Origin of the sequence: Salinivibrio sp. IB574 (assembly GCF_001996205.1) — a bacterium.
Classification (GTDB): domain Bacteria; phylum Pseudomonadota; class Gammaproteobacteria; order Enterobacterales; family Vibrionaceae; genus Salinivibrio; species Salinivibrio proteolyticus.
The window spans coordinates 1-57,671 of the sequence record NZ_MUFN01000019.1; the positions used below are offsets into that span (position 1 = coordinate 1).

The 57,671-nt window shown below is 51.7% G+C and carries 51 protein-coding genes and 2 pseudogenes (1 of these 53 running past the window's edge); 23 read left to right on the forward strand and 30 right to left on the reverse strand.

The window, feature by feature from the left end; translation table 11 throughout:
* The 9 genes and pseudogenes from tuf to rpoC all read left to right on the forward strand — a co-directional run.
* A pseudogene (gene tuf, locus BZJ17_RS10635) lies at positions 1–990 on the forward strand (elongation factor Tu); the annotation flags it as partial.
* Between the two features lie 183 nt (positions 991–1,173).
* Positions 1,174–1,545, forward strand: a complete 372-nt coding sequence (gene secE, locus BZJ17_RS10640; RefSeq protein WP_069587004.1) for a preprotein translocase subunit SecE — start codon at positions 1,174–1,176, stop codon at positions 1,543–1,545.
* An 11-nt stretch (positions 1,546–1,556) separates the two neighbouring features.
* Positions 1,557–2,102 (forward strand): transcription termination/antitermination protein NusG, encoded by a 546-nt coding sequence (gene nusG / locus BZJ17_RS10645; RefSeq protein WP_069587003.1) that lies wholly within the window; start codon positions 1,557–1,559, stop codon positions 2,100–2,102.
* Positions 2,103–2,224: 122 nt separating this feature from the next.
* Positions 2,225–2,653: a 50S ribosomal protein L11 gene (gene rplK, locus BZJ17_RS10650; protein ID WP_069587002.1), complete on the forward strand. Its 429-nt coding sequence runs from the start codon at positions 2,225–2,227 to the stop codon at positions 2,651–2,653.
* 4 nt (positions 2,654–2,657) lie between these two features.
* Positions 2,658–3,362 (forward strand): 50S ribosomal protein L1, encoded by a 705-nt coding sequence (gene rplA / locus BZJ17_RS10655; protein ID WP_069587001.1) that lies wholly within the window; start codon positions 2,658–2,660, stop codon positions 3,360–3,362.
* 228 nt (positions 3,363–3,590) lie between these two features.
* Positions 3,591–4,079 carry a 50S ribosomal protein L10 gene (rplJ, locus tag BZJ17_RS10660; protein ID WP_069587000.1) on the forward strand — a complete coding sequence of 163 codons (489 nt, stop codon included), beginning with the start codon at positions 3,591–3,593 and terminating at the stop codon, positions 4,077–4,079.
* A gap of 57 nt (positions 4,080–4,136) precedes the next feature.
* Entirely contained in the window at positions 4,137–4,505 is a 369-nt protein-coding gene (gene rplL, locus BZJ17_RS10665) for a 50S ribosomal protein L7/L12 (RefSeq protein ID WP_069586999.1), read from the forward strand.
* Positions 4,506–4,734: 229 nt separating this feature from the next.
* On the forward strand, positions 4,735–8,760 hold the full coding sequence (gene rpoB, locus BZJ17_RS10670; protein WP_077640698.1) for a DNA-directed RNA polymerase subunit beta: 4,026 nt from the start codon (positions 4,735–4,737) through the stop codon (positions 8,758–8,760).
* A gap of 84 nt (positions 8,761–8,844) precedes the next feature.
* On the forward strand, positions 8,845–13,059 hold the full coding sequence (rpoC, locus tag BZJ17_RS10675) for a DNA-directed RNA polymerase subunit beta' (RefSeq protein WP_077640699.1): 4,215 nt from the start codon (positions 8,845–8,847) through the stop codon (positions 13,057–13,059).
* A 107-nt stretch (positions 13,060–13,166) separates the two neighbouring features.
* Here the strand turns inward: rpoC and BZJ17_RS10680 are convergent, their stop codons facing one another.
* Complete coding sequence (locus BZJ17_RS10680) at positions 13,167–13,652, reverse strand: Rsd/AlgQ family anti-sigma factor (RefSeq protein WP_069586996.1); 486 nt, start codon at positions 13,650–13,652, stop codon at positions 13,167–13,169.
* A 144-nt stretch (positions 13,653–13,796) separates the two neighbouring features.
* On the opposite strand from BZJ17_RS10680, the gene nudC reads away from it, so the two are divergent.
* Entirely contained in the window at positions 13,797–14,567 is a 771-nt protein-coding gene (nudC, locus tag BZJ17_RS10685) for an NAD(+) diphosphatase (protein ID WP_077640700.1), read from the forward strand.
* A gap of 219 nt (positions 14,568–14,786) precedes the next feature.
* Complete coding sequence (hemE, locus tag BZJ17_RS10690; protein WP_069586994.1) at positions 14,787–15,851, forward strand: uroporphyrinogen decarboxylase; 1,065 nt, start codon at positions 14,787–14,789, stop codon at positions 15,849–15,851.
* 31 nt (positions 15,852–15,882) lie between these two features.
* Here hemE and BZJ17_RS10695 read toward each other — a convergent pair whose 3' ends face one another.
* The gene (locus tag BZJ17_RS10695; RefSeq protein WP_077640701.1) at positions 15,883–16,479 is read right to left on the reverse strand and encodes a uracil-DNA glycosylase family protein; all 597 of its coding nucleotides are present in this window, start codon (positions 16,477–16,479) and stop codon (positions 15,883–15,885) included.
* Complete coding sequence (locus BZJ17_RS10700) at positions 16,480–17,385, reverse strand: D-2-hydroxyacid dehydrogenase (RefSeq protein WP_077640702.1); 906 nt, start codon at positions 17,383–17,385, stop codon at positions 16,480–16,482.
* A gap of 92 nt (positions 17,386–17,477) precedes the next feature.
* Between BZJ17_RS10700 and BZJ17_RS10705 the strand changes: the two genes are divergently transcribed.
* Complete coding sequence (locus BZJ17_RS10705) at positions 17,478–18,065, forward strand: DUF416 family protein (protein ID WP_077640703.1); 588 nt, start codon at positions 17,478–17,480, stop codon at positions 18,063–18,065.
* A 52-nt stretch (positions 18,066–18,117) separates the two neighbouring features.
* On the opposite strand, the gene BZJ17_RS10710 is transcribed toward BZJ17_RS10705, so the two are convergent.
* Positions 18,118–19,212, reverse strand: coding sequence for a hemolysin family protein (locus tag BZJ17_RS10710; protein WP_077640704.1), 1,095 nt, complete (start codon positions 19,210–19,212; stop codon positions 18,118–18,120).
* A 224-nt stretch (positions 19,213–19,436) separates the two neighbouring features.
* Here BZJ17_RS10710 and hupA point away from each other — a divergent pair, with 224 nt between their 5' ends.
* Positions 19,437–19,709: a nucleoid-associated protein HU-alpha gene (gene hupA / locus BZJ17_RS10715; protein WP_069586989.1), complete on the forward strand. Its 273-nt coding sequence runs from the start codon at positions 19,437–19,439 to the stop codon at positions 19,707–19,709.
* 62 nt (positions 19,710–19,771) lie between these two features.
* The gene (locus BZJ17_RS10720) at positions 19,772–20,443 is read left to right on the forward strand and encodes a DUF1481 domain-containing protein (RefSeq protein WP_077640705.1); all 672 of its coding nucleotides are present in this window, start codon (positions 19,772–19,774) and stop codon (positions 20,441–20,443) included.
* Between the two features lie 50 nt (positions 20,444–20,493).
* Here BZJ17_RS10720 and purD read toward each other — a convergent pair whose 3' ends face one another.
* Positions 20,494–21,783, reverse strand: a complete 1,290-nt coding sequence (gene purD, locus BZJ17_RS10725; RefSeq protein WP_077640706.1) for a phosphoribosylamine--glycine ligase — start codon at positions 21,781–21,783, stop codon at positions 20,494–20,496.
* A gap of 21 nt (positions 21,784–21,804) precedes the next feature.
* Positions 21,805–23,394: a bifunctional phosphoribosylaminoimidazolecarboxamide formyltransferase/IMP cyclohydrolase gene (gene purH / locus BZJ17_RS10730; RefSeq protein WP_077640707.1), complete on the reverse strand. Its 1,590-nt coding sequence runs from the start codon at positions 23,392–23,394 to the stop codon at positions 21,805–21,807.
* A 261-nt stretch (positions 23,395–23,655) separates the two neighbouring features.
* Between purH and zntR the strand changes: the two genes are divergently transcribed.
* On the forward strand, positions 23,656–24,090 hold the full coding sequence (zntR, locus tag BZJ17_RS10735) for a Zn(2+)-responsive transcriptional regulator (RefSeq protein ID WP_077456053.1): 435 nt from the start codon (positions 23,656–23,658) through the stop codon (positions 24,088–24,090).
* Between the two features lie 89 nt (positions 24,091–24,179).
* Here the strand turns inward: zntR and fis are convergent, their stop codons facing one another.
* From fis to BZJ17_RS10780, 9 genes are all read right to left on the reverse strand, one after another.
* Positions 24,180–24,476 carry a DNA-binding transcriptional regulator Fis gene (fis, locus tag BZJ17_RS10740; RefSeq protein WP_002542007.1) on the reverse strand — a complete coding sequence of 99 codons (297 nt, stop codon included), beginning with the start codon at positions 24,474–24,476 and terminating at the stop codon, positions 24,180–24,182.
* A gap of 22 nt (positions 24,477–24,498) precedes the next feature.
* Positions 24,499–25,464, reverse strand: a complete 966-nt coding sequence (gene dusB / locus BZJ17_RS10745) for a tRNA dihydrouridine synthase DusB (RefSeq protein WP_069587013.1) — start codon at positions 25,462–25,464, stop codon at positions 24,499–24,501.
* Positions 25,465–25,693: 229 nt separating this feature from the next.
* On the reverse strand, positions 25,694–26,581 hold the full coding sequence (prmA, locus tag BZJ17_RS10750) for a 50S ribosomal protein L11 methyltransferase (RefSeq protein WP_077640708.1): 888 nt from the start codon (positions 26,579–26,581) through the stop codon (positions 25,694–25,696).
* A gap of 123 nt (positions 26,582–26,704) precedes the next feature.
* Complete coding sequence (gene accC, locus BZJ17_RS10755) at positions 26,705–28,048, reverse strand: acetyl-CoA carboxylase biotin carboxylase subunit (protein WP_069586982.1); 1,344 nt, start codon at positions 28,046–28,048, stop codon at positions 26,705–26,707.
* Positions 28,049–28,059: 11 nt separating this feature from the next.
* Positions 28,060–28,521 (reverse strand): acetyl-CoA carboxylase biotin carboxyl carrier protein, encoded by a 462-nt coding sequence (gene accB, locus BZJ17_RS10760; RefSeq protein WP_077640709.1) that lies wholly within the window; start codon positions 28,519–28,521, stop codon positions 28,060–28,062.
* A 25-nt stretch (positions 28,522–28,546) separates the two neighbouring features.
* Positions 28,547–29,002 carry a type II 3-dehydroquinate dehydratase gene (gene aroQ, locus BZJ17_RS10765; RefSeq protein WP_069586980.1) on the reverse strand — a complete coding sequence of 152 codons (456 nt, stop codon included), beginning with the start codon at positions 29,000–29,002 and terminating at the stop codon, positions 28,547–28,549.
* Positions 29,003–29,349: 347 nt separating this feature from the next.
* A complete protein-coding gene (gene acs, locus BZJ17_RS10770; RefSeq protein WP_077640710.1) occupies positions 29,350–31,299 on the reverse strand; it encodes an acetate--CoA ligase in 1,950 nt (649 codons plus the stop codon).
* A gap of 244 nt (positions 31,300–31,543) precedes the next feature.
* Positions 31,544–32,167 (reverse strand): 3'-5' exonuclease, encoded by a 624-nt coding sequence (locus BZJ17_RS10775; RefSeq protein ID WP_077640711.1) that lies wholly within the window; start codon positions 32,165–32,167, stop codon positions 31,544–31,546.
* 1 nt (position 32,168) lies between these two features.
* The gene (locus tag BZJ17_RS10780) at positions 32,169–33,965 is read right to left on the reverse strand and encodes a DUF294 nucleotidyltransferase-like domain-containing protein (RefSeq protein WP_077640712.1); all 1,797 of its coding nucleotides are present in this window, start codon (positions 33,963–33,965) and stop codon (positions 32,169–32,171) included.
* Between the two features lie 197 nt (positions 33,966–34,162).
* On the opposite strand from BZJ17_RS10780, the gene BZJ17_RS10785 reads away from it, so the two are divergent.
* The 3 genes from BZJ17_RS10785 to BZJ17_RS10795 all read left to right on the forward strand — a co-directional run bounded on the left by BZJ17_RS10785 (position 34,163) and on the right by BZJ17_RS10795 (position 39,118).
* The gene (locus tag BZJ17_RS10785) at positions 34,163–35,344 is read left to right on the forward strand and encodes a 3-phenylpropionate MFS transporter (RefSeq protein WP_077456060.1); all 1,182 of its coding nucleotides are present in this window, start codon (positions 34,163–34,165) and stop codon (positions 35,342–35,344) included.
* Between the two features lie 103 nt (positions 35,345–35,447).
* The gene (locus BZJ17_RS10790; RefSeq protein ID WP_077640713.1) at positions 35,448–38,894 is read left to right on the forward strand and encodes a hybrid sensor histidine kinase/response regulator; all 3,447 of its coding nucleotides are present in this window, start codon (positions 35,448–35,450) and stop codon (positions 38,892–38,894) included.
* On the forward strand, positions 38,894–39,118 hold the full coding sequence (locus tag BZJ17_RS10795) for a hypothetical protein (RefSeq protein ID WP_069586974.1): 225 nt from the start codon (positions 38,894–38,896) through the stop codon (positions 39,116–39,118). The genes BZJ17_RS10790 and BZJ17_RS10795 overlap by 1 nt, the downstream gene beginning before the upstream one ends.
* Positions 39,119–39,124: 6 nt before the next feature.
* On the opposite strand, the gene BZJ17_RS10800 is transcribed toward BZJ17_RS10795, so the two are convergent.
* The 7 genes and pseudogenes from BZJ17_RS10800 to BZJ17_RS10830 form a co-directional block, all read right to left on the reverse strand.
* The gene (locus BZJ17_RS10800) at positions 39,125–39,649 is read right to left on the reverse strand and encodes a hypothetical protein (protein WP_241836790.1); all 525 of its coding nucleotides are present in this window, start codon (positions 39,647–39,649) and stop codon (positions 39,125–39,127) included.
* Positions 39,650–39,740: 91 nt separating this feature from the next.
* Complete coding sequence (locus BZJ17_RS10805; protein ID WP_077640715.1) at positions 39,741–41,468, reverse strand: sodium:solute symporter family protein; 1,728 nt, start codon at positions 41,466–41,468, stop codon at positions 39,741–39,743.
* 12 nt (positions 41,469–41,480) lie between these two features.
* Complete coding sequence (locus tag BZJ17_RS10810; RefSeq protein WP_077640716.1) at positions 41,481–41,747, reverse strand: DUF4212 domain-containing protein; 267 nt, start codon at positions 41,745–41,747, stop codon at positions 41,481–41,483.
* A 180-nt stretch (positions 41,748–41,927) separates the two neighbouring features.
* Positions 41,928–42,554, reverse strand: coding sequence for a MarC family protein (locus tag BZJ17_RS10815; protein WP_077640717.1), 627 nt, complete (start codon positions 42,552–42,554; stop codon positions 41,928–41,930).
* A pseudogene (locus tag BZJ17_RS10820) lies at positions 42,530–42,859 on the reverse strand (response regulator transcription factor); the annotation flags it as partial. The gene BZJ17_RS10815 and the pseudogene BZJ17_RS10820, both read right to left, overlap by 25 nt.
* 87 nt (positions 42,860–42,946) lie before the next feature.
* On the reverse strand, positions 42,947–43,462 hold the full coding sequence (locus BZJ17_RS10825; protein WP_077640718.1) for a thioredoxin fold domain-containing protein: 516 nt from the start codon (positions 43,460–43,462) through the stop codon (positions 42,947–42,949).
* A 48-nt stretch (positions 43,463–43,510) separates the two neighbouring features.
* Positions 43,511–44,485: an AraC family transcriptional regulator gene (locus BZJ17_RS10830; RefSeq protein WP_157893182.1), complete on the reverse strand. Its 975-nt coding sequence runs from the start codon at positions 44,483–44,485 to the stop codon at positions 43,511–43,513.
* Positions 44,486–44,670: 185 nt separating this feature from the next.
* On the opposite strand from BZJ17_RS10830, the gene BZJ17_RS10835 reads away from it, so the two are divergent.
* Both BZJ17_RS10835 and BZJ17_RS10840 read left to right on the forward strand, forming a co-directional pair.
* Positions 44,671–46,683, forward strand: coding sequence for a TonB-dependent receptor (locus tag BZJ17_RS10835; RefSeq protein WP_077640720.1), 2,013 nt, complete (start codon positions 44,671–44,673; stop codon positions 46,681–46,683).
* A 43-nt stretch (positions 46,684–46,726) separates the two neighbouring features.
* Positions 46,727–47,020 (forward strand): DUF2218 domain-containing protein, encoded by a 294-nt coding sequence (locus tag BZJ17_RS10840; protein ID WP_077640721.1) that lies wholly within the window; start codon positions 46,727–46,729, stop codon positions 47,018–47,020.
* Here the strand turns inward: BZJ17_RS10840 and ykgO are convergent.
* Positions 47,017–47,160 (reverse strand): type B 50S ribosomal protein L36, encoded by a 144-nt coding sequence (gene ykgO, locus BZJ17_RS10845; protein WP_077640722.1) that lies wholly within the window; start codon positions 47,158–47,160, stop codon positions 47,017–47,019. The two genes, BZJ17_RS10840 and ykgO, sit on opposite strands and share 4 nt — an antisense overlap.
* On the reverse strand, positions 47,157–47,426 hold the full coding sequence (locus BZJ17_RS10850) for a type B 50S ribosomal protein L31 (protein ID WP_077640723.1): 270 nt from the start codon (positions 47,424–47,426) through the stop codon (positions 47,157–47,159). Before BZJ17_RS10850 ends, ykgO begins: the two co-directional genes overlap by 4 nt.
* Before the next feature lie 412 nt (positions 47,427–47,838).
* On the opposite strand from BZJ17_RS10850, the gene BZJ17_RS10855 reads away from it, so the two are divergent.
* Entirely contained in the window at positions 47,839–49,149 is a 1,311-nt protein-coding gene (locus tag BZJ17_RS10855; protein ID WP_077640724.1) for an anaerobic C4-dicarboxylate transporter, read from the forward strand.
* A gap of 71 nt (positions 49,150–49,220) precedes the next feature.
* On the opposite strand, the gene aspA is transcribed toward BZJ17_RS10855, so the two are convergent.
* The gene (aspA, locus tag BZJ17_RS10860; RefSeq protein ID WP_077640725.1) at positions 49,221–50,684 is read right to left on the reverse strand and encodes an aspartate ammonia-lyase; all 1,464 of its coding nucleotides are present in this window, start codon (positions 50,682–50,684) and stop codon (positions 49,221–49,223) included.
* Positions 50,685–50,978: 294 nt separating this feature from the next.
* On the opposite strand from aspA, the gene BZJ17_RS10865 reads away from it, so the two are divergent.
* A complete protein-coding gene (locus BZJ17_RS10865) occupies positions 50,979–51,494 on the forward strand; it encodes an FxsA family protein (RefSeq protein ID WP_077640726.1) in 516 nt (171 codons plus the stop codon).
* 69 nt (positions 51,495–51,563) lie between these two features.
* On the opposite strand, the gene BZJ17_RS10870 is transcribed toward BZJ17_RS10865, so the two are convergent.
* The 4 genes from BZJ17_RS10870 to BZJ17_RS10885 are packed head-to-tail and all read right to left on the reverse strand — an operon-like array spanning position 51,564 to position 56,353.
* Positions 51,564–53,522: an acetoacetate--CoA ligase gene (locus tag BZJ17_RS10870; RefSeq protein ID WP_077640727.1), complete on the reverse strand. Its 1,959-nt coding sequence runs from the start codon at positions 53,520–53,522 to the stop codon at positions 51,564–51,566.
* Positions 53,523–53,531: 9 nt separating this feature from the next.
* Positions 53,532–54,152 (reverse strand): maleylacetoacetate isomerase, encoded by a 621-nt coding sequence (gene maiA / locus BZJ17_RS10875; protein ID WP_077640728.1) that lies wholly within the window; start codon positions 54,150–54,152, stop codon positions 53,532–53,534.
* A gap of 60 nt (positions 54,153–54,212) precedes the next feature.
* Complete coding sequence (locus BZJ17_RS10880; protein WP_077640729.1) at positions 54,213–55,199, reverse strand: fumarylacetoacetate hydrolase family protein; 987 nt, start codon at positions 55,197–55,199, stop codon at positions 54,213–54,215.
* A 14-nt stretch (positions 55,200–55,213) separates the two neighbouring features.
* Entirely contained in the window at positions 55,214–56,353 is a 1,140-nt protein-coding gene (locus BZJ17_RS10885; protein WP_077640730.1) for a homogentisate 1,2-dioxygenase, read from the reverse strand.
* Positions 56,354–56,585: 232 nt separating this feature from the next.
* On the opposite strand from BZJ17_RS10885, the gene BZJ17_RS10890 reads away from it, so the two are divergent.
* Positions 56,586–57,074, forward strand: coding sequence for a MarR family transcriptional regulator (locus tag BZJ17_RS10890; RefSeq protein ID WP_347230979.1), 489 nt, complete (start codon positions 56,586–56,588; stop codon positions 57,072–57,074).
* On the opposite strand, the gene BZJ17_RS10895 is transcribed toward BZJ17_RS10890, so the two are convergent.
* Positions 57,044–57,671, reverse strand: partial view of an MATE family efflux transporter gene (locus tag BZJ17_RS10895; RefSeq protein ID WP_069586955.1) — the 3' portion only. 722 nt of this gene lie beyond the right edge of the window; the window shows 628 of its 1,350 coding nt (coding positions 723–1,350); its start codon lies off the right edge, out of view; the stop codon is at positions 57,044–57,046. The genes BZJ17_RS10890 and BZJ17_RS10895 overlap by 31 nt on opposite strands.

Consider the following 57,671-nt stretch of genomic DNA (forward strand, 5'->3'; position numbering starts at 1 on the left):
GCTATCTGTACTGTACTTGCAAAAGTACACGGTGGTGCAGCGCGTGACTTCGCATCAATCGATAACGCACCAGAAGAGCGTGAGCGTGGTATCACCATCGCGACTTCGCACGTAGAATACGATACGCCAACTCGCCACTACGCGCACGTTGACTGCCCAGGGCACGCCGACTACGTGAAAAACATGATCACCGGTGCAGCGCAAATGGACGGTGGTATCCTAGTAGTAGCAGCGACTGATGGCCCAATGCCACAGACTCGTGAGCACATCCTGCTAGGCCGTCAGGTAGGCATCCCATACATCATCGTATTCATGAACAAATGTGACATGGTTGATGATGAAGAGCTGCTTGAGCTAGTTGAAATGGAAGTACGTGAGCTGCTTTCAGAGTATGACTTCCCAGGTGACGACTGCCCAGTAATCCAAGGTTCAGCACTAGGTGCTCTGAACGGTGAAGAGCAGTGGGAACAGAAGATTGTTGAGCTAGCGGAAGCACTGGAYTCTTACATCCCAGAGCCAGAGCGTGCGATCGACAAGCCGTTCATCCTGCCAATCGAAGACGTATTCTCAATCCAAGGCCGTGGTACTGTAGTAACTGGTCGTGTTGAGCAAGGCATCATCACCGTTGGTGACGAAGTAGAAATCGTTGGCATGAAAGACACCACCAAGACCACTTGTACTGGTGTTGAAATGTTCCGTAAGCTTCTAGACGAAGGCCGTGCTGGTGAGAACGTTGGTGTTCTTCTGCGTGGTACTAAGCGTGACGAAGTTGAGCGTGGTCAAGTACTGGCGAAGCCTGGTTCAATCACCCCGCACACTAAGTTCGAGTCAGAAGTATACGTACTGTCTAAAGACGAAGGCGGCCGTCATACTCCGTTCTTCAAAGGCTACCGTCCACAGTTCTACTTCCGTACAACTGACGTGACCGGTACTATCGAACTGCCAGAAGGCGTTGAGATGGTAATGCCTGGTGACAACATCAAGATGGTTGTTGTTTGACACTTATATTGTTGCTATTTTGCCCAGTCTTAGTGAACAAATGCAGCGTGTTGGTGCTCGTATTGATACCCTTAGGTGTGATAAATACGAGCACCGCGTGTCATTGCCAAGGCATTATGGTGTTTTGGCTGCAAAGACATTGCCGTCTATGTAGACTTGTTACAGGTAGAATGTATGAAAGCGAACGCTGAGACCCAATCCGGTTCGATGGACATCCTTAAATGGGGTGTTGTTTTTGTCCTGTTGGCCGCAGCCGTGGTAGGGAATAGCCTGTACAGTGACGTGTCTGTGGTAGTGCGAGCTGCTGCCGTAGTGGTGTTAGTTGCCGCTGCGGGTGGTATCGCTGCACTCACGATGAAAGGAAAAGCTGCGATCACGTTTGCACGCGAATCGCGTATGGAAGTGCGTAAAGTTGTATGGCCTACGCGTCAAGAGACCTTACAAACCACTCTCATCGTTCTGGCTGTTACTGTCGTTATGGCGCTCATCCTGTGGGGCGTTGACGGGATTATGGTCCGTCTAGTCCGCCTAATCACTGGCGTGTGAGGTAAAAGTACATGAGCGAAGCTCCCAAAAAACGTTGGTATGTGGTTCAGGCTTTCTCTGGTTTTGAAAGCCGTGTTGCGCAGTCATTGCGTGAACATATCAAAATGCACGAAATGGAAGATCACTTTGGTGAAGTCTTGGTGCCAACCGAAGAAGTGGTTGAAATGCGTCAAGGCCAGCGCCGTAAAAGTGAGCGCAAATTCTTCCCAGGCTACGTGCTAGTACAAATGGTGATGAACGATGAATCTTGGCACTTGGTACGCAGTGTTCCTCGTGTAATGGGCTTCATCGGTGGCACCTCAGATCGTCCTGCGCCGATTTCAGACAAAGAAGCCGATGCGATTCTCAACCGTCTTGAAAAAGCGAGTGAGTCACCCGTACACAAAACCGTCTTTGAGGCTGGTGAAGTGGTTCGCGTGACGGAAGGACCATTTGCAGACTTTAACGGTGTGGTTGAAGAAGTGGACTATGACAAGAACCGTCTTAAGGTGTCTGTGTCTATCTTTGGCCGTGCAACCCCAGTTGAGCTTGAGTTTGGCCAGGTAGAAAAAACCTGATCAAAAAAGCATCATCAACGGTTGGCAAGGGCGCGAAATTTGACTATAATTTCGCGCCCTTTTGTTAAACGGGGAGTCTATCGTCAGGTAGACGTTAGTACCCAAAATTAGGTAATTGAATAATGGCAAAGAAAGTAGAAGCTTACATCAAGCTGCAAGTTGCAGCGGGTGCAGCTAACCCATCGCCACCGGTTGGTCCTGCTCTAGGTCAACACGGTGTGAACATCATGGAATTCTGTAAAGCGTTTAACGCGAAGACCGAATCTATCGAGAAAGGTCTGCCGATTCCTGTTGTTATCACTGTATATAACGATCGTTCTTTCACTTTCGTTACTAAGACTCCGCCAGCGGCAGTTCTTCTTAAGAAAGCAGCAGGCGTTAAGTCTGGTTCAGGTCGTCCAAACACTGAAAAAGTGGGTACCGTGACTGACGCTCAGATCCAAGAGATCGCAGAAACCAAAGCGGCAGACATGACCGGTGCGGACATCGAAGCGATGAAACGCTCTATTGCGGGTACTGCCCGTTCAATGGGCCTGAACGTAGAGGGTTAAGACAATGGCTAAAATGACTAAGCGCATGCGCGTAATCCGCGAAAAAGTTGATGTGACCAAAGAGTACGACATCAACGAAGCCGTTGCTCTACTGAAGGAACTGGCGACTGCTAAATTTGTTGAAAGCGTTGACGTTGCTGTCAACCTTGGCATCGATGCACGTAAATCAGACCAGAACGTTCGTGGCGCAACTGTACTGCCACACGGTACTGGCCGTGATATCCGTGTTGCTGTGTTCACACAAGGTGCGAACGCTGAAGCCGCGAAAGAAGCGGGTGCCGACATCGTTGGTATGGAAGACCTGGCTGAGCAAGTGAAGAAAGGCGAAATGAACTTTGACGTCGTTGTCGCTTCACCAGACGCGATGCGCGTTGTTGGCCAACTGGGTACTATCCTAGGTCCTCGCGGCCTGATGCCAAACCCGAAAGTGGGTACTGTAACGCCTAACGTTGCTGAAGCGGTTAAGAACGCGAAAGCAGGTCAGGTTCGTTACCGTAACGACAAGAACGGCATCGTTCACACCACCATCGGTAAAGTAGACTTTGACGCGAACAGCCTGAAAGAAAACCTGGAAGCGCTGTTGGTTGCACTGAAGAAGGCGAAGCCAACTTCAGCAAAAGGTACTTTCATTAAGAAAGTTAGCCTGTCTACCACCATGGGCGCAGGTGTTGCTCTGGACCAGAACACTCTGGAAACCAGCGCAAGCTAATTGCCAGAAGCGAGTGAGTAGTTTATACTCTCTCGCTTCACAATTTTATGGCTGAGTCTGTTTAACAGACTTCGTCCAAGACCGTAGGCGTTCATTACGAACTTAATATTTCCTACGTAGACGGTGCCAGAACATGATAGATTTCTCGTCTTTCTTGGATCTGCACCGTACAAGCTCTCTCTGCAAAGCTGTAGAGAGTGGTGTTAAACAATCCAGGAGCAAATCCAAATGGCTTTAAACCTTCAAGACAAAAAAGCAATTGTTGCTGAAGTCAACGAAGCTGCCAGTGGTGCCCTGTCTGCAGTAGTTGCTGATTCTCGCGGTGTAACCGTGGATGCGATGACTTCTCTACGTAAACAAGCGCGTGAAGCGGGCGTTTTCATGAAAGTTGTTCGTAATACACTGGCTCGCCGTGCAGTTGAAGGCACTGACTACGAGTGTCTAAAAGACACTTTCGTTGGTCCAACTCTGATTGCGTTTTCTAACGAGCACCCTGGTGCCGCTGCGCGTCTTTTCAAAGACTTCGCAAAAGAGAACAAAGAGTTTGAGATCAAGTCTGCTGCATTCGAAGGTGCGATCACTGACCCAGAGGTATTGGCAACACTGCCAACGTACGACGAAGCAATTGCACGCCTGATGATGGGTCTGAAAGAAGCATCTGCAGGCAAGCTGGTTCGTACTATTGCCGCTGTTCGCGACCAAAAAGAAGCGGCGTAATTGCCCTTTTACATTGGTTGCTTAATCTAATTATTGTTGACTTTAAAGAGAATTGTTATGTCTATCACTAACGAGCAAATCCTAGACGCAATTGCAGACATGTCTGTAATGCAAGTTGTTGAGCTAATCGAAGCAATGGAAGAAAAATTCGGCGTATCAGCTGCAGCAGCCGTTGTTGCTGGTGGTGCTGCTGAAGGCGGTGCTGCTGAAGAGCAAACCGAATTTGACGTCATCCTGAAAGAAGCTGGTGCTAACAAAGTAGCAGTTATCAAAGCGGTTCGTGGCGCAACTGGTCTAGGCCTGAAAGAAGCGAAAGCTCTGGTTGACGGCGCTCCTGCACCTCTGAAAGAAGGTGTTGAGAAAGAAGAAGCTGAAGCGCTTAAAGCTCAGCTAGAAGAAGCTGGTGCTTCTGTTGAAGTTAAGTAATTTATACTTAATTTCTTAGCCTGAAAGGGCATTGGCTGGTGGCTAAATAGCCACCGGCCTTTTTGCGCTGTAGGGCGGTAGTGAAATTTCCACCCCGTTTTATCACTGCTGACCATGCAAAAAAAATCAAAGCAAGCGCTTTGATTTTCCTACACTAAACGGTGGTTGTTTAGTCACTGTCCCTTGTACTGGACAGTTTGGGTCACTTATCAGCGAGCTGAGGAACCCTATGGTTTACTCTTATACCGAGAAAAAGCGTATCCGTAAGGATTTTGGTAAGCGTCCTCAAGTTCTGGACGTGCCATACTTGCTGTCGATCCAGCTTGAATCTTTTGAGAAGTTTATCGAGCAGGATCCAGAAGGGCAATACGGTCTTGAAGCTGCCTTTCGCTCTGTCTTTCCAATTCAGAGCTACAACGGCAATTCCGAGCTGCAATACGTTAGCTATCGTCTCGGTGAGCCAGTTTTCGATGTCAAAGAATGCCAAATTCGCGGCGTAACCTATTCGGCACCACTACGCGTGAAACTGCGCTTGGTGATGTTTGATAAAGATGCCCCGGCTGGTACCGTTAAAGACATCAAAGAACAAGAAGTCTATATGGGCGAAATTCCGCTCATGACTGAAAATGGTACCTTTGTCATCAATGGTACTGAGAGGGTTATCGTATCCCAGCTGCACCGTAGTCCGGGCGTCTTTTTCGACAGCGATAAGGGTAAAACCCATTCCTCAGGAAAAGTGCTATATAACGCACGCGTGATCCCATACCGTGGTTCATGGTTGGATTTCGAATTTGATCCTAAGGATATCGTTTACGTTCGTATCGACCGTCGTCGTAAGCTGCCTGCATCGATTATTCTGCGTGCGCTGGAATATACAACGGAAGAGATCCTGGATCTGTTCTTCGATAAAGTTGTCTTTGAAGTCAAAGGTAAAGCGCTAGTCATGGAACTGGTGCCTGATCGTCTACGTGGCGAAACAGCCAGCTTTGACATTGAAGCCAACGGCACCGTTTATGTTGAACAGGGTCGCCGTATTACCGCTCGCCACATCCGTCAGTTGGCGAAAGATAACGTCGATCACATCGAAGTGCCGGTTGAGTACATCGCAGGCAAGATTTCTGCACGTGATTACGTTAACCAAGACACAGGCGAAGTGATTGTCTCGGCTAACCAAGAGTTAAGCCTGGAGACACTGGCGCAATTGTCGCAAGCGGGTCACAAGAAAATCGAAACCCTGTTTACCAACGACTTAGATCATGGTCCGTACATGTCAGATACCTTGCGTATCGACAACACCACGGATCGTTTGACTGCGTTGGTTGAAATCTATCGCATGATGCGCCCAGGCGAGCCACCAACAAAAGAAGCGGCAGAACAACTGTTCGAAAGCCTCTTCTTCTCTGAAGATCGTTACGATCTATCAGCGGTGGGCCGTATGAAGTTCAACAGCTCATTAGGGCGTGATGAACTAACCGGTCCTGGCGTACTGAGCAAAGAAGACATCATTGAAGTGATGCGTAAACTGATCGATATCCGTAACGGTATCGGTGAAGTGGACGACATCGACCACCTAGGTAACCGTCGTATTCGTTCGGTTGGCGAAATGGCCGAGAACCAATTCCGTGTTGGTTTGGTACGTGTTGAGCGTGCGGTTAAAGAGCGTCTGAGCCTGGGTGACCTTGACAATGTGATGCCACAAGACCTGATCAACGCTAAGCCAATTTCGGCCGCGGTGAAAGAGTTCTTTGGTTCATCTCAGTTGTCACAATTTATGGACCAAAACAACCCGTTGTCTGAGGTGACGCACAAGCGTCGTATCTCTGCATTGGGTCCAGGTGGTTTGACGCGTGAGCGCGCCGGCTTTGAAGTTCGAGACGTACACGCGACGCACTACGGTCGTCTCTGTCCGATCGAAACCCCTGAAGGTCCGAACATCGGTCTGATTAACTCACTGTCAGCGTTTGCGCGTTGTAACCCTTACGGCTTCTTGGAAACCCCATACCGTAAAGTGGTTGACGGTAAAGTGACCGATCAAATCGATTACCTGTCAGCGATTGAAGAAGGCCACTACGTGATTGCGCAGGCGAACGCCGCGCTGAACGAAGATGGCTCGTTCACTGATGAACTGATCACTGCGCGTGAGAAAGGGGAATCAGGTCTGCACCCACGTGACCATGTTCAGTACATGGACGTTGCAACCAACCAGGTTGTATCGGTGGCAGCCTCTCTGATCCCATTCCTTGAGCATGACGATGCGAACCGTGCCTTGATGGGTGCGAACATGCAACGTCAGGCCGTTCCAACATTGCGTGCGCAAAAGCCGCTGGTTGGTACGGGTATCGAGCGTAATGTGGCGGTTGACTCAGGTGTTACCGCGGTTGCGAAACGTGGCGGTATCATCCAGTCAGTTGATGCTTCGCGCATCGTACTGAAAGTGAATGAAGATGAACTGGTACCTGGTGAAGCGGGTATCGACATCTACAACCTGACTAAGTACACCCGTTCTAACCAGAACACCTGTATTAACCAGCGTCCAACTGTGATGCCGGGCCACCAAGTGGCAAAAGGTGACGTACTGGCTGACGGCCCATCGACTGACTTGGGCGAGCTAGCACTGGGTCAGAACATGCGTATCGCGTTCATGCCGTGGAACGGTTATAACTTTGAGGATTCCATCCTTATTTCCGAGCGCGTCGCGCAGGAAGACCGTTTAACCACTATCCACATTCAAGAGCTTTCTTGTGTGGCGCGTGATACCAAGTTGGGCAGCGAAGAAATCACCGCGGACATTCCAAACGTGGGTGAAGCAGCGCTATCGAAACTGGATGAGTCAGGGGTTGTGTATATCGGTGCCGAAGTGAAAGGCGGCGATATCATGGTCGGTAAAGTGACGCCAAAAGGCGAAACGCAACTGACACCAGAAGAGAAACTGCTGCGTGCAATCTTCGGCGAAAAAGCCTCTGACGTGAAAGACTCGTCACTGCGTGTGCCGAACGGTGTATCAGGTACGGTTATCGATGTACAAGTCTTTACTCGCGATGGCGTAGAGAAAGACAAGCGTGCACTCGAAATCGAAGAGATGCAGCTGAAAGAAGCGAAGAAAGACCTGACCGAGGAGTTCTCTATCCTTGAAGGTGGTCTGCTAGCGCGTGTTCGTTCACTGCTTTCTCAAGCCGGTTATACCGACAACCAGTTAGACGCCATGGATCGTAAGACCATGTTGACACAAACACTGGATGATGAAGCACAGCAAACCCAGCTAGAGCAGCTGGCTGAGCAATACGACGAAATTAAAGCCGAGTTCGATAAGAAGTTCGAAACCAAGCGCCGTAAGATCACTCAAGGTGATGATTTGGCTCCTGGCGTACTGAAGATCGTTAAAGTCTACTTGGCCGTTAAACGTCGCATCCAGCCGGGTGACAAGATGGCCGGTCGTCACGGTAACAAAGGTGTAATCTCGAAGATTAACCCAGTTGAAGACATGCCTTACGACGAAAACGGTGTTCCTGTGGATCTGGTACTTAACCCGCTGGGTGTACCTTCACGTATGAACATCGGTCAGATCCTAGAAACACACATGGGTCTGGCGGCGAAAGGTATCGGTGACAAGATCAACCGCATGCTCAAAGAGCAGCAAGAGCTGGCGAAATTCCGCGAGTTCCTGCAGAAGGTCTATAGTCTGGGCGATACCCGTCAGAAAGTGGACATCAGTAAACTGACTGACGACGAAGTACGCACCTTGGTGAACAACCTGCGTGACGGTCTTCCAACGGCATCGCCTGTCTTTGACGGTGCACCAGAGCCGTTGATCAAAGAGCTACTCAAACTGGGTGATCTGCCAGAGTCAGGTCAGCTAGCGCTTTATGATGGCCGCACGGGTGAGAAGTTTGAGCGTCCAGTAACCGTGGGTTACATGTATATGCTGAAACTTAACCACTTGGTTGATGACAAGATGCACGCCCGTTCAACTGGCTCGTACAGCCTTGTAACTCAGCAGCCGCTGGGTGGTAAGGCACAGTTCGGTGGTCAGCGATTCGGTGAGATGGAAGTATGGGCACTGGAAGCATACGGTGCTGCCTATACCCTACAAGAAATGCTCACCGTGAAGTCGGATGACGTTAATGGCCGTACCAAGATGTATAAGAACATCGTGGATGGCGACCATCGTATGGAGCCGGGCATGCCGGAATCTTTCAACGTATTGCTGAAAGAAATCCGCTCGTTGGGTATCAACATCGAGCTGGAAGACGAGTAAGCCGCTGGCTGACTCTCTCCGGTAAGAATATGAAGGCGCTGCCTGTCAGCGCCTTTATGGGTCAACTCCTCACAGGAGCCGATTGTGAAAGACTTACTTAAGTTTCTGAAAGCACAGCATAAGACCGAAGAATTTGATTCGATCAAAATCGGTCTAGCCTCACCAGACATGATCCGTTCATGGTCGTTTGGTGAAGTGAAAAAGCCAGAAACCATCAACTACCGTACCTTTAAGCCTGAGCGTGACGGTTTGTTCTGTGCACGTATCTTCGGCCCGGTCAAAGACTACGAATGTCTTTGTGGTAAATACAAGCGCCTGAAGCACCGTGGCGTCATTTGTGAAAAATGTGGCGTTGAAGTTACTCAGACCAAAGTGCGCCGTGAGCGTATGGGTCACATTGAGCTGGCTTCACCTGTTGCCCACATTTGGTTCCTGAAGTCGCTACCATCACGCATTGGTTTGCTGATGGACATGCCGCTACGTGACATCGAGCGTGTGCTTTACTTTGAATCCTACGTGGTGATTGAGCCAGGTATGACCAACCTTGAGCGCGGTCAGATGCTGTCTGAAGAGCAGTACTTGGACGCGTTGGAAGAGTGGGGCGACGAATTTGATGCGCGCATGGGCGCAGAAGCAGTGAAAGCACTGCTGGCGAACATGGATCTGTCAGTTGAGACAGAGCAAATGCGTGAAGAGTTGGAAGAAACCAACTCTGAAACCAAACGTAAGAAGATCACTAAGCGTTTGAAGCTGGTGGAAGCCTTCTTGCAATCAGGTAACAACCCTGAGTGGATGATCCTGACTGTGCTGCCTGTGTTGCCGCCAGACTTGCGTCCATTGGTACCGTTGGACGGTGGTCGTTTTGCGACCTCGGATCTGAACGACCTTTACCGTCGTGTGATCAACCGTAACAACCGTTTGAAGCGCCTGCTTGATCTTGCTGCACCAGACATCATCGTGCGTAACGAAAAACGCATGCTGCAAGAGTCTGTGGATGCCCTGCTCGATAACGGTCGTCGTGGTCGTGCCATCACTGGCTCGAACAAGCGTCCGCTTAAATCGCTGGCTGACATGATCAAAGGTAAGCAGGGTCGTTTCCGTCAGAACCTGCTGGGTAAACGCGTTGACTACTCTGGCCGTTCGGTAATCACCGTAGGTCCATACTTGCGTCTGCATCAGTGTGGTCTACCAAAGAAAATGGCACTAGAGCTGTTTAAACCGTTTATCTACGGCAAGCTTGAGACTCGTGGTCTCGCGACCACCATCAAAGCCGCCAAGAAGATGGTTGAGCGCGAAGAAGCTGTGGTATGGGATATCTTGGATGAAGTCATCCGTGAACACCCTGTCCTGCTAAACCGTGCACCAACACTTCACCGTTTGGGTATCCAAGCGTTTGAACCTGTGCTTATCGAAGGTAAAGCGATTCAGCTACACCCATTGGTGTGTGCGGCCTATAACGCCGACTTCGATGGTGACCAGATGGCTGTTCACGTACCGCTGACGCTGGAAGCCCAGCTCGAAGCGCGTGCGTTGATGATGTCGACCAACAACATCCTATCGCCAGCATCCGGTGATCCTATCATCGTACCGTCTCAGGACGTGGTACTGGGTCTTTACTACATGACCCGTGAGAAGGTGAAYGGYAAAGGCGAAGGCATGTACTTGGCWGGYCCAGGCGAAGCYGAAAARGTTTACCGYACMGGYCATGCTGAACTGCATACGCGTGTAAAAGTGCGTATCAAGCAAGTTGATATCGATGAGATGGGCGCTCGTACCGAGAAAGTATCACTGGTTGATACCACCGTCGGTCGTGCCATGCTGTGGACCATCGTGCCGGAAGGCCTGTCATTTGACTTGGTTAACCAGCCGTTGGGTAAAAAGCAAATCTCTAACTTGCTCAACACCTGTTACCGTAAGCTGGGTCTGAAAGACACCGTTATTTTTGCTGACCAAATCATGTACACCGGTTTTGCCTACGCGGCACTGTCGGGCACCTCTGTCGGTATCGACGATATGGTGATCCCACAAGCCAAGTACGACTTGATCGAAGCAGCAGAAGCAGAAGTTGCGGAAATCCAAGAGCAGTTCCAATCTGGTCTGGTTACCGCGGGCGAACGTTACAACAAAGTGATCGATATCTGGGCTGCAGCGAACGAACAAGTTGCAAAAGCCATGATGGATAACCTGTCTAACGAGACAGTGATTAACCGTGACGGCGAAGAAGAAATCCAGAAGTCGTTCAACAGTGTTTACATGATGGCCGACTCAGGCGCACGTGGTTCTGCTGCACAGATTCGTCAGCTAGCCGGTATGCGTGGTCTGATGGCGAAGCCAGATGGCTCTATCATCGAAACGCCAATCACGGCGAACTTCCGTGAAGGCCTGAACGTTCTTCAGTACTTTATCTCTACGCACGGTGCGCGTAAGGGTCTTGCAGATACCGCATTGAAGACAGCGAACTCAGGTTACCTGACTCGTCGTCTGGTTGACGTAGCCCAAGACGTGGTCGTGACCGAAACCGATTGTGGCACCGAAGGCGGTATCCACATGATGGCGGTTATCGAAGGCGGTGACGTGAAAGAAGCACTGCGTGAGCGTGTGCTGGGTCGTGTCGTCGCTGAAGACGTACTGAAGCCGGGTACTGACGAGGTGCTTGCACCACGTAACACCCTGTTGGATGAGAAGTGGTGTGACATTCTTGAGCAGCACTCTGTCGATAAGGTAAAAGTACGCTCTGTCGTAACCTGTGAAACTGACTTCGGTTGTTGTGCACACTGTTACGGTCGTGACTTGGCACGTGGTCACTTGGTGAACCACGGTGAGTCTGTGGGCGTTATCGCGGCACAGTCTATCGGTGAGCCAGGAACACAGCTGACCATGCGTACGTTCCACATCGGTGGTGCGGCATCGCGTGCGGCGGCAGAAAACAACATCCAGGTGAAGAACAAAGGTTCTATGCACCTGCACAATGTGAAATCCGTGACCAATAGCGACGGTAAGCTAGTGATTACCTCGCGTGCGTCAGAGATGACCATTGTTGATGAGTTCGGTCGTACGAAAGAAAGCTACAAAGTGCCTTACGGTGCCTTGCTGAGCAAGAAAGATGGTGAAGCGGTTGAAGCTGGCGACGTTGTTGCTAACTGGGATCCGCACACCATGCCAATCATCACCGAAGTAGAAGGTAGCGTTCGCTTCGTAGACATGATTGATGGCGTCACCATGCAGCGTCAAACTGATGAACTGACTGGCCTGTCTTCTATCGTGGTAATGGATGCTTCTGAGCGCCCATCATCCGGTAAAGATAAGCGTCCTGCAGTGAAACTGGTTGATGCGCAAGGCAATGACATGATGATCCCAGGCACTGATATGCCGGTTCAATACTTCTTGCCGGGTAACGCAATTGTTCAGCTGGATGACGGCGCGAACGTTGGCATTGGTGACACCTTGGCGCGTATCCCGCAAGAAAGCGGCGGTACCAAGGATATCACCGGTGGTCTGCCACGTGTTGCTGACCTGTTCGAAGCGCGTAAGCCAAAAGAGCCAGCTATCTTGGCGGAGATCACAGGTACTGTTTCCTTCGGTAAAGAAACCAAAGGTAAACGTCGCCTGATCATCACCCCAGAAGAAGGCCAAGCCTACGAAGAGATGATTCCAAAATGGCGTCAGCTCAACGTATTCGAAGGTGAAAAAGTCGAGAAAGGTGATGTGATCGCTGATGGTCCAGAATCACCGCACGACATCTTGCGTCTGCGTGGTGTTCACGCAGTGGCTGAGTACATCACCAACGAAGTTCAAGACGTTTACCGTCTGCAAGGCGTTAAGATCAACGATAAGCACATCGAGACCATCGTGCGTCAGATGCTGCGTAAGGTGACCATTAAGTCTGCAGGTGATACCGACTTCTTGGAAGGCGAGCAAGTAGAATACTCACGTGTGACCATTGCTAACCGTGAACTTGAAGCGGAAGGCAAGCGTCCAGCGACCTATGGTCGTGACCTGCTGGGTATCACTAAAGCCTCGTTGGCGACTGAGTCATTCATCTCAGCGGCATCGTTCCAGGAAACCACGCGCGTGCTGACAGAAGCAGCCGTAGCGGGTAAACGTGATGACTTACGTGGTCTGAAAGAGAACGTGATTGTGGGTCGTTTGATCCCAGCCGGTACTGGTTTCGCGTATCATAAAGATCGTCAAGCTAAACGTGCTGAGCCTGAACAGCCTGTTGCACCACAGATTGATGCTGAGCAAGCCTCACAAGATCTGGCAGCACTGTTGAATGCAGGACTGAACGACGACAATTAATTGATTGTCTCGCACCATTGAAAAGGCACCTCCTCGGAGGTGCCTTTTGTTTTTCTGCCCTAGAGCAAAAAAACGCCGCCAAGAGGCGACGGATTCGGTGCTTATTTTTAGGCGCCCGGCGGGTGGGCCAAACTGTCTGCAATGACACGAATCAGCGTGTCTTCTAACTCGAAACGTTGTTCCAGCAGCTCACCGACCGATGAGATGTCTTCATCAAAGTCGGGGAAGTGATAGTCCTCATCGTCCCAATCAAGCTCACTAAACTTGTCGTTGAAATCGAGCAGGGGATCCGTGGTGTCAACAATGCGGAAATACAAGTTATCGGTTTCTTGTGTTGCCGAGAAGCCGGTAGACTGCCATCGCTCCATGACCATGTTATAAATCTTAAAATGCCCCGTGGAGATGTAATCGACCAAGTGATCGCAGAAGCGGTCAATTTCTTCTTTGCTCGGCAGATTCTGCTTCTTTTTTACCGCGACACCTGCCACGTTGTAGTATTCAACCAGCAGTTGACGACGTAACTCGAGCCAGTAATCGATGACGTCATCGTAACCGCTCCATTGTGCTTTAGTACGTTCAAGTTTTTTCAGCATGATCGGCGTCCTCGTGATCGATCAGCGAATGGGTGGCACTATATACGGCCAACTTAAAATTAACGGGCTGCTCAATCCTTTGCATCACGTTATGAAGTTAGATTGCCAGTATTCAAGTATAGCTGCAAGGCTAAGGAAGTGACCATGTCTCAGAATCAACAAGCCGTCTATTTGTGCGCGATTGTCGACGGAAAACTTTGGCTCCCTCAGGGTACATTGCCTTTGTTACCCCTATCAGAATTGCCGTTTACGGTGCAGACGACGATCACCGTTGGTCATTATCAACACATCCCAGTGGTGGGGGCATGGAATTGTAACACCATGCTACCGAGTGAAGAGATGGCGGGCTTGAGAGCGCTATTATCGGATTTACCGGCTGACTTGTTTGCGCTAGTGGGACGAGTCGTTCAGCTTGATGTGATGCAAAAGCAGCAAGCATTTTGCGGCCGCTGTGGCCACCGTGCGGTATTGGATACACAGTCGGTCGCGATGTGGTGCGCCGACTGTCAGCGTCACGATTATCCGCGTGTCTCGCCTTGTGTGATTGTGGCGGTACGTGATGACAAGCGACTGCTGCTGGCACAGCATCCACGGCATAAAACCGGTATGTATACCGTGATTGCCGGATTCGTTGAGCCCGGTGAAACCCTCGAACAGTGCGTGGCGCGCGAGGTCAAAGAGGAAACGGGGATTGAGGTGAAAAATATCCGTTATATGGATAGCCAGCCGTGGGCCTTTCCTTCCAATGTCATGATGGGTTTTTTGGCCGACTATGCAGGCGGTCAGCTACGGCCAGATTATGAGGAATTGACGGATGCACAATGGTTTGATTGCCAATCACTCCCGCCAGTTGCACCTCAAGGGACCATTGCGCGGCGCTTGATTGACGCAAGCTGCACGCTTGCGCAGGAATAAAAAAACCCGGCCGTAGGGAAGCCGGGGTAAGATGCGAACATAATTGTCTTTCGCAGACCTATTGTCGTTATGCGTTGGTTGTATCATGTGGTGAGAAAAGCAGCAATCATCGCCCACCCTTAGGATGACAGTTTTATGATCCTGTTAACAAAGGTTGGCTTTTGTTGCGACTCGACAGTGATACAATGACGCCTCTTTTCGCTCACAGGCTTTAACACAATGACTGAACTGAAAAACGATCGCTATTTACGCGCTTTACTCAAACAGCCAGTGGATTGCACCCCCGTGTGGATGATGCGTCAAGCTGGTCGCTATCTGCCAGAATACCGCGAAGTACGTGCGCAAGCCGGTGATTTTCTGTCATTGTGTAAAAATGCAGAACTGGCGTGTGAAGTGACTTTACAACCATTACGCCGCTTTGATCTCGATGCCGCTATTCTGTTCTCCGACATTTTGACCATCCCCGATGCGATGGGACTGGGTTTGTATTTTGAGACCGGAGAGGGGCCGAAGTTTGCGCGCCCGATCACCTGTAAGGCGGACGTCGATAAAATCGGCATTCCTGATCCTGAAGGTGAGCTGCAATATGTGATGAATGCCGTACGCACTATTCGTCACGAATTGAACGGAGACGTTCCCTTGATTGGTTTTTCCGGCAGCCCTTGGACGCTCGCCACTTACATGGTGGAAGGGGGCAGCTCGAAAGCCTTTACCAAGCTCAAGAAGATGATGTATGCCGAGCCACAAACCCTGCATGCATTACTCGATAAGCTTGCCGATAGCGTGACCAGCTATTTGAATGCGCAAATCAAAGCGGGCGCCCAATCGGTGATGATCTTTGATACTTGGGGTGGGGTATTAACCCCGCGTGATTATCACGACTTCTCACTCCAATACATGCATAAAATTGTGGATGGCCTGATCCGTGAGCATGAAGGCCGTCGTGTCCCAGTGACCTTGTTTACCAAAAACGGCGGAATGTGGCTTGAGAAAATCGCGGCGACCGGTTGCGATGGTGTGGGGTTAGATTGGACAATCGATATTGCCGATGCCAAAGCACGGATTGGTGATAAAGTGGCCTTGCAAGGCAATATGGACCCGTCCATCCTCTATGCTCAGCCTGATCGTATCCGTCAAGAGGTTGCGACTATCCTAGAAGGATTTGGCGAAGGGACAGGCCATGTCTTTAATCTCGGCCACGGGATCCACCTTGATGTCCCGCCGGAAAACGCCGGTGTGTTTGTCGATGCGGTGCATGAGCTGTCCCGTCCGTATCACGACTAAGCTAGCACGCTCGCCAATGGCGAGCGTTTTTTTACCTCGGTGCAGTGAACAACGCCTGTTGGATCTGCGTTTGCAAGGCTGGCACTACCTGTTCTTCAAACCATGGGTGACGACGTAGCCATAACGTATTTCTGGGCGAGGGGTGAGGCAGCACAAAAGTGTGCGGTGCCCACTGCCGCCAGTGTTTGACGGTTTCGGTCAATGTTTTGGGCTTATTGGCTAAATAGTACTGCTGAGCATACTGGCCAATCAGCAAGGTCACCGCAACGTTAGGGAGGAGCGCTTTGATTGCCTTGTGCCACACAGGCGCACAAATGCGGGCAGGCGGCAGATCGCCCGATTTACCTTTGCCCGGATAACAGAGCCCCATCGGCATGATGGCAAATAAGTCAGGCTGATAGAATTGCTCGCGCGTGACCCCCAGCCATTCTCGTAAGCGGTTGCCACTGGGGTCATTAAAAGGCAGGCCACTGTCATGGACGCGCCTGCCGGGTGCTTGGCCGATAATCAGTACTCGCGCATCCGTACTGGCTTGGATCACAGGACGAGGTCCATCGGATAGCCAATGTTGGCACAATTGGCATGCTTGTGCTGCGGATAACGCCGTCTCCAAATCCGAAAACGTCATCTAGTACCCTTTGTCAAAATCGACGTGGTGGACCAAAGGCTTGCCAGCATGCCAGCGTCGGTAATTATCCGCAAACAGCTTAAAGACCTGATCGGGGAAGCTAACGGCAGCAATATGCGGCGTCACTGTCACCTTGGGGTGTGTCCAAAACGGATGCGACTCGGGCAGTGGCTCCTGTTGCATCACATCCAAGACCGCGCCGCGAAGCTGCTTCGCCTCCAGTGCGTGGATCAGGGCGTGCTCATCCACGGTGGCACCACGCCCGACGTTAATAAAGAAAAGATCCTGTGCATGCTGCCAAAAAGCTGCATTCAGGCATTGGTGTGTTTTGTCTGTGGCGGGCAAGGTGCTGACTAACACATCAACCTCACGCAACCGTTGCTGTAATTCGGGCAGTGTCATGGTGTGATCAAACGCCTCGACAGACCGGCCGGTTTGGTTGGTGCCCAGTACCGTCATGCCAAACGCGTGAGCGACGGTCGCGATATACTGGCCAATCGCCCCTGTGCCTAAAATGGCGAGCGTTTGCCCATGCAATGACTGATAGGGCTGAGGCTGCCAGTGACACTGCGCTTGCTGTTTGGCGTACTGACCAATATGGCGAGTATTCGTCAGTAGGTGTCCGAAAACATATTCGGCCATTAAGGGGCCAAAAATACCTCGCACATTGGTGAGCTGGTAGTGGCGGAACGGCGCCTGAATCAGCGCATCGGTCCCAGCGAAGGTGGATTGCAACCAGCGCAACGCGTTGGCATGAGGCAGCTTTGACACGGCAAGCGGTGGGTCAGCTAGCCAGATCGTGGCCTCTTCTGCGTTATGCGTGAGGGCGAGATCGGGGAGTTGGGCCGTCGCCAGTAATTGATGGTAGGTCGCGGCATGCTCACTGATCACATAAACTTTATCCACAAAGGCTCCTTTTTATGGGGCGGTGAATCAAGTACACTTGCACCCAATTTACCGACGGACAATTGTCCCCCGTTATTTAAGATCAATTGGCTATGTTAAGAAACCCCTTACAACTGCGTTTGGAAAAATGTGAGACTTGGCAGCACGTCAGTTTTATGGCTGCGCTGGTGGAGCGTATGTACCCTAACTATGCCCTTTACTGTGCGCAAACTGAATTTGCTGACCCTCAAGCGTTTCGCAATATTCTTGATGCAGTGTGGGAATCACAAACAGTGAAAGGGGCCAAAATTGACTTTGAGCGACAGCTAGAAAAGCTGGAGCCATTGATCCCTGCGCTCACCGATGACGCGATTTACATCACGTACCCAGCCATTGATGCCTGTGCGGCGTTATCACACCTTCTTCACGCCTTGCTTGACCGTGATGAAATGCTGACCATTACGCTGAAAGTGAGCCAGCAGTCGGTGATGAGTGTCGCGCAACTGGAAGAAGCACAAACCGGCGATGCGGTCACCGATGAAAACCAGAAGGCGAATGAAGCTGTGTGTGACGAATGGGACGCGCAGTGGGCGATCTTCCGTGTACTGAAAAGTGCGGATACCCGCGACGTTGAGATGCTCAAAGGCATTCGCCAAGAGTTACGTGAAGCGGGTGTGAGCAACTTAGGATTAAGCCTTTGAACGGCGGAAAATAAGATAAAAAAGGCGGCTTCGGCCGCCTTTTGTGTTTAGGTTACCCCGATGACTCATCCGATTGACGCTGTACGGGCGGTTCATCGTCGTCTTGGCTCTCAATCATCTTATGCTGCTTTTTCCATGACTCCCAACGCTGGTAGGCCAACTGCTGCATATCGGTGACCGTGTCCGCTTCGTCAATGATCTCTCGACCAGTTAAGTACTCAAAAATATCTTCCAGCGTGATAATCCCTTGTACCGTCCCGTACTCGTCCACAATCATCGCCAATTGCGCACGGCGGATCATTAAGATATCGAACGCTTGTAATACGCTATTGCCGGGTAAAATCACCGCGAGTGGGCGCATCAAGTTACCCAAGGTGGTGCGCCGAGCCCCGCGTGTCTTAGCGGCATAGATATCGGATTTGTGGACAAAACCTAAAATATCATCACGCTGTTCGCCATAAATCAACGGGCGCGAGAAGGGACAGTCACTGTGTTCGGTTAAAAAGGTATCTACGCTCATCTCCGCCGGGACACGAAAAAGCACCGGACGTGGGGTCATCAACTGCGTGGCAGGGAGCTCACGCAGTTTCAACATGTTGTTGAGCATCTGGGTTTCATCTTCACCCATTTCACCACTTTCTGAGGCGAGCATCGCCATGGCCGAGATTTCATCACGCAGTTTGACATGGGTCGCGTCAGAGCTAAGTCGCTTGGTTATTTGCTCGGATACCCACACAAAGGGGGTCAGGCCCCATACCATCCACTTCAATACAATCGCCGCCCCTGGCGCCAATTGCGGCCAGAAGTTGGCACCAATGGTTTTTGGGATAATCTCGGAGAGTAATAAAATAGCCAGTGTGAGTACTGCGGAGAATACCCCAACCCATGCATCGCCAAACACATTGGCCGCTTGTGCCCCTGCCCCTGCTGCCCCCACGGTGTGCGCAATGGTGTTTAAGGTGAGGATCGAAGCCAGTGGTCGGTCGATATTATCTTTTAAGGCGGTCAGTTTCGCCGCGGCTGGATGTTCTTGCTGACGGAGGTTCGCCAAATAGCTTGGCGTAATACTCAATAGGATTGCTTCAAGCACAGAACAAATGAAAGATACACCAATAGATAATGAGATAAATAGGACAAGAGTCAGCATATATTCCCGAGTATGAAAGCCAGTCGTCCCCTTAAAGATCAGGCCAGTGGCGGGCTTTTACAACCATTCAAATGAGAAAAAGCGCAACAAATTGTGAGATCGCGCTCAGTTTGTGGTTAAAGAGCCTCCATATAGTCTCACCAAGCGCCACAAACCTTTGCCAGTCGGGCTTCTTTTGAATTAGAGTGAGCTCGTCTCTAAAAAAACCTAGAAGGGAAGACATAATGAACAAGACCCAACTGATCGACCTGATCGCTGAAAAAGCCGACCTTTCAAAAGCGCAAGCAAAAGCAGCACTGGAAGCGACTTTGGGCGGAATTGAAGGTGCCCTAAAAGAAGGCGAGCAGGTACAACTGATTGGCTTCGGTACGTTTAAAGTAAACCACCGTGCAGCGCGCACGGGTCGTAACCCACAGACGGGTCAAGAGATCCAAATTTCAGCGGCTAACGTGCCAGCCTTTGTGGCAGGTAAAGCACTGAAAGACGCGGTTAAGTAAGCGTCAATCGTCATTATCGCCATAGCCTCTGCTATGGCGTTTTTGTCTCTGGGTGACGCAAAATGCGAAGAGTATGGGCGTTATCGCTGATCATACTGCTCACGGCCTGTAGCCGTGGCGAACCCCCTAAGCCTGTCACACGGGTAACAGCCTCTGTTGCGGGTGACCACAGTGCGGTCTATTGGCTCGATAGCCAACAGGGGCGCCCAATCAGCTTGTCAGAGCATGTTTGGCAAGGGGATTACGGCGAGTACCGCGGCGAATATGTGTGGCGAGATGGCCAATTACGTGCCTTAAAGCGTGAAGGTGAACAGCTCGCAGATAATACGCGTGTCCCTTTTTCTCTCCATGTTCGTTTTGATGCCAGTGGCGAACCTGTATTTCAACGCTATCGCCAAGATGGCGCGATTATTCCCCTCGACAGTGCTGCGTTAACGCGCCTGTATCAAGAGTCCAATCAGATCCTCGACCAAGCCCAAGGCCAAATCGCGCGCAATGTGTCTGTCTTGCAGGGACAGCGAATAGGTGAATATTGGGTAGATTGCCGTGGCGAACGGCAGCGTTGGGTCTTTGATGATGCGATCCCGCCTGTGGTGGTGAGCAAGCTGCTCCAGCCGGGTACCTTTGTGATTGGCGCTGGGAATCCCGGTATTGGCAAAGATACCATCGATGCCTTGGTCTTGGTGCGCCGTGAAAAGGCGTGCTTAACCCGTCCTCAGCTATTGGCAGAATAAAAAATGCGCCCCGAGGGCGCATTGTGGCAGAGTCTCGGTCACTGATTTACTTATGATGTAGCGTTTTCGCGTGCGATGGCGCGATGGGCAATATCACGGCGATAAAAGCAGCCCGGCCACTGGATCATGGCAGCCAGCGCATCAGCTCTTTGTTTTGCGATAGTGACACTCTCGCCTAATGCCGTAGCGCAAAGCACCCGCCCGCCAGTAGTGACGATGTCGCCGTCTTTCAGCGCGGTACCAGCATGAAATACTTTGGCGGTCTCGCTATCGGTGGGCAACCCAGAGATACGATCCCCTTTGCGATAGTCACCCGGATAGCCGCCTGCTGCCAATACCACGCCCACGGCTGCACGCGGATCCCACTTGGACTCAACCTTATCAAGGCGTCCTTGCGTGCCTGCCAGGCAAAGCTCAACCAAGTCAGATTGCAAGCGCATCATAATCGGTTGGGTTTCCGGATCGCCAAAGCGACAGTTAAACTCAATCACTTTTGGCGTCCCATCGGCACTGATCATCAAGCCTGCATACAGAAAGCCCGTATACGGCACACCATCGGCGCGCATGCCTTCTACTGTTGGCATGATCACCTCGTCCATCACACGTTGATGGATTGCATCGGTGACCACTGGAGCGGGCGAGTATGCGCCCATACCGCCAGTGTTAAGGCCGGTATCGCCTTCTCCGACCCGTTTGTGGTCTTGGCTGGTGGCCATTGGCAGCACATGCTCACCATCGACCATGACGATAAAGCTTGCTTCTTCACCTTGCAGAAATTCCTCGATGACCACGCGGTGACCGGCCTCACCAAACGCATTGCCCGAGAGCATATCGCGCACTGCCTCGGTGGCTTCTTGCTCGGTCATCGCCACAATGACCCCTTTCCCAGCGGCAAGACCGTCGGCTTTGACCACAATGGGCGCGCCTTTTTCGGCGATGTAGGCTAATGCGGGCTCTACCGTCGAAAAGGTTTGGTAGTCAGCGGTGGGAATGCCGTGGCGCGCTAAAAAGTCTTTACTGAAGGCTTTCGAGCCCTCAAGTTGCGCGGCCGCTTGAGTAGGACCAAAGATGGCCAAGCCGTGCTCACGGAAGGCATCGACCACGCCCAACACCAAGGGGGCTTCAGGACCCACGATGGTCAAATCAATTTGTTGCTCGCGGGCAAAGGCCAGTAACCCTTCAACGTCATCAGCCGCGACCGCAATATTACTCAACTTGTTTTCATGCGCGGTGCCGGCGTTTCCCGGCGCGCAATACACGAGCTCAACGTTGGATGACTGGGCGGCTTTCCACGCCAGCGCATGTTCGCGGCCACCGCCACCAATAACTAATACCTTCATGTGTTCTCCTTCATCGCCCACTTAGTGGCGGAAATGGCGCATACCGGTAAAGACCATCGCCATGCCATGCTCATTGGCGGCAGCAATCACTTCGTTATCACGCATCGAACCGCCCGGTTGGATCACGCAGGTGATCCCAGCTTTTGCTGCAGCATCAATGCCGTCACGGAAAGGGAAGAAGGCATCGGAGGCCATCACGCTACCGGCCACTTCGAGCTGCTCATCGGCCGCTTTGATGCCAGCTATTTTCGCCGAGTAGACGCGGCTCATTTGGCCGGCGCCCACGCCGATGGTCATGCTGTCTTTGGCATACACAATCGCGTTTGATTTCACATATTTTGCCACTTTCCAGCAAAATAGCGCATCGCTAAGCTCTTTCTCTGTGGGCTGACGCTCAGTGACAATACGCAAATCGTCTAAACCGACCATACCTTGGTCGCGTGCTTGGACTAACAAGCCGCCATTGACGCGCTTGCTATCCCACCCTGTGGTGCGCGCTTGCCATTGGCCACACTCGAGAAGACGTACGTTTTTCTTTGCCGCAACCGCTGCTTTGGCGGCCTCACTGACACGAGGTGCGATGATCACTTCAACAAATTGACGTTCAACAATGGCGTGTGCCGTGTCGCCGTCCAGCTCACGGTTAAAGGCAATAATGCCACCAAATGCTGAGGTCGGATCGGTCTGATAAGCACGCTGATAGGCGCTGAGTAAGTCTTCGCCAATGGCAACGCCACAGGGGTTGGCGTGCTTTACAATCACACAGGCAGGTTGTTCAAACTCTTTTACGCACTCTAATGCCGCATCGGTGTCAGCGATATTGTTATAAGACAGCGCTTTGCCCTGTAGTTGGGTCGCCGTTGCCACCGAGGCTTCTTGCGGTTGGGCTTCGGTATAAAACGCACCTGCCTGATGGCTGTTTTCGCCGTAGCGCATGTCTTGCTTTTTAACCCAATGTTGGGTCAGGGTGCGTGGGAATGGCGAGTCTTGGCTCTCTTCTGCCTGATGATAGGCAGGCACTTGGGTACCAAAGTAATTCGCAATCATGGCATCGTAGGCTGCGGTGTGCTCAAACGCGGCAATGGCTAAATCAAAGCGCGTGGCATGTGTCAAAGACTGCTGGTGCTGATCCATCTCGGTAAGCACGCGATCATAGTCTTGGCTGTTCACCACAATGGTAACGTCGGCATGGTTTTTCGCCGCTGAGCGTACCATGGTTGGGCCGCCGATATCGATATTCTCGATGGCTTGCTCGCGTGTGCAATCTGGGTTGGCAACGGTTTGTGCGAACGGGTAGAGGTTCACTACTACCATATCAATCGGTGCGATCTGATGCTGTTCCATCACCGCATCGTCTTGACCGCGTCGGCCCAAAATGCCGCCGTGAATTTTGGGGTGGAGGGTTTTCACGCGGCCATCCATCATTTCTGGGAAGCCGGTATGCTCGGAGACTTCGGTGACCGCGAGGCCGTTTTCTGCGAGTAAACGGGCAGTACCGCCGGTCGATAGCAGTTCGACACCGCGTTGGGCGAGTGCTTGGGCAAACTCGACCACACCGGTTTTATCAGACACGCTGAGTAACGCGCGACGAATAGGACGCAGATTTTCCATGGCTTAGTTCTCTTCACTGACAGATTGAATGCTTATCAAAGCCCATCGTGTCTATCAACACGGATAAGCTTTATTAAACCGCCAATTGTCAAAGCGGCGATATTCTATCTGATTTTGTTTGCGCAATCGATTGCTATTTGCTGATGGCGACATTTTTATTGTTTTTATCCGGCTGTCGTTGCTCGCCTTCATGCAACGCTGGTCATAAGAGCCCGCCTTTGCTACAAAAAGAAGGTTCATCCAACATGAAAAGGAGCGGTGATGACCAAGTTGCTGCAAATCGGTGAGCTAGCCAAGCACTGTGGTGTCTCCACCGATACGCTGCGTTTTTATGAAAAGTCTGGCTTGTTGGCACCGAGTGCCCGCACAGAGGGTGGATACCGGCTTTATGCCGATGATGCCATTAGCCAAGTAATGTTCATTTTGCGCGGCAAAGAAATGGGGTTATCGCTTGATGAAATTCACGAGCTGTCTGACATTCGCGAAGAAGCGACGTTACACACCTGTGCAGAAGTAAAAGGGATCACCCAGCGGCGCCTGAATGAGGTCTCAGAGAAGATAGCCGCGCTTGAGCGGGTCAAGCATGCACTGACACGCTTAAATGCCGCCTGCTGCGGTATGGACGACGATGACGCGACCCATTGCTCAATATTAGAAACCCTAGCGGACAGCGAAGATTCCAACTCATGCTGTTAAGGGAAGGTGCGTTGTACCATCAGAGAAAACAAAAACGGGCTAACCGATTGACGGCTAGCCCGTTTTATAACAGCCAAACCAATGATTGATTAGTTCATGCCGTATTTTTTCAGTTTCTTACGCAATGTACCGCGGTTGATGCCCATCATGGTGGCTGCGCGGGTTTGGTTACCGCGGGTGTATTGCATGATGGTATCCAGCAGTGGCTGCTCAACTTCTGCGAGGACAAGCTCATACAGATCGTTGACTTCCTGGCCATTCAATTGCGCTAGGTAGTTCTTCAGGGATGCTTTTACAGAGTCACGAAGTGGCTTTTGCGTAATTTGATCTTGTGAAGTTACAGTCGTTACTGTCAATGCTTCGGAAGTCAGGTTTTGTTCGAACATATTCTGTCAGCTCTTCTCGTATTTATGCAACGTTGTCGAAGTAGCCTTGCAGCGCATCGATCTGCTGTTGTGCATCTTCGATTGCGTTGAAGGTTCGGCGAAAATCGCCAATTTGATCATGCTCTTTCAGGTACCAACCCACGTGCTTACGGGCGATACGTAATCCTTTGAGCTCCCCATAAAAGTGATGAAGCTCTTGAACATGACCCAACAAAATCGTCCTAACCTCTTCTAGTGAAGGGGCAGGCAGGTACTCACCAGTGGTGAGATAGTGGTGGATTTCGCGAAAAATCCACGGGCGTCCTTGAGCAGGACGACCAATCATCAATGCATCAGCACCTGTGTAATCCAGCACATAACGTGCTTTTTCCGGAGAATCAATGTCGCCATTGGCAATCACTGGGATCGACACAGCCGCTTTGGCTGCTTTAATGCTGTCGTACTCCGCTTCCCCTTTGTACATACAGGCGCGCGTGCGGCCATGCAGGGCAAGGGCTTGGATACCACAATCTTCCGCCATCCGGGCGATCTCTACACAGTTCTTATTGTCCGGGTCCCAACCTGTACGGGTTTTCAATGTCACCGGCACATCCACCGCGTTTACCGTGGCTTTGAGGATTTGCTCAATGAGGTCCGGTCGCGTTAGCAAGGCAGAGCCAGCTAACTTCTTATTGACCTTTTTCACTGGGCAACCCATGTTGATGTCGATGACTTGTGCCCCGTTTTCGACACAAAAGCGGGCCGCCTCGGCCATTAGCTCTGGCTCGGCACCGGCGATCTGAACCGAACGAAGGCCAGACTCGTCAATATGAACCATGCGCTTTTGCGATTTGTTCGTTCGCCATAAGGCTGGATTAGACGACATCATTTCGCTGACCGCCATGCCTGCGCCGTGCGCAAGACATAACTCACGAAAAGGTCGGTCCGTGACACCTGCCATTGGGGCAACGATCAACGGGACATCCAGGTTATAAGGTCCGATACGCAAAAGCTCTAAATCCTCTGTCAGCCGCTCTGAGTCAGCAAGGGCGCGCATTTTACGCATTTTTGACGCGTCTGAAAAGGACAATATTTGAGCATTGATGGCTTGATTTTTACAGCACTTTTTGTATCAGTCGCGTTTCGCTGATTAATCAAGCATTTCGAGTAGCACGTCAACGATGGCTTACCGACCTTGTTAAGGGTACGGTAGGCCGTTTGTACGACGATGCGAACGATTAAGCAGGTAACTGACCGCTAATTCGGCACCACTCTTCACGCTCTACGATCGGGTCGATAGTGAGGCTGTCGCGGTAGTGATTGGCGACGTCTTCTGCTTGGGTATCGAGGACACCAGACATCGCTAATTGGCCGCCGGGTTTGATGAGTCCTTTGATCACGCCAGACAGCTCACGGAGTGGACCGGCCAGAATATTGGCCACCACCACATCGGCTTGGAGATCGGCCGGTTGGTCTTTAGGCAAATACAAGTGCAGTTGGTCGGCGACACCGTTGCGCTCTGCGTTATCTTTGGACGCCAGTAGTGCTTGAGGATCGATATCAATGCCAATCACACGCTCGGCACCGAGTTTGATGGCGGCAATCGCAAGGATCCCAGAGCCACAACCGAAGTCGATTACCGTTTTACCGCTGAGGTCGAGTCCGTCGAGCCACTCGAGGCAAAGCGCGGTGGTCGGGTGTGATCCTGTGCCAAAGGCGAGGCCTGGGTCGAGCATCACGTTGACGGCATTATCATCAGGGACTTCACACCAAGTTGGGCAGATCCATAAGCGTTCACCAAACTGCATTGGCTTGAAGTTATCCATCCAAGCGCGTTCCCAGTCTTTATCCTCAAGCTGTTCGATCTTGTGGGCAAAGTTGTCCGCCAACAATGGGCTTGCGTTTAACACTGCCAACACGGTCGACATGTCCGCTTGGGCGTCGTATAACGCCATGATGTCGGTTTCGCCCCACAGACGGGTTTCACCAGGCAAAGGTTCAAAAACAGGCGTGTCTTTGGCATCTAAAAAGGTGACGGAAAGGGCGCCCGCTTCTTCCATTAGCATGTCGCCAATGGCTTCTGCATTTTCAGCAGTTGCATTTAGTTTTAATTGGATCCAAGGCATGGTGAATCTCGAGTTGATCAACGAATGACGATGATTTTATCAGATCCGTGTTGTGTATGCCGTAAACAAAAACGACCTACGAGGATGTAGGTCGTTTTACGTCTATCCGTTTTCAAAAGCAGATTAAGACAATCCGAGTTTCTTCTCGAGATAGTGAATGTTGGCACCACCGTGTTGGAAGTGCTCATCGTTCATAATATCGATTTGCAGCGGGATATTGGTTTTAATGCCATCAATCACGGTTTCGGCCAGCGCATTGCGCATACGAGCAATAGCAACATCGCGATTCTCACCGTAACAAATCAGCTTACCAATCATGGAGTCATAGTGAGGCGGAACACGGTAGCCCGCATATACATGTGATTCCCAACGCACACCCATACCGCCTGGTGAGTGGAAACGCTCGATTTTACCCGGGCTTGGAATAAAGCGCTCTGGGTCTTCGGCATTGATACGACACTCGACGGCATGGCCGCGAATACGAATGTCATCTTGGGTAAACGACAGAGGCTGACCCGCTGCAATGCGCAGTTGCTCTTTGACCAAATCAACACCGGTAACCATTTCGGTGACAGGGTGCTCAACTTGGATACGGGTGTTCATCTCGATAAAGAAGAACTCGCCGTTTTCGTACAAGAATTCAAAGGTACCTGCGCCGCGATAACCGATTTCGATACAGGCACGGCAGCAACGCTCGCCGATAAACTTACGCATTTCATCGGTAATCCCGGGTGCTGGCGCTTCTTCAACCACCTTTTGGTGACGGCGTTGCATCGAGCAATCACGCTCACCGAGATGGATAGCGCCACCTTGGCCGTCCGCCAAGACTTGCACTTCGACGTGGCGTGGGTTCTCAAGGAATTTCTCCATGTACACCATGTCGTTGCTAAACGCGGCTTTTGCTTCGGCGCGGGTCATCGCAATGGCATCCACCAGTTCGGCTTCAGAGCGAACCACACGCATACCACGGCCTCCGCCGCCGCCTGACGCTTTGATGATCACCGGGTAGCCAATACGTTTGGCGATGGTTTTGTTCTTTTCCTGATCGCTACCCAATGGGCCGTCAGAGCCAGGGACACAAGGGACGCCTGCTTTTTTCATCGCTTCGATTGCAGAGACCTTGTCACCCATTAGGCGAATAGTGTCGGCTTTGGGGCCGACAAAGACAAAGCCAGAACGCTCTACTTGCTCAGCAAAATCAGCGTTTTCCGACAAGAAGCCATAACCTGGGTGAATCGCCACCGCGCCGGTGATTTCAGCGGCGCTGATGATACGAGGAATATTTAGGTAGCTTTGGTTGCTCGGTGCTGGGCCGATACAAACCGTTTCATCCGCTAACAGGACGTGCTTTAAATCGCGGTCTGCAGTGGAGTGTACCGCCACCGTTTTAATGCCGAGTTCTTTACAAGCACGTAAGATCCGTAGCGCGATTTCACCGCGGTTGGCGATAACAATTTTATCTAACATACGGCCCTCGCTTATTCGATGATTACGAGTGGTTCGTCGAACTCAACTGGCTGGCCGTCTTCACACAGAATCGCTTTTACCACACCGCTCTTATCTGCTTGGATCTGGTTCATCATCTTCATCGCTTCAACGATACACAAGGCATCACCTGCATTGACTTGGCTGCCAACTTCAACAAACGGTGCTGCATCTGGGCTTGGCGCGCGATAGAAAGTACCCACCATTGGCGAAAGAACTTGGTGACCCGTCGGCTCTGGTGCGCTTGCCGGCGCTGCGGCTGGCGCTTCTGCGGCCGGTGCTGCTGGGGCGGCAGGCGCAGGGGCTGGCATGGCATACTGTGGTGCAGCAAACTGAGGCGCGGCAGGTGATGAACGGCTGATGCGTACCGACTCTTCGCCCTCAGAAATTTCGAGCTCAGCAATGCCTGACTCTTCAACCAGTTCGATCAATTTTTTGATTTTACGGATATCCATGGTGTCGTCTCTTCTTGTGTTTGTTTTACTGAGCTGCAAACGCCAAATGGCGCGCAGCTGCCGTTAATGCGAATTCGTAGCCATCTGCTCCCAACCCACAAATTACACCGACAGCCTTGTCAGAGAGGTAGGAATGATGACGGAAGGGTTCTCGAGCATGCACATTGGAAAGGTGCACCTCGATAAACGGGATCCCAACACCGAGCAACGCGTCGCGCAGGGCGACGGAGGTGTGCGTAAAAGCGGCAGGATTGATAATGATAAAATCCACCTCACCCATGGCTTGGTGAATGGCATCGATCAGGTTGGCTTCACTGTTGGATTGTAAGTGCTCAAGGTGAAGCCCTAAGGTTGCCGCTTGGGCATGCAACGCGGCGACGATTTGATCGAGCGTTTGGCTACCGTAATGATCGGGTTCACGTTGGCCTAGCAAATTGAGGTTTGGGCCATTTAAGACTAAAACACGGTTATTTGTAGACATCTTGACGCTTACTTCTCCTATTAGCTGCTAATGTGCAGCATTTTGTGGATTCCAGCCTAATGGCATGCTGAATGGGCTTCAAGCACGCCGATTTGTCCTTAGTGGGCTCAATTATAGAGAATTCACCGCAAATCGCAGCAAAATACTGGTCTAATCAGCACACTTTCCCTTTATGGTGTAGCAAAAACTGTCGCGATTGTCGATTGCTGTACTGTCAAGGTTGTGTGTTTTTTATCGACAATAAGGATAGGAGTGGTGTGTGCCCAGACAGTTCAGTGGCACAGATCATAAAAACAAAAAAAGCCGCCCGTAGGCGGCAAAGGTTGCTAAGCAATCGTGTCGTTGCGCTATACCACGTTTTCTTTCTCGGCAATGAGCTTATCGACCACACTCGGATCGGCCAGCGTTGAGGTGTCGCCAAGGCTACCGGTATCACCGGTGGCGATTTTGCGCAGAATACGGCGCATGATTTTTCCGGAACGCGTTTTGGGTAAGGCGTCGGTCCAATGGATAAAATCGGGCGTCGCAATAGGGCCAATCTCTTTGCGTACCCACTCTTTCACCTCTTTATGCAGCTCGGCGCTGGGCACCTCACCGGCGTTCAGAGTGATGTAGGCATAAATCGCTTGGCCTTTGATGTCGTGTGGTACACCCACGATGGCGGCTTCGGCAATTTTATCAAAGGCCACTAACGCGGATTCGATTTCTGCTGTCCCCATTCGGTGGCCGGATACGTTAAGGACATCATCGACACGACCTGTAATCCAGTAGTAGCCGTCCTCATCGCGACGCGCGCCGTCACCGGTAAAGTACATGCCCTTGAAGGTTGAGAAATACGTTTGCTCAAAGCGGTCGTGGTCGCCAAACACGGTACGCATTTGTCCCGGCCACGAGTCCAACATCACCAAATTCCCTTCAGCCGCACCGTCGACAATGTTGCCGACGTTATCGACCAATGCAGGTTGTACGCCAAAGAATGGTCGGGTGGCAGAACCGGGTTTGAGGGCGGTCGCGCCGGGCAAGGGGGTGATCAATATGCCGCCGGTTTCTGTTTGCCACCACGTATCCACAATCGGGCTTTGCCGATTGCCAATGGTGGTGTAGTACCACTCCCAGGCTTCTGGGTTAATGGGTTCACCCACCGAGCCCATAATGCGCAGCGAGCTACGTGTCGTTCCCTCAACGGCTTCATTGCCTTTGGCCATCAACGCGCGGATGGCGGTCGGTGCGGTGTATAAAATATTCACTTGGTGTTTATCAACCACTTCGCTCATACGGGCGGTGGATGGGTAGGTAGGCACGCCTTCAAATAAAATCGTCTTCGCGCCATTAGCTAGCGGGCCATAAATGAGATAGCTGTGGCCGGTGATCCAACCCACATCGGCGGTACACCAGAACACCTCGCCGTCTTGATAATCAAAAACGTATTTGAAGGTCATCGCGGCATACACGAGGTAGCCGCCTGTGGTATGCAGTACCCCTTTTGGCGTCCCGGTTGAGCCAGATGTATAGAGGATAAATAAAGGGTCTTCGGCATTCATTTCTTCGGGAGGGCAATCGGTTGATGCGTTTGCGGTGGCTTCATGCCACCACACGTCGCGACCTTCGTGCCAATCAACTTGTCCCCCTGTGCGTTTGAAAACCAGCACGTTATTGACTGACGTGACTYTGCTGTTGGCAAGGGCTTCATCGACGTTCTTTTTCAATGGCACTGCACGGCCGCCACGAACGCCTTCATCCGCGGTAACCACGACTTTAGCGTTGGAGTCGATAATACGTCCTGCCAGTGCTTCAGGTGAGAAACCGCCAAATACCACTGTGTGCACGGCGCCAATGCGCGCACAGGCGAGCATTGCGACCGCGGCTTCCATGATCATCGGCATATAAAGACAGACTACATCGCCTTTTTTGACCCCATTGTCTTTAAGCGCATTAGCAAATTGGCACACCTGTTGGTGGAGCTGCTTGTAGGTCAGCGTGGCATCGTCCTTTGGATCGTCTCCTTCCCAAATTAAGGCTACCTGATCGCCTTTGTCTTGCAGATGACGATCGATACAGTTGGCGGCCACATTCAAGGTACCATCTTCAAACCAACGAATATCGACGTGGCCGGTATCGAAAGAGGTATGTTTCACCTTGGTATAGGGTTTGATCCAATCAAGAATTTGCCCGTGTTCGCGCCAAAAGCCTTCGGGGTCGGTCACTGATTGCTGATAAAGCGCTTGGTAGGTGGCTTCATCCGCGTGTGCCTTTTGTGCAATTGAAGGCATGACGGGGTATACGTGACTATCGCTCATCCTGTTTCTCCTCGTGTCCGCGTAATCTCATGCGGCGCTTCCATGTCGTGAGATGTCAGGCTGTACCGCTGCCTGGCAAATGAAAACCATGCCCTTAAAGGTGTGACAGTTCGTGGGGTCCGGCAATTAGACTTTAGGATGAGGCCATTGATTTATAAGTGGTTTGTGCGCTTGTTGGACCATAGATTGGGGGATTGATCTCACTTTTTGTGCAATACGTGTCGTAAGGCAGGATCGCTGTTGGCTATTGCGAACGTAGCATAGGCATGTCGCCATATTGCAAACGCACGTAAATCAAAGCGGCGGCGATGGTATCGTCCAGTGCATCATGACGGGCAGGCAAAGGGAGGTCTAAATGGCGACTGATCGCTTCCATACTGATGTCATGGTAGGCATTGGGCAGTAAACGCTCTAATTGACGTTGATAAATATCGCTAACTTCAATCACGGGATTGGGTAACGGAAAGCCTAAAAAACGCCGTGCGTAGCGATCTAAGATCGTTTTGTCGTAGCGAATATGATAGCCAACCAAAGGATGGTTATGGATGAAGGCGATTARCGTCTTCATGGCTTGCTCAGCGCTGACACCCTGTTCAAGATCTTGATGGCGCAACTGATGAATGCGGACCGAGCCAGCGTTCAAGCTTTTTGGCGCCACTAAGGTCAAGGTGAGCGCTTGGCTGGTGAGTATTCGATTCCCTTGAATTGGGGTGGCGGCGATAGTAACGAGTTCTGCACGCTCTGGATCTAAGCTGGTGGTTTCGCAGTCGAGCGAGATCACTGTGCTGCGATCCGAGGGTAAGAAGAGCGCGCGGTAGGACGATGTCCGCAATCGGTAGCGGTACCATTGACGTGACAACCAGTTCACTCTAGTCCCTCACATGGTAGTGGTAGGCGAGGGATTCTTTGAATTTTTTTACCACGTGGAGGCCGTGGCGTAAAAGATCTCGCTCGCTGGAAGGAAGCGCAGAGACATCGATATAGTTACTCTGTTGCTCACCACTTAATTGCTGGCGTAACCGCAGTCGGATAAATAGCTTCAGCGCCTCGGCGAGGTTCTCTGCCGTTTCTTCGGCCAGTGTCCCTATATTAGCCAGCTTCTCAATCCGCTCAAAGGTATTGGTTTCGCTGACCCCTTTTTCTAGGCTCATGGTGCGAATGCCGTGCACAATCGGAAAGATGCCGCCTTTTTTGATGTCGAGCCCTTCTTTACCACTCTTTAATGAGCCAAACACCGTCAAAGGGACTTTGAACGCTAATGCCGGACGCACAAAGGTATTTAAGGTCAGCATATTATCGGTGAGCGAGGTTTTAAGTGGCGTTTGAATCGCGTCGATAAGCTGGCTGTCGCCCGCAACAGGATGCGCATCGGCGAGAATGGCTAAATCCATCACGCTTTGATGATTAGCACTTTGCGCTAAGTTACGAATGGTTTGTTGCCATTGAGACGCGCTTTTCACCCACTTGGGATTACTGACCATCACCTGCCCAGGGCAGGGCGGGTAGCCGAGTAGATTTAAGGTATGTGAAAAGGCCTCCATCACGGTTTGGCACTCGGGCCAAGTGAGATCATCGGCCAAAATGAGTGCGTTATCTTGATCGGTTTTGAGTACTTGCTCGCCGCGTCCTTCCGAGCCCATCACCACCAAACAGCATTGCTGCTGATAGGGCTCGGGCACGATGAGGCGAAACGCTTTTTCCATGATTTGTTCATTCACGGTCGCGATGAGCTTCATCACAAAGCGGGTGTGGATACCGTTGTTAAACAGGGTATGAACCAATTTGCTTTGGCTATTTGCCGCTAACACCAGTTCATCGACGGTTTGTGCGCGCGCAATGCGTAAGTTGAGCACATGAGAATGGGTGGAGAATAAGCTCAATACTTGCGGCAGGTCGAGCGTACCGACGGTCTGTCCCTGATCATCGACGACACGGACCCGCTTCACTCGCTGACGCGTCATGGTGATCATGGCATGAAAGAGAAAGTCACCTCGCTCGACACTGATCACAGGGCGGGTAGCGATATTCCCCACCGGGACCGATTGATCATGGCCGTCGAGCACCAAGGCATGCAGCAGATTGGTGCGGGTAATAATACCGCAACTTCCGTCCTCGTAATCGACCAAGGCGCAATCACAGCGTTGTGCCTTCATTTTTGCGGTGGCGTCCCTAAGAGGGACGTCGGGGGTCACACGCAGCGCCGGTTGAATATTGGTGTCGTCAATGCGAGTGAGCATGAACTCGGCTAAGTTCTGTTGCTGGCGAGCCTGTGCGATTAACTGCTGACGACGCTGCAAGTTAGTATCAAAGTAAGCACTAAAATCTTGATTGGTATGATAAATCGCGAGGAACACGTCGGCAGGCAGTAAGTGACATAAGGTATCTTCTAGGGCGCGATATTGGTGCTTGGCGGTACCGTTTAATATCGCTGGGACATCAAATAGATCATCCGTGGTGTAGTGCGAAAAGGTTTCTTTGCCGTCTTCCGACACCTCTTCCACACTGCCTTTGATAATGATAAAGAGCTGATCGCCACTATCACCGGCGGCGAGCAGCGTATCGCCACGTCGGAAGTAGGCAACGTCTATGGCTTGGCGGCATTGCTTGACTTGGGACGCCGTCAGGCAATCAAACGGTGCATGAGAGGTGTCAAACGGTTCAGGCATAATCGCACTCCCCACAATAATATTTCTAGTGTGTCGCACGTTATCTGTTCCGGCTAGCCGACTTTAGTCTAGCCAGTTGCGACGAAACCTAGGCGGAGATCAACGAAGTGATGAGGATATTCGCTGAGTAGGGCTTTTTTTCATGTCAAAGAGTTGAGACACTTAGCCGCGAATCTATCTTGATGTGAAGTAATGAAATGAGCTTGTCCCACTGTTCTCCTTTTCGTTGGCTGTCAGAGTACTTTGGCGGTTTCTTTTTCTCTTACGGTGTCTACTTGCCGTTTTGGGCGGTTTGGTTTGATTACATGGGGTTGCATGCCGGGGTGATTGGTACGCTGATTGGCTTGGGCTTTGCGACCCGTTGTGTGGCCAACTTAGTGTTTACTCCCAAAGTGCAGCGGGTGGAGTCGTTACTGCCTGCACTGCGTGGCTTAACCTTAATGGCGTTGTTGACCTGTGCGTTGCATCCTGTGATGGGAGCGAACATTGCGTGGCTCGCTTTGGTGACTGTGCTCTTTAATCTGGCGATTGGGCCATCGGTGCCTTTGTCCGACGCGTTAGCGAACTATTATGCGCGCCATCAGATTATCGACTATGGTCGAACACGCTTATGGGGGTCGATTGCTTTTATTGTCGGATCAAGTTTGACGGGATGGCTGGTGACCGAGGAAACCGCCGCGATTATCCCTTGGGTTGCGATTGGAGGGTTGTCGGCTTGCTTGCTGTTAACCTTACGTCGCCCGACAGTGATGCCGGAAAGTGAGCATGACGCGGCCCACAGTAAGGTGTCGATGCGCCAACTTTTTCGTGACCCTCACATAGTGGTATTCCTGCTGATCGCCTCCTTGCTACAAGGCAGTCATGCCGCGTATTACAGTTTTAGCGCTATCTATTGGAAGCATGCCGGTTACAGCGAGAGCATCGTGGGCTATTTGTGGAGTCTGGGTGTGGTCTCGGAAGTGGCGGTTTTTGCGCTGGGCGCACGTCTTTTTGGTGGGTGGTCTGCCAAAGCCTTGTTCCGTCTTGCCGCGCTCGGCGTGTTAGTGCGATGGGGGATCACTGGCTCGACGACAGCCTTGGCGCCAGTGATAATGGTACAGCTGCTCCACGGGATCACCTTTGCCGCCGCCCATTTGGGTGCCATGCAATATATTCAACGCGAATGTGGGACGCGTCTTGTCGCGGTACAAGCTGCCTATAACGCCCTCCCCATGGGCGCGGTGGTCGCAGCGCTGACGGCAGCTAGCGGTTGGGTGTATGACTTTTCTCCAGCGTGGACCTTCTATGCGATGGCGTTGCTGGCACTGCCGGCGCTGTTACTGCCTTTGCATGAACCTCAGTACCAACAAGCAAGAAAGGCCCGCTTGCAGCAAAGTTAGCCACGAGGCCCACAAAGCCGAGACAGGAAGATTGAGCCGGTGTCTGTCGCGTGTTACACCCTTCTAAGCGGACGAAAAATACGCAGGGGTCAGGAAGGGAGTCATGACACAAGGCTGGGTAATTGTCTCGGTTTCACTATTGTACATGGGGACGCTGTTTGCCATCGCATGGTATGGCGACAGTCGCCCGCGTTGGCTACGAACGTGGCGCCCTTGGATCTATAGCCTTTCTATCGCGGTCTATTGTACCTCGTGGACTTTCTTCGGTACGGTCGGACAAGCCTCTAGCTCGCCGTGGTCGTTTTTACCTATCTATTTAGCGCCCATTTTAGTGTTCACGCTGGGATGGCGCTTTCTCGCCCGCATGATCTTAATTGCCAAACGAGAGCACATCACCTCGATTGCCGACTTTATCGCGGCACGTTATGGCAAATCACAAGGATTGGCGGTAGCCGTCACTTTGATTGCAGTCATCGGTGTTCTGCCCTATATCGCGCTGCAGCTGCGCGGTATCGCCATGGGGTTAGATGTGCTTTCGCCTGAGCTCGGAGCCAGCATTGGCCTAGAGCAACCCCAAATTGCATGGTTAGTGTGTGTCTCGTTAGCGATGTTCACCGTGTTGTTTGGCACACGCCATATCGATAGCACTGAACACCACCGCGGTATGATGATGGCAATCGCGTTCGAGTCGATCGTCAAGCTGGTGGCTTTCTTAGGCATTGGCGTGTTTGTGGTGGCGCTCTTGTTTCAAGCCCCGAGTCTGCCCATGAGTCTCGAAGAGTCCGGCGTGATCGGACGGCCGGATATAGGTAATCTAATCATTCACACCTTTCTAACGGCCGCAGCCATTATTTGTCTACCGCGTCAGTTTCATACCATGGTGGTGGAGAATACCCGTGCCAGCGACCTTAATACTGCCCGCAAAGTGTTCCCGACCTATTTGTTGCTGATGTTGGTGTTCGTTTTGCCGCTCGCGTACGCCGGACAGATGCTTATCCCGGATGCCCCTGCGGATACGTATGTGATTCGCTTGCCCTTATCGGTGGGTGCCGAAGGCATGGCGTTATTGGCTTTCATGGGGGGCGCATCAGCAGCGAGTGGTATGGTTATTGTCTCGACCATTGCGCTGGCTATTATGGTTTCGAATGATCTGGTATTACCCCTTTTGCTGCGGCGGATGAAGATGACGTCGCGTAACTTCACGCAGTTCTCTGGCCTTTTGCTCAACGTCCGTCGCGCCTTAATTTTCCTGATTCTTATTGCCGCTTGGGGCTTTTACCACCTGATTTTAACGGTGCCAACTTTATCAGAAATTGGCTTTCTCTCTTTTGCGGCCATTGCGCAGTTTGCTCCCGCGATGATCGGTGCCTTATATTGGCGCCAAGGTAATAAGAAAGGCGTGTATGCGGGCTTGGCGGTAGGATTTAGCTTGTGGCTGATCACCATGATGACACAAACCGGGATGCTTGCCGGCGATGGGCAGAGCAACCTGTTGATTTGGGTGATCACACCACCGGCGATTGCGCCTATTGCAACGCTAGATCCCATCGATTGGGGCTTGGCATTTAGTGTGTTAATGAACGCTGCCAGTTTTGTGGCCGTGTCACTGTTAACCCGACCGTCTTTGAGTGAGCGATTGCAAGCCGCCGCGTTTGTAGGCATGCCGCTACCAGAAAGTGAAGATGCACGCCTATACCAAAGCCGAGTCTCGGTGGCAGAGCTGGAAATGCTCGCGGCCCGTTTTGTCGGCCGGCGGCGGATGCGTCAGGCATTTAGCCAATTTGCCGATCAACGTGGTGAAGACTTGATCCCGCAACAGCAGGCGAGTGCTCCCTTGATTCGCCATACCGAACGCGTGTTGGCGGGGGTGTTTGKGGCATCGTCTGCGCGGTTGGTGCTATCGTCTGCCTTACAAGGGCGAAATATGCAATTGGAAGAAATTGCCACCATTGTTGATGAAGCGTCTGAGTTGTTCGATTTCTCGCGCGGTTTGCTCCAAGGCGCGATTGAACATATCAATCAAGGGATCTCGGTGGTCGACAAACAGCTACGGCTGGTGGCGTGGAATCAGCGTTATATTGATATGTTTCAGTTTCCACCCGGATTGATTCAGGTGGGACGCCCGGTCGCTGATTTGATTCGCTTTAATGCCCAACGCGGACTCTGTGGACCGGGCGATCCGGAAGAGCATGTCGAGAAGAGAGTGCATCATTTAACGCGTCGTCAGCCGCATACCTCCTCACGTGTGCATCCTGATGGACGGGTCATTGAGCTCCAAGGTAACCCCATGCCCGGCGGTGGGTTCGTGATGACCTTCACCGATATTACTGCGTTTCGCCAAGCGGAGGCGGCGCTTAAGCAATCCAATGAAACCTTGGAAGCACGAGTGACGGAGCGCACCCGTGAGCTTGAATCCCTCAATAGCCGGCTGATTGATGCCACCCGCAAGGCTGAATCCGCCTCACAGTCGAAAAGCCGTTTTCTCGCGGCAGTCAGTCACGACTTGATGCAGCCTTTAAATGCGGCACGCTTATTTGCCTCCTCGCTATCGGAGATTGCCCATAACGCCGACACGCAACGGGTTGCTGGCCACATTGAAAGCGCACTGGAAGGGGCGGAGGATTTGATTGGTGACTTGCTGGATATCTCGCGATTAGAGTCGGGCAAGATGAAAGCGCGGATTGAACACTTTGCATTGAATGATGTACTCGCGGCATTAGAAGCAGAGTTTGGCGTATTGGCTAACCAACAAGGCATGCGCTTTGATGTTCAACACTGTCAAGGCTGGGTACGTTCAGATAAAAAACTGCTCCGTCGCGTACTGCAAAACTTTTTGACCAATGCCTTTCGCTATAACCCGAGAGGACGGGTGTTATTGGGAGTACGTCGCGAAGAAAACCGATACCGTATTGAAGTGTGGGATGATGGTGACGGGATCCCGCATGACCGTCAGCAAGATATTTTCCAAGAATTTACTCGCCTTGACCGTCAAGGTGCAGAGCAAGGATTAGGGCTTGGACTTGCGATTGCGAGGGGGATCAGCCAGATCTTGCAGCAGCCGCTTGGGTTGCGCTCTTGGCCCGGCAAAGGCACGGTTTTTTCTATCTCGGTTGATCAAGGCACGCCCGAGGCCGTGGTGTCCGCCGAGCCGCGTTCACCCAGTGATGTTTCGGCGAGTGCGCTAAAAGGATGCCGCGTGCTGTGTGTGGATAATGAAACCGATATTCTAACCGGTATGGCACAGTTGTTATCACGCTGGGGGTGTGATGTGCGTTGTGCGCCTGATGTCAGTGGTGCCATGCAACAAATTGATGATGATTGGCACCCAGAGTTTGTGCTTAGTGACTACCATTTAGCTAATCAACAAACGGGATTGCAGGCCTTACAACAATGTCAGTTGCGTTTAGGGCGCTGTTTCCGTGGCGCAATTATCAGCGCAGATCGCAGTGCTGACATTCAACAGTCGGTCACTGGACTGGGGTTTGCTTACATTTCCAAGCCAGTCAAACCACTCAAACTTCGCGCCTTATTACAACAACGAGGACAGTAATGGACCCATTTAGTATTTCTCGTCTCGACACAGACATTGGCACGGTCCGAGTGGAAGGTCGGTTTAACCCCGTGGATGGACATATCGACATCGACGATCTTGCCCATTTGGACAGTCATGGTTGGACGGACGTGAACCATTGGCTGACAGAGCAGGCTTATGAGCATAAAGTCGCCACGATCTTGCACGCCATTCGTGGCTACTTAATCGGAAGCGATGCGTAGCAAAGGCTAGGACGCGTCCTGTGCTTTCTGATGCTCGCTGTAGAATGTTTTATGCTCAATAAAAGTGGTTGGTGCCTCAGCAAAGTAGTAGCTGCCATCCACACTCACCGCGAGACGAATTTGCGCTTGCGCATCGGTGGGAGCGGGAAGCGACACCTGCCAGGCTGTGCCGGTTTCATCTGTCGCTTGCATTGACTGTGGCTGAGGCTCAGTGCCTGTATGCGTCATGCTAATTTGTGCTCCCTCGAGAGGTAAAGCGCTCGCTAAGCGTAGTGTCAGCGTATTGTCTTGCACACCGTCAGATTCCAGTTTTAACTTCATATCGCCATTTTCAAGTGCGCAAAAGCCACTGGTGTAGCGGCAATTCGAGCGCACCGCAAGCGGGTAGCTTTGTCCCGGCTGCGCGGCGGTGGGTGGCTCAGTGACGGCTGCATCAACGGCGAAATAGGCGATTATAGCGAGAATGGGCGTGACCAGCATGGCGATAACGACATGCTTATTGGTGAGAAAACGCGTTACCGTCGACATCATGCCTCTCCTTGGCTTAGGGATATAGGTTGGATATTACGTTAATAGGATGAAGAGAAAAGCCCCCGCAGGGGCTTTTGTGGTGTGGCACACACTAGTGTGATTGCGCGTCACCAGCACCTGATGGCACTCGGACGTGTTCGACCAAGTCCTGAACTTCTTGTGGGGTTTCTTCTGTCATACGAGAGACAATGATAGCCACAATAAAGTTACAAATTGCGCCAACTGCACCAAAGGCATTAGGTTCAATCCCCAAGATCCAGTTACTGCCTAGGCCTTCTAGGTAAGTCCAATCAGGGATAAATAGGATCCCTTTGTGTTGGAATACATAGAAAAGAGTGACACTGATACCTGCAACCATCCCGGCGATCGCCCCTTCCTTATTAATGGTCTTGGTAAAGATACCCATCATCAGTACGGGGAAGATCGATGAGGCGGCGAGACCGAAGGCGAGTGCGACTGTCCCAGCGGCAAAGCCTGGAGGATTCAAGCCGAGGTATCCTGCAACCCCGATAGCGACAGCCATTGATATCCTACTGGCAAGGAGTTCGCTTTTTTCGCTAATTTGTGGATTAACGACCCCCTTTATCAAATCGTGGGATATTGCTGACGATATCGCGAGCAACAATCCCGCGGCGGTCGACAATGCAGCAGCGAGACCACCCGCAGCCACTAGCGCAATGACCCAGTTAGGTAACTTGGCGATTTCGGGGTTTGCAAGCACCATGATATCGCGGTCAACACGAAGCTCATTGGTTGCAGGATCGGCGGTATACTGAATCTTCTGATCACCGTTTTTATCTTCAAAACCGAGCAGACCAGTGGTTTCCCAATTCTTGAACCAATCAGGACGCTCGTCATACATCAAGTTATCCCCGTTTGGCAGGTTAACGGTGTCCATCAAGTTTAAGCGAGCCATGGCCGCAACGGCAGGCGCAGAGGTATACAAAATCGCGATAAAGAAGAGTGCCCAGCCAGCGGATGTTCGTGCATCGCGTACCTTAGGCACGGTGAAAAAGCGGATAATCACGTGGGGTAGGCCAGCAGTACCAATCATCAGCGACATGGTGTAGGCAAACATATTGAGCGTACTACCACGCACCGCGGTGGTGTATTCGACAAAGCCGAGTTCGGTGACCACCTGATCGAGCCGGTCAAGTAAGTATTGATCTGTTCCCACTAGAGTGCTTCCCAAGCCAATTTGAGGCAGTGGGTTACCGGTGAGCTTTAGTGAGATAAAGATTGCGGGAATAGTGTAAGCCAAAATGAGGACGCAATACTGAGCGATCTGGGTGTAAGTAATGCCTTTCATCCCGCCCATAACCGCGTACATGAAGACGATAAACATACCAATCAAAAGACCCGTTGAGTAATCGACTTCTAGGAAGCGACCAAACGCGACTCCGACCCCTTTCATTTGACCGATAACGTAAGTTACCGAAGCGATAATTAAGCAAACCACCGCCACGATACGCGCGGTTTTCGAATAAAAGCGCTCACCGACAAACTCCGGCACGGTAAACTTACCAAATTTACGCAAATAAGGTGCAAGCAACAGTGCAAGCAAGACATAGCCACCAGTCCAGCCCATCAAAAAGACCGAACCGCCATACCCCATAAAGGCAATTAAGCCTGCCATGGAAATGAACGACGCGGCGGACATCCAGTCTGCAGCGGTTGCCATTCCGTTTGCGACGGGGTTAACTCCGCCACCAGCAACATAAAATTCTTTGGTTGACCCTGCACGTGCCCAGATCGCTATCCCGATGTATAAGGCGAAGGTAAAGCCAACCACGATGTAGGTAATGGTTTTTAAATCCATGCGTTTGTCCTCTTACTCGTCGTCAACACCGAACTCGCGATCGAGCTTGCGCATTTGTCTGGCATACACATAAATGATGCCAAGGAAGGTATAAATTGAGCCTTGTTGAGCGAACCAAAACCCCAACTTATAGCCTGCGATTTGAATCGTATTGAGGGCATCAACGAATAAGATCCCGCAGCCGAATGAGACAATGAACCACACAACCATCAAACTGATCATGAGCTTCACGTTTCTGTCCCAGTAGGCTTTCGCGTGTTCCTTGCTTTGAAACGCCATCGCCATCTCCTTGTTTAACACGTTAATGTAATGTTACAAGAAGACGATAGCAGTGGATGGCCAAAGCGACATTGCAACTTTAGTCGAGCTACAAGCGCGCCAATATGGCGAAAAGACTGGATTTTTGTGAGCTAGGTTGGGCTAGCTCGGGTTGAGCTAGCCACGACTTGCGCCAAAGGTCTAAGTCAGGTGATAAAACTTTTGGATCCCTTCGAGTAAATTAGCAACGGCGACGGAGGCGAGGATTAGACCCATAACACGACTGACAATCGAGGCGCCGACATTACCGATCACTTTGTGTATTACATTGGCCCCGAGGAGTAAGACCAAGGTCGCGACTAAGACTAAGAACATCACTCCGGCAGTAATGGCTTGCTCAGCAATGGCATAGCGATTGTTATCTGTGAGCATGACAATGGCCATCATCGCGCCGGGTGAGGCGATAGACGGCACTGCTAAGGGATACACCGCGGTTGCGGCTATCTCGGCCTTATCCACGTTTTCGCTGAGCATTTTGGCTTCTTGACTGGGCTTCCCTTCGCCGAAAATCATGGTTAAGGAAAACAACAGTAATACCAGTCCGCCTGCCGCTTGAAAGGCGGGCAAAGGGATTTGCATGGCTTCGAGTAAAATCTGGCCAACAATTAAGAAGAACAATAAAATCGCGAAAGCGATCGCTACCGCTTTCATTGCCACGCGGCGCTTTTGTTTGGGGGTCATGTGGCTGGTTTGCGACAGATAGATGGGCACGCTACCGATAGGATCGATCACGGCCCATAAACGCTGGATTTTGGGATAAAACCAAATGCGCCATGGGAGCGGACTTGGCGGATCACGCTGGGCTCTTCACTGGCGGAGACCACCACAATCGGCAGCGTCGGGTATTGGTGACGCAGGGCAATCAACCCCGACATACCATTGGCGCCCGGCATTTTTAGATCCAGTAGCACTAAATCGACCTCGGCATCCCGTGCCAACAGATCGTTTAAACTATCCAGACTATCTGCTTCGAGTAGATTCGCGCCGCTGACCGCCATATGCACTGATTGAAATAAGGCATTTCGAAACAGCGGATGGTCGTCAGCGATCACAATGGTATGTTGCGCTTCCATGGTGTTTATGCCGCTCCCGTGTTTCTTTCAACGCTACCACTGGGTGTGCGGTTTATCAATTTTGTAACAAAGGAACTAAGAGATTGATCATTCCTCGCTTTTATCCCGAACCATGAGTCCGTGTTCAGAAAGATGGGAAAGAAATGTCTCGGGAGGTAAAAAGCCGGTAACGCGTGCGGTTTCATCCCGTTCACCACTGGGTAACCAAAAGTCGAGGGTGGGCAAACCCGCCACATTTTGGCGACGCATAAGGGCAAAATCTTCAGGACGATTATGGCTAAGGTTCACTTTAATCCGGTGCATGCGGTTAAGTTGCTGGGCCACGTCGGGATCGGTAAAGGTTTGTGTGGCGAACTGCTTACACGGAATGCACCAATCGGCGTAGTAATCGACAAAGGCGATTTTCTGACTCGCGGCTGCGTTGGCGAGCTCTGCATCAAGCGCTGTTTGGCTGTTGACGGTCACAAACGTTGGCGCCGCGACGGTATGCGATGCGTTTGCAGGCGCGGTGGCTTGTTGCGAGTGAACAATATAAAGCGCACTGGCGCCTAATGCGGCAATCAACGCCCCAGCCGTCAGTGCGAAGCGGCGACCCTGTCTCATACTTTTTCCTTTTCATGCTAATAGGATGAGTATACACAAATACCATGATCACACCGCATGGGTGTGCGACTGGATCAACTGACCGGGCGTCATACCAAACTGACGCTTAAATGCGGTGACGAAATTAGAGGGATGATGGTAGCCCGCCCAGTAAGCCGCTTCGCCAATTGACATTGCCTCATGCAGTAACTTTTCTTTGACCACCGCGAGCCGGCGGCGCCGAATGTAATCAGACACGGGCACGCCCAGATGGGTACGAAAACGACGCTGCAGTGTGCTGCGACTCAGGCCGCACGCCTGAGCGATGGTCGATAAGGTCAATGCGGTATGCAGTTTGGTCTCTATATACGCGACGGCTTTTGCGACTTGCGGTTCATGGGTTGTTGGGATGTGTTCGACAACAGGCTCAATGATCAGATGAGTGGCTTGGTCACACAGATGCTTGATGATGGTGAGTGCATGTAGATGCTGGGTCAGGGGATCAGCCTCATGTTGCCTATTAATACTGGGTAATAAGGCGCGAATGGAGTCAAGTATGGAGGTACTCGGTTGCCAGCGTACACAGCCTAAATGATGGCGATGCAAGCCACTAAGCAGTGGCAAGGCTTGCTCGTCTGCATAGCCATTAAGCCAATCGGGAGGTAGCAATATGTTCACTTTTTTAAGGTGGTTACCTTCAATTAGGCGACGGCGAAAGGTGCTATCACGACCCACGGAGACGGCAAGCGCTTGGGGCTGGTGGCGTGCATCACACCGATAGGTGTAACCATCGTAGGCAAACTCTAGCACGCCCTCGAGGACTATCACTAGCGTGACCCCCAGATGGGCACGGTGGAGCACATTGGCATCACATAACTCATCGGTAATCCCGCCATCGATCTGCAACCCTCCCGGGCATAAGGTATGTGAGAACTGCCCTCGCACCAGAGATTGCGTCCGTTGCGAGTGGTTAGCCATGATCTCGGCGTGACCCTCTGCGCTGGATTCTCGTTGTGTGCAAACAACAGACACGGGTGCTGCCATAGTGTTCCCCCTTAACATGCTGCATCAACGCGCTATGCATAAAAGCTCTGCACATAAAAGCTCTGCGCATAAAAGCTTGATGCACGCGCATAACTCTTTTTTCTTCCTGAAAACCACTTAAACAGTAACATAAATGCGAATTAGTATCATTTAGTTGTTTGGGTTACCCAAGAAGGAAATGAATTATGACGTTGTTACTTCCCGCCAAGGCGCGTCCGGCTTTGCTTGCGCTGAGCATTGCCAGTGCTTTGTGTCCCTCTGCGATGGCTGATAGCCCCGAAGGTGAAAGCATAGAAACGGTGTCCGTGTGGGGCACAAAAGTGTCTAGCTCCTCTCGTTACCTGGGGGAGGCCGATCTTACCGTGAAGCAGCCCGATCACCTCTCTGACTTATTGCGTGATATTCCCGGTGTGGATGTGGGCGGCACGCACTCGCTCACCCAGCGCATTAATATCCGTGGCTTTACCGAACAAGATCTGGATATCACCGTCGATGGCGCCTCACAAGGCGGTAAAATGTTCCACCACATCAGCAACCTCACTTTAAATCCTGACATTTTGCAGCGTGTTGATGTCGCGGTGGGCGCATCGTCGATTCTCACCAGCGAGCTGGGGGGCGCGGTCGCGTTTGAAACCAAAGATCCGTACGATCTCTTGCGTGCGAATGAGACATTTGGGGCACGCCTAAGTGGGGGCTGGGGTAGCAACGATTACCAGCAAGGCTCGTTGACCGTTTATGGGTTGTTGAGTGATGAATGGGATGCGATGGCATATATCAGCCGTTTTGATCGCGACAACTTTAAAGACGGCAATGGACATCGTACCTTCGGCGGTGAAGGTGAGGTCACTAATGGCTTAGTGAAACTAGGTTGGGAGCCTGAGAGTGGGCATCGCTTTGAAGTCAGTTATGACAAGTACCGCGATAAGGGCGATTACCTGCCGCGTCCTGATATGGGCGTGAGCTTCAACCGCAATCGCACGGGCGAAATGACCCTGCCAGTGACCTACGATCGTGATACCGCGACGATCAACTATGAATACACGCCGTCACAAACCATCGAATTAAAGGCGCTGGCCTATTATAACCAGCTGTCACTCACCCGTGATGAAACCGAATTTGCGACCCACCCATTTCTGGCTGACCGCAAAGGCGTCAACGTGGCAGAAGACACGAATATTGGGGTAAAACTCAGTGTGTCGCAACGTATTGGCGATCATCAGCTCGCGTACGGTGCGCACTATGAAAACCAAGATAACGACACCCAATTTGCCAAACCGGGTGTACAGATTTTGGAGTCGGCCGACAAGATTGCGCTGTATGTGGAAGACAAGATAGCGCTGACCTCACGCTTTTCGGTGACACCAGCGGTACGTTATGACAGCTTTGATCGTCGAGCGACCAGCTCGAGTCAGCGTTACGATGATGTGTCGCTGGCGTTGGGTGCAGAGTTTGTCGCTAACGACTATCTCACCCTGTTTGCCAACAGTCGAGAGCTGCACAAAGCGCCGCCGTTGAATGAATCATTCACCACCACAGCACTGAGTGAAAGTGCGGATAAAGACTTGAAAGCCGAGCATGGCCGGACCGATGAAATTGGTGTGCGCTTCTCAAACGCAGCGGCGCAAAAAGACTACTTGTTAACCGCCAATCTGACGGTGTTTCGCACTGAGCTCGATGATGAAATTGTGGTGCGTAGTTACAAAGATGGCAGTGGTAATTGGGCTTATGAAACCACCAACCGTGGCGATGCCACCTATCGTGGCTTTGAGGCCAGTACCTATTGGGCATGGCAGCAGTGGACGGCGTCAGCCAGTTACAGTCGCACGGATGTGAGTTATTCAGAGGCGTATCAACTGGATCAAATTTTTGGTCGCGCTCGCCACCTCGGCGATACCCTTGCCTTGAATGCGGATTATGCGTTGAACAGCTGGGATGTGCTGCTGGGGTGGCACACCCAAATTCAGCGCTCGACCACCGTTCCTGATAGCAACTTGACCAAACCGGGCGACACAGTCCACAACGTGTTCGCTCAGTGGCAACCGATGGCGGTAGACGGGTTCACTTTGACGGCTGGGGTCGACAACTTGTTTGACAGTCGCTATCGCTCGCATGCGTCAACGTCAGGTGAACGAGGCGCAGAAATCCTCGATTACGAGCCCGGCCGCAATATTAAATTGACGGCGTCCTATCAATTTTAACGCGATGAGGCTGGCATTCATGCCAGCCTACCAAGGAGAACGTATGCCTAGTATGACAACGATGATTGAGTCCGAGCATGCCCCTCGTTACTTGCAGACCTTGTGTCGTCACTTTGGTCGCAAAGTCGAGGCGAGCTGGGATGAGCAAACAGGACGCGTGCATTTCCCTGCGGGTGTGTGCGATATGCGGGTGCAAGGGACCCAGTTGCGTGTTACATGCCATGCCGACGATGAGGCGAACTTAACCTTAGTGACTGAAACGGTCAGTAGCCACATCGAGATGTTTGCCCGTCGAGAAGCACTGCCCCATCAGTGGCAGTGCGTCGCCGACGCTTAGTTGCGTTTTTTTGCCCGCCCCTGCACGGCTTTAAAACGTGGATTGGTTTTGCAAATAACAAACATGCGCCCGCGACGACGGACAACCTGACAATCAGGGTGACGCTGGCGGGCGCTTTTCAGTGAGTTTACGACCTTCATGACGACTCCTTGTGACTGCGACCCACTTGGCCAAACTTGCGGGCGAAGTGTGCCGCGCGTCCTTCTTTGTTCGCTACTCGCTGTTTACCCGTGTACACCGGATGCGATGCACTCGAGACGTCGAGTGGAAAATAGGGATAGGTTTTACCGTCGTGCCATTCGATGGTACGTGATGTTTGCAAGGTTGAACCAACCATAAAATAGGTATCGACACTGGTGTCATGAAACACGACTTGTTGATACGGAGGGTGGATATCTTTTTTCACCGTGAAGTGCCTCTTTTCGTTGCGCTTAATTGTTATGTTATATCATAACAATTAAGAATGAGAAAGCGGTGAATTGATCAATAACCCAGCAGGCATTGGCGAAAAAATCTGCGTTAAAGATCTCATTTTACGAACTTTTTGTTATGAAGGACGCAAAAGTGTTAGTTTTTATTACTTATATCAACACGCGTGTTACTGCTCACGGATAGCCTGTCATCCATGATGCTGCGCATGCGTGCACATCCCCTTCACGGAAGGCAAACATCATGATGATGCACAGACAAGGAACCGTCTCGACACTCATATCCCAATAACACTGGTTAACGTTGGCGACATTAGGGCGAAATGACAGACGATCATGGCGTTGGCTAGTAAGGATATTGGGCCCAACTATCCAGAGTAGGAGAGCGTTATGTTTTTGGTTGAGTTATTAGTGGTACTCAGCTGCATCTTGATTGGTGCCCGAATTGGCGGCATCGGTTTAGGTGTGATGGGCGGGGTTGGCCTCGCGATATTAAGTTTTGGGTTTGGTATGCAACCCACGCACCCACCGATTGATGTCATGCTGATGATCATGGCAGTCGTTGCCGCTGCGGCCAGTATGCAGGCAGCCGGTGGTCTCGATTTTCTGATTAAAATTGCCACGGGCATTTTGCGTAAAAACCCGCGTCACATTACCTTTATTGCTCCCTTAGTGACCTATGTCTTTACCATGATGGCGGGGACAGGACACGTTGCTTATTCCGTGTTGCCTGTGATTGCGGAAGTGAGCCGCCGTAGTGGCATTCGCCCAGCACGCCCATTAAGTATGGCGGTTATCGCCTCGCAATTTGCGATTGTGGCCAGCCCCATCGCTGCCGCTGTGGTGGCCTGTGTGGCCTTTTTAGAGCCACAAGGGATTACGCTCACCGATGTGCTGTCAGTGACCATTCCTAGTACCTTTATTGGTCTTGCGCTTGCGTGTGTGATCGTCAATAAGCTTGGCAAAGAGCTTAAAGACGATCCTGAGTACCAACGCCGCCTTCAAGACCCCGCATTTCGCGCAGAAATGGAAACCTCATCGACCGTGGAAGAGGTCGAGGTGACGCCGGAAGCGAAAAAATCGGTGACCCTATTCTTACTCGGGGCCATTACCGTGGTGCTGATGGGCGCGTTTCCTTCGTTACGTCCAGCCTTTGATGGTGTGCCTCTTGGCATGGCGCATACCATTGAAATTGTGATGCTGTCAGTCGGTGCGCTGATCATCTTGACCTGTAAACCGGATGGCAATGCGATTAGCCAAGGTTCGGTGTTTCATGCGGGTATGCGTGCCATTGTCGCTATCTTTGGTATTGCGTGGCTGGGTGACACCTTGATTGGTGGGCATGCGGATATGGTAAAAGACGCCGTGTCTGGCTTGGTTGAGGTGGCGCCTTGGACGTTCGCCTTTGCCTTGTTTGCGCTATCGGTCATGGTGAATAGCCAAGGTGCAACAACGGCTGTGCTGGTGCCAGTAGCGATTACACTGGGTCTACCACCCTCAATTATCATCGCGACCTTTGTGGCGGTAAATGGTTACTTCTTTATCCCCAATTATGGCCCTATCATTGCTTCTATTGATTTTGACCGAACAGGGACAACTCAGATTGGTAAATATGTGTTCAACCATAGCTTTATGGTGCCGGGGTTGCTCAGTATGGTCTTCAGTATTGCCTGCGGTTTGTTACTCACTCAGGTGCTGTAAGCCAATAGAAAGACAGGCGAATAAAAAAGGGCGCATTGAGCGCCCTTGTTGATCAGATAACCGTTATTCACTTAGGCGTTAAAGCGTTTACCGCGATACTTGGGATGCATCAGGTTGTCGACCGAAAAGATGTCTTCAAGTTCTTCTTCGGTCATTAACCCGCGTTCTAGCACTACTTCTTTCACGCTCTTTCCTGTCTCAGCACAAATCTTGCCGACAATATCGCCCTCGTGGTGGCCGATAAAGGGGTTGAGATAAGTGATAATGCCAATCGAGTTGTGCACATAGTGCTCGCACACGTCTTGGTTGACGGTAATCCCGCTCACGCACTTCTCACCCAAGTTCCGGCAGCCATTCGCCAGAATGGAAATAGACTCAAACAGTGCCTGCCCAATCACGGGCTCCATCACGTTAAGCTGAAGTTGGCCGGCTTCGGCGGCAAACGTAATGGTGGTATCGTTGCCCATCACCTTAAAGCACACTTGGTTGACTACCTCGGGGATCACTGGATTAACCTTGGCGGGCATGATGGATGAACCTGCCTGCATTTCTGGTAGGTTGATCTCATTGAGTCCCGCACGTGGGCCCGAGGAGAGCAGGCGCAAGTCGTTGCAGATCTTCGATAGTTTCACCGCCAAGCGTTTCAGCGCGCCGTGGACCATGACATACGCGCCACAGTCTGACGTGGCTTCAATCAAATCTTCGGCCGGGATACATGGCAGACCTGTGATCTCAGCTAGGTGTTTTACCGCCAATTGCTGATAGCCTTCTGCGGCATTCAACTTGGTGCCAATCGCGGTCGCGCCGAGGTTAACTTCGAGCAGCAGTGCGGCGGTATATTTGATGTTTTTAATCTCTTCACGTAGTAGTACCGAAAAGGCTTTGAACTCTTGTCCGACCGTCATCGGTACTGCGTCTTGCAGCTGGGTGCGGCCCATTTTCAGTACGTGAGAGTAAGTTTCCGCTTTTTTGTTGAATTCGTTTTGCAGATAATCAATCGCATCCATCAATTTGAGAATGCTGTTGTAGACCGCAATTCGAAAGCCGGTGGGGTACGCACAGTTGGTCGATTGGCTCTTATTGACGTGATCGTTGGGGTTAATCACATCATAGTCACCTTTCTCATGCCCCATCAGTTCAAGCGCAAGGTTGGCAATCACCTCGTTAGCATTCATGTTCACTGAGGTGCCTGCGCCGCCTTGGAAGACATCCGAGGGGAACTGATCCATGCATTTACCCGTTTCCAAAATCTGGTCACAGGCTTTAACAATGTAGTCACCGACATCAGAGGGGATCACGCCGAGTTCTTGGTTTGCCATCGCGGCGGCTTTTTTGGTGTAAACCATGCCGCGTACGAAATCGGGAATGTCTGAAATACGGGTACTTGAGATAGTAAAGTTCTCAATGGCGCGCAAGGTGTGAATACCGTAATACGCATCGGCTGGAACAGCGCGTTGACCGAGTAAGTCTTCTTCAAGGCGGGTTGCAGTAGTCAGCGTAGGGGTATCATTGGGTGTAATAATCGTCTGAGACATGTGTTGGCCTTAACATCAAAGTTATTATAATGATTAAAACGTCGCCACAAATTTTGCTGTAGAATCCATTCCTCAGAGATTTTGGCTGGATGTATCGTCTCTTACATCCTTTCGCCGCTATTAGAGCATATGATGCGGTGAAAAGGGCTGACACCGGTCACAGCACTAAGAGGAGGCGATAACAAAATGCGCTTTCTTGCCGCGAGATTCAAGCAGTAAATCCACTTTCCCGATTCGGCTTTTGCGTGATTTTGATGTTAGGATGAAAAGTGAATTTCCAGTGCGAGGTGAACCGTGTTTCCAGTTTTATTACTGCTATTTATTTTGGTGCCAGTGATCGAAATTGGCCTGTTTATTCAGGTTGGTGGCTGGCTGGGGCTGTGGCCCACACTGGCACTGGTTTTGATTACCGCGTTTGTCGGTGCGTCTTTGGTGCGAAGCCAAGGCATTATGACGTTGGCTTCGGTGCAAGACAGGCTCAACCGAGGGGAATTACCCGCTCAGCAAATCCTTGAAGGCGTGATGCTGGCTGTCGCTGGTGTGCTGCTGTTAACGCCAGGTTTTATGACCGATGCGATGGGGATGTTGGTGCTTTTACCTGGGCCGCGAGCCGCGCTCGCCAAACAAGTGATGAAGCGCGTCACTGTGTCTCAAGCAGGCTTTAGCCAAGGTAGCTTCCATCAAGGGAGCAATGCGCAAGGTCCTTTTGGTGAGGATCCTTTCCGTCGCGGAGGCCGTGGTGAGGATGGCAATACCTTTGAGGGAGAATATGAGCGCAAAGATGACGACGATGACCATCGCCTGCGCTAAGCCGTTTCGGGATTAAGCCCAGCCAAAAGGCCGCATGAAGATGCGGCCTTTTTCGATCATGGCGTCAGCTTACTCGGTGAGCTCGGGGCGCTGACGGTATTGGTCGAGTGATGCTGGGTTATCCAGTGCGCTTAACTGTGCCACGTCTTGGCCATGGACCACATCGCGCACCGCCAGCTCGGCCAGTTTCCCTGACTTGGTGCGCGGAATATCGCTCACCTCGGCAATCACGGCGGGAACATGACGCGGCGTGCACTGGGTGCGGATGGTTTTTTTGATGGTTTGCTTGAGTGGCTCATCCAGTGTCACGCCGGCGGCGAGTTTGACGAACAGCACCACGCGGACATCATTTTGCCATTGCTGACCAATGACCACTGAATCCATGATCTCGCTAAGCTGATTCACATGGCGATAGATTTCTGCCGTACCAATTCGCACCCCGCCTGGGTTTAATACCGCATCTGACCGACCATAAAACACCATGCCACCTTGTGCGGTCAGGCGCACATAGTCACCATGAAACCAGGTATCATCAATCTTGTTCCAATAGGCGTTGTGATAGCGACTACCATCGGTATCGTGCCAAAAGCCAACCGGCTGGTTGGGGAAGCTATTACAACACACCAGCTCCCCTTTCTGCTCTTCAACCGCTTGGCCTTGGGCGTTAAACACTTGTACATCGAGCGCCAAGCCGCGCTTTTGGCTTTCACCGCGATAAACCGGTGACAGTGGGCTGCCAAGAACAAAACAGCCACAAATGTCGGTACCACCCGCAATCGAGCTTAACTGCAGATCAGACTTTATCTTTTGATAGACATAATCAAACTGCTCGGGCGCAAGTACCGAGCCGGTCGAACACAGGACGCGTAGCGACGCCAGCGAGTAATCATCTTTCGGTGCCACTCCTTGTTTTTCCAATGCTTCTAAGTATTTCGCCGCCGTACCAAAAAGGGTGAGCTGTTGCTGCTCGGCCAGTCGCCAAAGTACCCCCGCATCGGGATAAAACGGTGAGCCATCATAAAGCACCAAGGTCGCGCCGCTTGCCAAGGCACTGACCTGCCAATTCCACATCATCCAGCCGCAGGTGGTGAAGTAGAAAAAGCGATCACCGGGGCGCACATCCGAATGGAGCTGATGCTCTTTCAAATGATTGAGCAATATTCCCCCTACCGAATGAATAATGCACTTGGGCTTACCCGTGGTGCCGGAAGAGTACAGCACAAAGAGTGGGGCATTGAACGCCACGCGGGTAAAGCGAAGCGGCGGCGCGTCCTTGGCTAATAAGTCTTGCCAGTTATCCACGCCAGCAGGTAAAGAAGGTCGATCGCCATCAAAAGGGATCACCACTAGGCGCTCAATGGCCGGTACGTTATCCACCACCTGCTGTGCTTTATTCAGGCAGTCATAGGTTTTGCCGTTGTAGTGGTAATGATCGGTGGTAAACAGCACTTTGGGCTCGGTTTGGCCAAAACGGTCTAACACACTGTCGACGCCAAAGTCCGGTGAGGTTGAGGTCCAAATCGCGCCCAGTGCTGCGGTGGCAAGCATTGCAATCACGGTTTCAGGCAGATTAGGTAAATAGCCAGCAACCACATCGCCCGGCTGAACACCTTGCATATCTAGGTAGTGACGGATGGCCGCGACCTGATCGACGAGCTCACGCCAAGTGAGGGTGCGTGCTACCTCATGCTCACCGCTAAAAATCATCGCCGGTTGGTCGGCATATTGCTCTGCGTGCTTGAGTAGGTTTTCGGCATAGTTCAGACGTGCGGTGGGAAACCAGTGGCTATCTCGATTGGGGTGCTCGGGGTCGATATCGCACACTCTCTCGCCCGGATCGCCGATCACGCCAGCAAATTGCCATAACTGTTGCCAAAAATCGCCGCTTTGACGTACTGACCATGCATAGAGATCGTCATAACCACTCAGCTGGGTGTCGTGAGTCTGATTCACGGCACGGATAAACGCGGCGAGTAACGTGTGGGTTTGACGTTCCTTATCCGGCGCCCACAACAATCCGTCTTTCATGTTCTCTCCTTAGCTCTTATCAGGGTGTGCCTGTATAAATGCATCTAGCGTTTGGCACTGTGCCTCAATGCGCGTCAAAGTTGGGTAGGCCGTTAAATCAAACGCAAATCGGCGTGCATTAAACAGCTGCGGTACCAAACAAATATCGGCCAAATTGGGCGCTTCTCCGCCGATAAAGGGGCTGTCTAATCCTTGTAGTTTGGCTTCCAAGCCGTCGAACCCTTGTTTTAGCCAATGGTGATACCAAGTGATTTTGTCATCATCACTGTGGCCAAAGGGGCCAGTTAAGTATTGCAGAACCCGTAAGTTATTGAGTGGATGCACATCACAGGCAATATCGAGCGCCAGAGATCGGCACTGGGCTTTTTGCACTGGATCACTGGGGAGCAGTTTTACCTGCGGATAGCGCTCATCGAGGTATTCAATAATGGCCAGTGATTGGCTCAAGGTGACATCGCCATCGACCAAGGTAGGCACTAAACCGGCGGGATTGAGCGAACGATAGGCGTCGCTGTGCTGGTGTTTATCCAGCAAAGACACGGTTTCTCGTTGGTAGGATAGGCCTTTAAGGCCAAGGGCGATGCGGACGCGGTAGGCCGCGGTCGACTTACTGTAATCATAAAGCAGCATACAAGCTCCTAGACGGCGTCAACGTCACGCGCGCCTAGAGGTACTAGGCGCGCATCAAGGTTATTCTGCGATGTAACGGGTCACGGTTTGCTCAATGGCGCCGAAAATAGACGCATCTTGGCTGTCGCGCATATCGATGGTGACGCTATCGCCAAAGGTCATAAACGGGGTTTTTGCCTCGCCTTGGTCGATAATTTCCAGCATGCGCTTTTCGGCTAAGCAGCAAGAGCCTTTACTGCGATCGGTATTGGAGACGGTGCCGGAGCCAATAATGGTCCCAGCGCTGACATGGCGGCTTTTCGCCACATGSGCGACCAACTGGGCAAAATCAAAGGTCATATCGACACCSGCSTCGGGTGACCCGAACCATTCGCCGTTGAGGGTGACATGCATCGGTAAGTGGACTTTATGGTCGCGCCAGTGATCGCCCAGCTCATCTGGGGTAACCGCCACCGGTGAAAATGCAGAGGCGGGCTTAGATTGGAAAAAGCCGAACCCTTTGGCAAGCTCGCCGGGGATCAGGTTGCGCAGGGAAACGTCGTTGACCAGCATCAGCAGTTTAATGTGTTGGCCCGCTTTGTCAGCACTAAGGTGCATGGGCACATCATCGGTGACGACGGCAAGCTCGGCTTCAAAGTCACAGCCCCACGCATCATCGACCAATTCAATCTCGTCACGTGGGCCGAGAAAGCCATCAGACATGCCTTGGTACATCAATGGGTCAGTCCAAAAACTCTCAGGCATTTGTGCGCCGCGTGCTTTGCGCACCAGTTCAACGTGGTTAACGTAGGCGCTACCATCCGCCCACTGATAGGCGCGGGGCAGTGGTGAGTCGCAGACGCTTGGGTCAAAGGCAAAGGACTCACTGACTTGGTTGTCATTGAGCGCGTCGTAGCGCTGAGTCAGTTTGGGCGCCAGTGTCGCCCAATTATCGAGTGCCGCTTGTAGTGTGGGTGAAATATCGTCGGCGTGGACGGCGCGAGTAAGGTCACGAGAGACCAAAATCAATTTGCCATCACGTCCGTGTTTGAGTGAAGCCAGTTTCATTGCTTTCTCCTTCGCTATTCTGCGTCACTTAGCGTGCGCCAAGAGTAAACATAATCGGTCAGTTCGGTGGCTTTCGCCGCGTCGCCCATATCAAGAGGCATGCGGGTATCGATCATCACCGCCACTTCATCGGTCTCTTTTTTCTGATGTTTTTTGCCCGCGGCGAACGCTTTTGGGTGAGGGCCATGTGGGAAGCCACAAGGGTGTAGGGTCACCATGCCGGCATCAATGTTATCGCGGCTGAAAAAGTCACCTTGGTGATAGAAAAGCACCTCATCATAGTCATCGTTGTTGTGGTAGAAGGGCACCTTCAGTGCGCCAGGATCCGACTCGATTGGGCGGGGGACAAAGGTGCAAATCACAAAACCTTGCGCGACAAAGGTGGTGTGCGCGGATGGCGGCAAGTGATAACGATGGCTCATCAACGGGCGGATATCTCGCCAGTTGAGTCGGAATACAGTGAGGTTGCCTTTCCAGCCCACAGCATCGAGTGGGTTATAAGGATAAGTGACGCGGTTAAGCTGTTGGCGCGATTTAATTATCACCTGCCAGCTTTCGTTATCGGATTGCTGGGCTTTAAAGCTATCGTCAATGCGCGCATGTTCTAACACCGCAGGGTCAAACACCGCATGTTCGCCGACGATGCCTCGTTCGGCGCTCATGTAGGAGCCATGTGTCGCTTCAATCATCAACAAGGTGGTGGCCTCATCCGGCACCAGTCGCCAGCTGGTGGCGCGAGGGATGATCAAATAATCGCCTTTGGTGTAGCGCAAGTGGCCATAATCGCAATACAGCGAGCCTTCACCCTGGTGGACAAATAAGCAATCGTCACCATCGCTGTTGCGCACCAGATAAGACATGGCGGTATCGGTGCGCCATAAGCGAACCTGAACGTTGGCATTGGATAACAGCACAGGCGCATCCATTGGCGACGTGCCTTGAGTCTCCACTCGGTTGGTATCAAACGCATGCGGTCGCAATGGGCCTTCCCACTCGCTCCAGCCCGTCGGGGGATGGCGGTGATACATATGACTGGCCGGGCCAAAAAAGCCTTCCTTGCCACACTCGCGCTCGTAGGTTCCCTCGGGAAAGTCGCAGTGGGCTTGACGTGAGGCATCCCCTTCACGAATGGGGAATGAAAACCACTTTCGCATAACTCGCTCCTTGTGCTGGGCGGCCGTGCTCACCGGGACGGCCAAATAGTTTCAAAAGAAACAATCTATCCGTTTATACTAGCGATCAGAGACGAGAAAAAGCAACGCATTGTTAACAAATATTTTACCTTGTGTGTTCAGTATTTTTGCCGATTAAAAATCATAAGTGTAAACAAAGCACTACCTTTGCATCTTATCGAAGCCTCTCGTAAAGTAGGTTATATGATTTCATTTGAAACTAACTGATATGACCCTTCCTTATTTAGCACTCGATAGCTTTTTGCCTTATAAGTTGGTCCACACGGCGGAGTTGGTTGCCGACAGTCTTGCGGCACGTTATGAAGCAGAGTTTGGATTGTCGCGTCCAGAATGGCGCGTGCTGGCCTCTTTGGGCGCACGTGATGGCGTGATGGCGAAAGATTTAGCCGCAGAAACGCGGTTGGATAAAGTAAAAGTGTCGCGCTTGCTTACTCGTTTAGAGCGGCATCAGTTGGTAGAGCGACGCGCGTGCCAAGATGATCAGCGCGCCGCGTTAGTCCATTTGACCGACAAAGGCCGCACCCATTATCAGACCATTGTTCCCAAGGTGCTGGAGTGGGAAAAAGCCATGCTCGAGGGACTCAGTGCGGCGCAGTATCAAGCGCTTTATCAGGCGTTAGATGCGTTGCAGCACCGCGTTCATGAGCTGGCTCAGACGGACAGTGACGCCGCGAGTGTCTGACGGCGCAGCACCACGGCATACAGGTACGCCATAATACCGGCCAGTAGATTGGCAATAGCGATTCCCGCAAACAGGCCATGGGTACCGTTGACCATGCCGCCCAGCCATGCACAGGGCACTAAGAAGACAAACAAACGCACTAGGTTGCAGGCGAACGAATGCAGCGAACGCTTCATGGCATTCAGGCCGCCGACCAATAACATCAAGGTACCTTGTAAGCCGTAACTGGCCGGGACCACCATTAAATAGTGGGCAATTTCTTGTTGAACTCGCACATCGTCACTGAATACATCCGCAATCAGATCGATAAAAGGCCACAGCGACAAGTACAAGGCAAACTGAAACAAGATGGCAAAGCGCATCGCGCTAAACAGCGCTTGAAAGGCCCGTTGATGGTATTGCGCACCAAAGTTTTGCGACATTAAGGGCGTGAGCGATGACGTCATCGCCATCATCACAATTAATAAAATGGCTTCAATACGCTGAGCGGCGCCATAGGCGGCAACGCTTTCTGTTCCCTGTGAGGCGAGCATCATCATTAAAATGGCGCCTGCGGCTGGGTTTAAGGCATTGGTCATTCCAGCCGGCATGCCAATT

Excerpts from the sequence above, each read along its gene's own strand:
- BZJ17_RS10825 (WP_077640718.1), bottom strand. The coding sequence starts at position 43,462 with ATGAGACAGGGTCGCCGCTTCGCACTGACGGCTGGGGCGTTGATTGCC.
- ykgO (WP_077640722.1), bottom strand. The coding sequence starts at position 47,160 with ATGAAGGTCGTAAACTCACTGAAAAGCGCCCGCCAGCGTCACCCTGAT.
- purD (WP_077640706.1), bottom strand. The coding sequence starts at position 21,783 with ATGAAGGTATTAGTTATTGGTGGCGGTGGCCGCGAACATGCGCTGGCG.
- secE (WP_069587004.1), top strand. The coding sequence starts at position 1,174 with ATGAAAGCGAACGCTGAGACCCAATCCGGTTCGATGGACATCCTTAAA.
- rpoB (WP_077640698.1), top strand. The coding sequence starts at position 4,735 with ATGGTTTACTCTTATACCGAGAAAAAGCGTATCCGTAAGGATTTTGGT.
- BZJ17_RS10785 (WP_077456060.1), top strand. The coding sequence starts at position 34,163 with ATGAGCTTGTCCCACTGTTCTCCTTTTCGTTGGCTGTCAGAGTACTTT.
- prmA (WP_077640708.1), bottom strand. The coding sequence starts at position 26,581 with ATGCCTTGGATCCAATTAAAACTAAATGCAACTGCTGAAAATGCAGAA.
- BZJ17_RS10800 (WP_241836790.1), bottom strand. The coding sequence starts at position 39,649 with ATGATGTCGACGGTAACGCGTTTTCTCACCAATAAGCATGTCGTTATC.
- BZJ17_RS10780 (WP_077640712.1), bottom strand. The coding sequence starts at position 33,965 with ATGCCTGAACCGTTTGACACCTCTCATGCACCGTTTGATTGCCTGACG.
- fis (WP_002542007.1), bottom strand. The coding sequence starts at position 24,476 with ATGTTCGAACAAAACCTGACTTCCGAAGCATTGACAGTAACGACTGTA.
- accC (WP_069586982.1), bottom strand. The coding sequence starts at position 28,048 with ATGTTAGATAAAATTGTTATCGCCAACCGCGGTGAAATCGCGCTACGG.
- BZJ17_RS10710 (WP_077640704.1), bottom strand. The coding sequence starts at position 19,212 with ATGCTGACTCTTGTCCTATTTATCTCATTATCTATTGGTGTATCTTTC.
- maiA (WP_077640728.1), bottom strand. The coding sequence starts at position 54,152 with ATGCTGCTTTATGATTACAGTAAGTCGACCGCGGCCTACCGCGTCCGC.
- BZJ17_RS10680 (WP_069586996.1), bottom strand. The coding sequence starts at position 13,652 with ATGCTGAAAAAACTTGAACGTACTAAAGCACAATGGAGCGGTTACGAT.
- BZJ17_RS10870 (WP_077640727.1), bottom strand. The coding sequence starts at position 53,522 with ATGAAAGACGGATTGTTGTGGGCGCCGGATAAGGAACGTCAAACCCAC.
- BZJ17_RS10810 (WP_077640716.1), bottom strand. The coding sequence starts at position 41,747 with ATGGCGTTTCAAAGCAAGGAACACGCGAAAGCCTACTGGGACAGAAAC.
- BZJ17_RS10795 (WP_069586974.1), top strand. The coding sequence starts at position 38,894 with ATGGACCCATTTAGTATTTCTCGTCTCGACACAGACATTGGCACGGTC.
- BZJ17_RS10830 (WP_157893182.1), bottom strand. The coding sequence starts at position 44,485 with ATGGCAGCACCCGTGTCTGTTGTTTGCACACAACGAGAATCCAGCGCA.
- hemE (WP_069586994.1), top strand. The coding sequence starts at position 14,787 with ATGACTGAACTGAAAAACGATCGCTATTTACGCGCTTTACTCAAACAG.
- BZJ17_RS10855 (WP_077640724.1), top strand. The coding sequence starts at position 47,839 with ATGTTTTTGGTTGAGTTATTAGTGGTACTCAGCTGCATCTTGATTGGT.
- BZJ17_RS10840 (WP_077640721.1), top strand. The coding sequence starts at position 46,727 with ATGCCTAGTATGACAACGATGATTGAGTCCGAGCATGCCCCTCGTTAC.
- purH (WP_077640707.1), bottom strand. The coding sequence starts at position 23,394 with ATGGAAAATCTGCGTCCTATTCGTCGCGCGTTACTCAGCGTGTCTGAT.
- hupA (WP_069586989.1), top strand. The coding sequence starts at position 19,437 with ATGAACAAGACCCAACTGATCGACCTGATCGCTGAAAAAGCCGACCTT.
- nudC (WP_077640700.1), top strand. The coding sequence starts at position 13,797 with ATGTCTCAGAATCAACAAGCCGTCTATTTGTGCGCGATTGTCGACGGA.
- aspA (WP_077640725.1), bottom strand. The coding sequence starts at position 50,684 with ATGTCTCAGACGATTATTACACCCAATGATACCCCTACGCTGACTACT.
- BZJ17_RS10720 (WP_077640705.1), top strand. The coding sequence starts at position 19,772 with ATGCGAAGAGTATGGGCGTTATCGCTGATCATACTGCTCACGGCCTGT.
- BZJ17_RS10805 (WP_077640715.1), bottom strand. The coding sequence starts at position 41,468 with ATGGATTTAAAAACCATTACCTACATCGTGGTTGGCTTTACCTTCGCC.
- rplL (WP_069586999.1), top strand. The coding sequence starts at position 4,137 with ATGTCTATCACTAACGAGCAAATCCTAGACGCAATTGCAGACATGTCT.
- BZJ17_RS10705 (WP_077640703.1), top strand. The coding sequence starts at position 17,478 with ATGTTAAGAAACCCCTTACAACTGCGTTTGGAAAAATGTGAGACTTGG.
- nusG (WP_069587003.1), top strand. The coding sequence starts at position 1,557 with ATGAGCGAAGCTCCCAAAAAACGTTGGTATGTGGTTCAGGCTTTCTCT.
- aroQ (WP_069586980.1), bottom strand. The coding sequence starts at position 29,002 with ATGTCTACAAATAACCGTGTTTTAGTCTTAAATGGCCCAAACCTCAAT.
- zntR (WP_077456053.1), top strand. The coding sequence starts at position 23,656 with ATGACCAAGTTGCTGCAAATCGGTGAGCTAGCCAAGCACTGTGGTGTC.
- BZJ17_RS10835 (WP_077640720.1), top strand. The coding sequence starts at position 44,671 with ATGACGTTGTTACTTCCCGCCAAGGCGCGTCCGGCTTTGCTTGCGCTG.
- rplA (WP_069587001.1), top strand. The coding sequence starts at position 2,658 with ATGGCTAAAATGACTAAGCGCATGCGCGTAATCCGCGAAAAAGTTGAT.
- BZJ17_RS10885 (WP_077640730.1), bottom strand. The coding sequence starts at position 56,353 with ATGCGAAAGTGGTTTTCATTCCCCATTCGTGAAGGGGATGCCTCACGT.
- rplK (WP_069587002.1), top strand. The coding sequence starts at position 2,225 with ATGGCAAAGAAAGTAGAAGCTTACATCAAGCTGCAAGTTGCAGCGGGT.
- accB (WP_077640709.1), bottom strand. The coding sequence starts at position 28,521 with ATGGATATCCGTAAAATCAAAAAATTGATCGAACTGGTTGAAGAGTCA.
- BZJ17_RS10695 (WP_077640701.1), bottom strand. The coding sequence starts at position 16,479 with ATGACGTTTTCGGATTTGGAGACGGCGTTATCCGCAGCACAAGCATGC.
- rplJ (WP_069587000.1), top strand. The coding sequence starts at position 3,591 with ATGGCTTTAAACCTTCAAGACAAAAAAGCAATTGTTGCTGAAGTCAAC.